The organism is Allofournierella massiliensis, from assembly GCF_004345265.1.
In the GTDB taxonomy this organism is placed as follows: Bacteria; Bacillota; Clostridia; order Oscillospirales; family Ruminococcaceae; genus Allofournierella; species Allofournierella massiliensis.
In genome coordinates this window covers 1-44,826 of sequence record NZ_SLUM01000029.1, presented here as the reverse complement: position 1 = coordinate 44,826, position 44,826 = coordinate 1, and the positions used below count along the sequence as shown (strand labels likewise).

The window sequence follows — 44,826 nt, the reverse complement described above, 5'->3', positions numbered from 1 at the left end:
AGAGGAAATCTTCTTCCTTTTTCTCTGTTCTTTTACTTTTCATGCAAAAAACCTGCTCTGGCTTGATTGTCACAGCAGGTTTTTCTACAAGCTGAGACCGCACATTGTTTTGTGCGGTCTGTTTTGTTTCTGATTGGAATGCTTCAAATCGCAGCCCGGCAGAATGGTTCACCGGCTCCCCTGCTCCAGCTGTGCCTTGCGGCGCTCATATTCCTGCTCCATGAAATACCACTGCTGCTCGTCGGCATGAATGCAGTCGTTGTATTCCCGGGAATCGTATTCCCCGAACACAGCGGCCGGAACCCGCTGGCGCAGGCATTCCACCGCGGCCTGCAGCTCTTTTGGCAGGCGGAAAGCGGTGGAGTGGCACTGCTGGCGATTGTCCAGAATCCAGAGCTCCAGAATACGGGTGGTACTGACCCGGTTTCCGCTGCGTCTGGTTCTGATTTGATCCTGCCAGAAAGCACCCCGGATGTGAGAAATCATAACCGCCTCGTCGCCCAGAACCCACTCACTGCCCACTGCCAGTTTCCCGAACCACTGCCCATTCCGGCAAAGATCCTCATCCACCATGGCAAACAGCTCCTTCACCGGCGGCGCTTCCTCCGGATAGGGCAGCTGATCCCGGATGGACTGGGCCAGCCGGCTTTTCTCCGGGCAGAAAGCATCCCGCAAACCGGTGTAGGCCAGATACCCGGCGACCAGCACTCCTCCCACCGCCAGCAGACCGGCAGCTGCCAGCTTGATGTACTCCATAGAATCCCAGCCGGTTTTGTCCGCATTCCAGGAAAGGGTCAGATAGGCCGCACCGGCCGCAGCCATCAGCAGGGCGACGGCCGCCCACACCAGCTGGATCAGCTGGCCCCGGGCGCGCTGCATGCAATACCCCTCCGCCGGGCCGCCCGGCTGCTGCTTTTTGTTCCACCACATCAGCAGCAAAATCAGCGGGATGGAAAAAACGCGAAACAGAACCACCAGCAGGATATAGACCACCAGATTCCAGGGCCATTTCAGGTAAAACTGCTTTTTCTCCTTCTTCTCCGGCTGCATACACTTTCCTCCGATTCGTTCCGGTGGTTTTCTCCGGTCTTTTTCTTCATTATAACACTGCCGCCGTTTTTCCGCAGCATGGACTCCTTTTCCGGGTCTTGCCCTGCCTTCCGGGCGCATAGGCTGTAACAGGCGAGACACGCCGATTTTTCGCATATACGCAAAAAAGGAGGCTTTTTGTATGCTCGAGGTATTTTTGCAGTTTCTGGCCAGTCAGGTGCTGTATCTGGCGCTTCATCTGGAAAGCGGCAGCTTTCCCCGCCCGCTGACACCCAGGCAAGAGGTGGAGGCCTTCGCGGCCCTTCGCCGGGGCGATGCCGACGCACGGGACACCATCATCCGCCACAACCTGCGCCTTGTGGCCCACATCGTAAAAAAATACTGCGCCCTGCCCGGCGATGCGGAGGATCTGATCAGCATCGGTACCATCGGGCTGATCAAGGCGGTGAGCAGCTTCGACAGCACCAAGCAGGTGCGCTTTTCCACCTATGCGTCCCGTTGCATTGAAAATGAGATACGGATGCACCTTCGGCGGGAACGGAAGGCTCCCCTTACCCTTTCCATGCAGGAGCCGATTCAGACCAGCAAGGACGGCAGCCATCTGACCGTGCTGGATGTGGTACCGGATGATTTTCTTCTGGACGAGGACTGCGAGTGTCGGGAGGAATCCAGCCGACTGCGCACGCTGGTGCAGCAGCTCACCGGCCGGGAACGGCAGGTGATTCTGCTCCGCTACGGCCTGAGCGGCCAACCCCCACTGACCCAACAACAGGTAGCCCAGCTTCTGGGAATCAGCAGAAGCTATGTTTCCCGAATTGAAAAGGCGGCGGTACAGGAGCTGCGGGCGCAGCTGGATCCGGCGCGATAATCCAAATACACCAACAAAAAATGCGCCCCGAGCGAACTCGGGGCGCACAAAGCAGATGCAAAATATTGCTTACAGCAGGCTGCGGTACAGGGCAGCGATCTCTTCCACGCTGGTGTCGCGGGGGTTGCCGGGACGGCAGGCATCGGCGTAAGCGGACTCAGACAGGAACTGCACGTCCTCTTCCTTCACGATCTCCTTCAGGTCGGCAGGGATGCCCACGTCGGCGCTCAGCTTCTTCACAGCGTCCACAGCGGCCTTGATGTACTCGTCGCGGGTCATGTTCTCGGTGCCTTCCACACCCATGGCCTTGGCGATATCGCGGTACTTCTCACCGGTGGCGGGAGCGTTGTACTCCATCACAGTGGGCAGCAGGATGGCGTTGGCAACACCGTGGGGGGTGTCGTAAACAGCGCCCAGGCTGTGAGCCATGCTGTGCACGATGCCCAGGCCCACGTTGGAGAAGCCCTGACCGGCGATGTACTGAGCCAGTGCCATGCCCTCACGGCCTTCCGGAGTGTTGGCCACAGCGCCACGCAGGTGCTTGGCGATCAGCTCGATGGCCTTCAGATGGAACATATCGGTCATTTCCCAGGCGCCCTTGGTGATGTAACCCTCAATGGCATGGGTCAGGGCGTCCATACCGGTGGCAGCGGTCAGGCCCTTGGGCATGCTGCTCATCATATCGGGGTCAACCACGGCAACCTCGGGAATGTCGTTGGTGTCCACACAAACGAACTTGCGCTTCTTCTCCACGTCGGTGATGACGTAGTTGATGGTAACCTCGGCAGCGGTGCCGGCGGTGGTGGGAACAGCGATGGTGAACACAGCGTGCTTCTTGGTGGGAGCAACACCCTCCAGGCTGCGCACGTCAGCAAACTCGGGGTTGTTGATGATGATGCCGATGGCCTTGGCGGTATCCATGGAGGAGCCGCCACCGATGGTCACGATGCAGTCCGCACCGGAAGCCTTGAAGGCCTCAACGCCATGCTGTACATTCTCGATGGTGGGGTTGGGCTTGATCTCGCTGTAAACTTCGTAAGCGAAGCCGGCAGCATCCAGCAGATCGGTAACCTTCTTGGTCACACCGAACTTGACCAGATCGGGGTCGGAGCAGACAAAAGCCTTTTTGTAGCCGCGGGCGGTCAGCTCGGGAACGATGTTTTCAATGGCACCCTTGCCATGATAGGAAATGGTGTTCAGAACAATGCGGTTAGCCATGGGTAAACCTCTCCTTTTTGTTATGAAAGTAAAACCGGGACGCTTCTTCCGCTGCAACCCTGCGGGAAGCGCTTCACTGTTATTATTATAACAACGTGGTTTTCCCTTTTACAAGTTACACATGAATCCCAGTGTCACATTTCATAATTTTATCAAAAAGGCCGGAAAGGCAGATTTCAGGCTTCCGGATGCAGATCCCGCAGAAGCAGCTCCAGCCGCTGGGGCATCGCCTCAATGAGCAGCTCCACCATCTGTTCCGGGCTGCGTTTCATACCGCTCACCGCCCAGCTTGCGGTCATCTGGATGGACGCACGGCAGTACATTTCCAGGAGGAACGCCACATCTTCCGTAAGGGGCGCGCCGGTTTTGCGGGTGATGATTTCGCTGTAAAAACGGTAGATATACTCGTAATCGTAGGCCATCAGCGAGTTGGCATCGTGGCTGCCGAAGGCGCAGGCAAAAAAGCTCTGCTCCGCCTTGATGAAACGGAACTTGTTCAGAAGGCCCTCCCGCAGGGTAAGGCTCACGCCCATCTCCTTGAAGGACTGCTCCACCAGCCGCTCGAAATACCAGTTTACCAGATCATATTTATCCAGAAAGCAGCGATAGAAGGTCTGGCGGCTCACACCGCAGCCCTCCACAATCTGTTTGACGGTGATTTTGTCCAGAGGTTCGCGGCCCACCAGTTCTTTCAGGGCATTGGCCAGCTTGTATTTGGTTTTGAGCGCGGATTCCATGGCGGGCGCCTCCTTTTGGCAAATCTTCTCCTCTTTACTTTATCACAAACCTGCTGCAAAGTCACGATATTTGCCGCCTGTGCAGCTTTTGCGAGTGCCGACGCACAGGATTGTTTGTGCCCTATAAAAAGAAAAAGCGCACCGGCTGCCCGATGCGCAGAAGAAGGGCCCCCGCGAAAGCCTGCCCGGCTCGAACCAACGACCATTCCGAGCCCGGAAATTGTCGCGCTGCACCACGGGCTTTTGCCCGCAGCACATCGCTCTGCTTCCGGGCCCACCTCCGCTTCGCTGCATCGCCCACTGGGCGCGCTCAGCTCCGGCGCAGTGAACAGCCGCCCCGCGCCGTTTTGTTTGTGCATCCGGTTTTGCTCTGCCTCACCCCGTCAGTTCTTGCGACTGTGAACGCACAGGGTCGTTGGGTGTTTTACAAAAGAAAAAGCGCACCGGTTACCCGATGCGCTTTTTTCTGGCTCCCCCTGTTGGGCTCGAACCAACGACCCTGCGGTTAACAGCCGCATGCTCTACCGACTGAGCTAAGGAGGAATATCCGGTCGCCTTTCCGTTCGGCGACTTTAATAATATAACACAACTCAATAAAGAATGCAAGCCCTTTTTTCCTTTTTTTGAAAAAAATTATGCGGGCCCTTTCTCAGGGCCCGCATAGAAAAACGGATCAGTGTTTCTGGTTCTTTTCCTTGATTTCCTGCTCGCGGGTAAGCAGCTGGTCGGTAACGATGTCCAGCTGTTCCAGCGCTTCGCTGCGGTTCTCCAGCGGGCTCTCCTCCAGATTCAGAGCGTCCTCGCCGCGGTATGCCAGCTTCAGCAGAATCGGGGTCAGAATGGTGCTGATAATGACCATGATGATCACGGGTCCGAACAGTGCGTCCGGCATCAGGCCCACTTCCGCGCCCTTGTTGGCAACGATCAGCGCAACCTCGCCGCGGCATACCATGCCCAGGCCGATCTGGTTGCATTCACGGGTGGAAAAGCCGCACAGCTTGGCACCCACGCCGCAGCCCAGCCACTTGGACAGAACCGCAACCACCACCAGCAGAATGCTGAAGATCACGATCTGGGTGTTCATGGCAGGCAGCACCACGGTCATGCCGATGCTGGCGAAGAACACAGGAGCCAGGAACAGGTACTGCACCGGCTCAAACTTGGAAGCAATATAGCCAGCCTTCTTGGTGGCGCCGATCATCAGGCCGGCGGCAAAGGCACCGGTAATGTCGGCCACGCCGAAGAAGTGCTCGGCGATCCAGGCCATCATCAGGCAGACCACGAAGGCCGCAATGGGGAAACGCCGCAGATCCTTGCGGCCGGTATGCTCAATGTACCAGTCCAGCGCCTTCAGGCCAACCACATACACAAAGCAGCAGACCACCAGGAACAGCACGATCTTCAGCAGCACGATGGCAATGCTCTCGCCGCCGCCGCCCAGGCTGGTCATAATGGTCAGGGCAATGATGCCCAGAATATCGTCGATGATGGCAGCGGCCAGAATGGTGTTGCCCACCCGGCTCTGCAGACGGCCCATCTCACGCAGGGCCTCCACCGTGATGCTCACGGAAGTGGCGGTCAGCACGGTGCCGATGAAGAAGTTCTGCAGCATGTTCTCGGTGGGAGCCAGCCAGGCAGCCAGACCCGCGCCGCCGAACAGCGGCACCAGAACGCCCAGTATCGCCACCAGAAAACCGGACTTACCGGCATTCTTCAGGTCGCGAATGTCGGTTTCCATACCGGCAGAGAACATGATCACGATCACGCCCAGCTCCGCCAGCTGCTTGATCATTTCACTGTCGCTGGGCAGCAGGCCAAACACAGCAGGACCCAGCAGCAAACCTGCCAGCAGAGCGCCTACCACCTGGGGCATCTGGAAGCGGCGGGTAATCAGGCCGCATACCTTGGTGCTTACCAGGATCAGAGCGATCTGCCACAAAAAATCATAAGACATTTCGTTGATTCCTCCCAATTTATACTCTCTCTTTGCTTTGGGGCACCAAGGCATTATACACAAATCAATCACAAATGGCAAGCGCCGTTTTTTTCACATTTTTACTTATACAGAGCAAAAAACTTTGTCAGTTTTTTAGCAATATTTCACAAACAAACAGAATATCCAGTTTCTTCATCGATCCATCATTAATTTTGTGAATTATGTTCATTTTCGCTTCTTTTCTTGCAGAAACATTTCAGTTCTTACAAAATTATATCAATTTTTCTTCAACCGTTTTTCTTCTGTTCGTACAAAATAAAACACAAAAAATCCCCATGCCGGGGCCGGCACAGGGATCTTTTATACATGTTTTTCCGTCTCAGCGTTCCCCGAAGGCCTTCTGAGCCGCCAGCAGCACGCCTGCACGGCTGGCCGCAAAGTTCAGGCCACCCTGCAGGTAAACAGTGTAGGGCGGGCGCATGGGGCCGTCGCAGCTGAGCTCGATGCTGCTGCCATTGGTGAAGGCGCCTGCCGCCATGATTACCTCGCTGGTATAGCCGGGCATGGCGTAGGGCTCCGGGGCGGCAAAGCTGTCCACCGGGCTGCCCGCCTGAATGCCCTGACAGAAGGCCACCATGGCCTCCGGATCACCGGTCTCGAAGCTGGTGATGATGTCGTTGCGGGGGTCGGTGTACTTGGGCAGAGGGTTCTTGCCCAGCAGATCCAGCAGGCAGCTGGCGTAGATGCTGGTCTTGATGGCCTCGGCGGTCACGCCGGGGGCATAGTACAGGCCCAGATACAGCTGGCGCAGGCTGTCCAGCGTGCAGCCCAGCTCCCGGCCGGTGCCGGGGGCAGTGAGCCGGTGGGCGCACTTTTCCACCAGATCCGCCCGGCCGGCCACATAGCCGCCGGTGGGGGCAATGCCGCCGCCGGGATTCTTGATCAGGCTGCCCACAATCAGATCCGCACCCACGCTGGTGGGTTCCGCAGTCTGGGTGAACTCGCCGTAGCAGTTATCCACCATGACCACCACGTTGGGGTTGGCCTCTTTGGCGGTGCGAATCACCTTTTCAATGGTGGCCAGATCAAAGGCGGCCCGGCTGGAATAGCCCCGGCTGCGCTGGATATGGCAGACGGTGGCGTTCTTTGCCTTCTCCGCAATCAGTGCATAGTCCGGCTGGCCGTTCTGCAAGGGGGCTTCGTCGTATTTCACGCCGTACTCCGCCAGCGTACCGCAACCCTTGCCCGCATCACCAATGCCGATCACGCCCTCCAGCGTGTCGTAAGGGCGGCCGGTGGCGGCCAGCAGGGTGTCGCCCGCACGCAGCAGGCCGAACAGCGCCACGGTGAGCGCATGGGTGCCGGACAGGAAATGGGGACGGCAGAGGGCATCCTCCGCGCCCATCACCTGTGCAAACACCTGATCCAGACGGTCACGGCCCGCATCGTCGTAGCCGTAGCCGGTGCTGCCCATCATGTGGGTGGCGGCCACCCGGTTATCGGTAAAGGCCTTGAGCATCTTCACCTGGTTGTAGTCCCGAATGGCGTCGATTTTCTCGAATTCCGGGCGGCACAGCTCCATGGCACGGGCGTCCAGCTCCTGAAAACGGGGGCTCACATCAAAAAATTGCTCGATCATGTATGATAATATCCTCTTTTCTCGTATTGATAACAGGCAGCTCTTTTTCAGGGGCCGAAGCTGCCCACTTCGCCTTCTCGTTCAAATCCCAGCGCCCGGTAAAAACCGGCACGCTCCGGTGTACACAGCAACTCCACCGTATTCCCCTGCCCGGCCAGCCGGTTCACCAGCGCACAGACAAGGAAGCGCCCCACGCCCCGGCCTCTGTGGCCTTGCAGCGTTTCCACGCCGGCCAGATAGGCGGTTTGGTTCCAGAGCGCGTAGGCGCCTGCGGTGGCAACCAGCTCCCCATCCGGGGCCTGCGCCGCCCAGATCAGGGCCCGGCCATGGTTCACCAGCGTGCAGGTCTCGCTGTAAAAGCAGTCCCGGGCATCCTCTGCCCCGCTGCCCAGGCTCTCGCCCCGGCAGAACAGGTCGGTCACCTGCCCCACACCGGGACACTCATTCAACCGGATTTTCTCCGGCGCAGGCTGCCGGGGCAGCGTGGCACCGGCAGGCAGGATCATGCGGACAAACCGCACTTTTGGCTGCCAGCCTTTCGGCACCGCAGCTGTGGTGCGCAGCTGCTGCACCCCGCAAAAGCCCAGAAAGCCCGCCAGCTCCTCCGCATCCGCCGGGCCGGCCAGCAGAGCGGACGCCCCCCGCACGCCCAGCGCAAAAGGGGCTTCCCCTTCTCCGCCGGTATAAAACCGCCAGCCGGAGCCGGGCAGCGAGCCGAATACCGCTTGCAGCGCTCCCAACTGGCAGGCCACGCCGGCCGACCGGGGATCGGCCAGCGCGGCTTCAAATCGCCGCCGGGTCTGTGCGGAATTGACCGCGCAGATCATAGGGCGTTCACCAGTTCCTTAAAGTGACGGCCGCGCACCTCAAAGTTGGGGTACAGATCAAAGCTGGCGGACGCAGGCGACAGGCTGACCACGTCGCCGGGTTTGGCGTTCTTTCGAGCCAGCTGCACCGCTTCGGCCATATCCTTTGCGTGCTCGATGATCAGGCCGCTTTCCGCAAAGCCGGGGCAGGCGCGCACCGCCGCCTCGATCTTGGGGCCGGTCTGGCCCATGAGCACCAGAACCTTCACATGAGCCAGAATTTCCGGGGCCAGCGGCTCGTAGGGAATCTTCTTGTCGTAACCGCCGGCAATGATGATGATCTTCTGGTCAAAGCTGCGCAGGCCCGCAATGGTGCGGGTGGGGCTGGAGGCAATGGAATCGTTGTACCACTGCACGCCGTCCAGCAGGCGAACCGGCTCGATGCGGTGTTCCACGCCGGTGAAGCTGGAACCCACACTGGCCATGGCCTCCACCGGCACCCGGCCCCACACGGCGGCACAGGCCGCCAGCAGGTTCTCAATGTTGTGCACACCCCGCAGCTTGATCTCGTCCTTGTGCAGGATGGGGGTCACGGTACCGTTCTCCGCCATGCAGAGCATGCCGTCCTGCCGCAGGAAGGCGCCGTTATCGGTCTCTCGCAGACGGGTAAACCAGCACTGGGTTCCCTTGCAGTCCGCCTGCATGCCGCGGGTGATCTCGTTCTCGTAGCCCAGCACCGCCCGGCAGGTCTCATCCTGCCAGAGCAGGATGTTCCGCTTGGCGTCCACATACTCCTGCATATCCTTGTGGTGATCCAGATGGTTGGGGGTCACATTGGTAACCACCGCCACCTTGGGGCTGCGGCGCATGCTGATCAGCTGGAAGCTGGACAGCTCCACCACTGCTTCGTCCGCCGGGTCGATCTGATCCAGGATGGGCAGCAGGGCACGGCCGATATTGCCGCCCAGATGCACGGTGCGGCCCGCCGCCTCAAACATGGCGGCAATCAGGCTGGTGGTGGTGGTCTTGCCGTCCGAGCCGGTGACGGCGGTGATCTCGCAGGGGCAGTATTCGAAGAACAGCTCCATTTCGCTGGTCACCAGACTGCCCGCGGCTTTGGCCGCCTGCAGGGCCGGGGTGTAGTACTCAAAGCCCGGCGTGCGCATGATGATGTCCTGCCCGGCCAGACCGTTCAGATAATCCTCGCCCAGGCTCAGGGCCACGCCCAGCTGGTTCAGCGTATCGGCGTAATCGCCAAAATCCGCCAGCTGCTTTTTGTCGCACAGGGTCACCTTTGCCCCCATGGCGCAGAACTGCCCGATCAGCGTTTTGTGGCTTACGCCCGCGCCGATAAAGGCTACCTTTTTCCCTTTGATAAACGCGGCCAGCCGCTGCTTATCCTGCTGCATAACGCAAAACCCCTCTTCTCTCTGGAACATATCTTTTATTTTGACTGGTGTGATGCAAATGGTCTCTTGCTATTATAGTCACTTTTGGCCGCCCGCGCAACCAGAACCCCGGGATGAACCCCGCATTTTGGCTGTTTTGGGCCGGAAATATTTTCTTCTTTTTAAAATTTACAGTTTATTTTCTGATTTTGCACTTCTTTGCCGCCCTCCGGGTTTGTATTTTTCCCGTTTTTTTGATAAGCTAAATATGTATGTCCATGCACTTTTTGTACCATCACCGGCCCACTGTGCCGTTTACCGAAAGGACCTTTTCCCATGAGATTCCATCGTATTCTCTGCATCCTGCTCTGCCTTGTTCTGACTGCCGGATTTCTGACCGGCTGCGGCTCCAGCGGGGCCAGCTTCACCTGGCGTGTGGATCATGTTCCCGCCAACCTGGACCCGCAGATTGCGCAGGAAAGCCCTGAACGCATTGCCGTAACCAACCTTTACCGGGGCCTGACCCGCATTGATGAAAATGGCGACGCGGTTCTGGACTGCGCCGAAAGCTACACCGTAAGCGAGGACGGCCTGACCTACACCTTTACCCTGAAAGAGGATCTGGCCTATACCAAGCTGAAAAAACACGAAAAGGAATATCCCCTCACCGCTGCAGACTTTGTGTTCGGCATGGAGCGGGTTTTCCGGGAAGAAACCAACAGCCCCTATCGGGAGCTTTTTTCCAACCTGAAAGGCGCCGAAGGCGGCACGCTGGGTGTGAGTGCCCCGGACGAGCGCACGGTAGTCTACCAACTGAACGCCCCGGATCCGGCATTTCTGGAAAAGCTGGCCCAGCCGGGTGCCATGCCCTGCAACGAGGAGTTTTTTGAGCACAGTGCCGGTGCCTACGGTCTGAGCGCTGCCACCACACTGGCCAACGGTCATTTTTATCTGTACAACTGGAACGAAAACGGTCTGTTCCTGCGCCGCAACGCCAGCGGCAGCCTGATCACCAGCCTGCGCATCGTGCTGGATACCACCGCGCAGTCCACCCCCACACCGGCCCCCGCCTCCGGCACCTCGGTCGCCCAGAGCGAACCGGCAGCCACCGGCGCGGCTGCCGTGGCCGCCGGGGATGTGACCGCCGCCATCGACGAAGCATCCTCCGCCGGCAGCCTTCCCAGCATCCCCTATACCGCCACCACCTGGGCACTGGTGTTCAACTGCGAGGACAAACAGCTGGCATCCCAAAATGTGCGGCTGGCCCTGGGCGCAAGTGCCATGGGAATCGAAACCCTTCCCGCCGGATTCAGCACTGCCGACGGCCTGATTCCGCCCGCCATGGAGGTGAACGGTTCCGGCTACCGGGATACCGTGGGCGGTCAGATGCCCACCGTGAGCGATGTGAAGGAAAGCTGCCGCGCCGGGCTGAGCGAGGCCGGCCTGCAGCAGTTCAGCGGCATTCAGGTGCTGTATCCGGAAGGCGCTGATTACCAGGCTCTGATCGAACAGATCAGCCAGCAGTGGCAGAAAGAGCTGGGCGCGTTCTCGGCCTATTTCACCCTGAAGGCCATGCCGCTGGATGAGCTGGAAAGCACGGTGGCCGAAGGGGATTATCAGATTGCTCTGCTGCCCTTCTCTCCCTCCAGCGAGGATTGCGTAACCTTCCTGCAGCAGTTTGCCGACGGCGCCTTCACCGGCTGGGAATCCGCCGGATTCGACAGCCAGCTCCGTCAACTGGCCGGCCAGCTGGCACCGGATGCCGGGCAGATCGCTCAGGCGGAGCAGACACTGCTGGCCGGCGGTGCCATTGCCCCCCTGTGGTATCAGGATCAGGCGCTGGTCATGGCTCAGGGTGTGGAGCATGTGGTGTTCGATCCCTTCGGGCCGGTGCTGGATCTCACCTGGGCAACCTACACGGGTGGCTGATTTCATCCCCCGTTCATACGCACCCGGCAGGCCCGATTTTTCGGCCGCGCCGGGTGTTCTGTTTTCAAATCTGCCGCGGAAAATGCTCTGCGGCGAAGTTTCGTCCGTCTTTTTTCATTTTCCCCAGGCAAGGAGGAACCGCCATGCACTGCACCCACTGCAAACATTCCGCCGACGTAAACCGCCGTCTTGCCCGCATCAGCGGCCAGCTGAACGGTATTCGGGAAATGGTCAATGAAGGCCGCCCCTGCGGCGATCTGCTGACCCAGCTTTCCAGCGTGAACAGTGCCATCACTCAGGTGGCCAAGCTGATTCTCACCGAGCATCTGGAGCACTGCGTGCGCAGCGGCGAGGATACCGATCAGGTGATTGCCCAGCTTCAGACCGCCATTGACCAGTTTGCCAAGCTGAAATGACCACCAATCAAAAACACCGCCCCGACCTTCCTGATGGAACGCCGGGGCGGTGTTTTGTTTTTATAACGGAGCGTTTTGCTTACTTCACGTTGTAGCGCTTCAGCAGAGCGTCGATCTTGCTGTGAGGATCGATGATGTCGCCAATGCTCATGTCGTGGTTGATCGCGTCGATAAAGTGAGCGATATACTTGGACACATCCACCTCATGGAACCACTCACGGCTGAGCAGCTCGGGGGTGCGGTAGGTCAGGTTGGTGCCGAACACACCGGAGATGATGCCATCCTGGTAGGCCTTGTCGAACTCGGCCAGGCCGTTGGTGTAGATGGCGTAGGTGGCGTAGCAGAAGATGCGCTTGGCGCCGCGCTTCTTCAGCTCGTAGCCAATGTCCAGCATGCTCTCACCGGAGGAGATGATGTCGTCGGCAATGAATACGTCCTTGCCTTCCACGCTCTCGCCCAGGTACTCGTGAGCCACAATGGGGTTGCGGCCGTTCACGATGCGGGAGTAGTCACGGCGCTTGTAGAACATGCCCAGGTTCACAGCCAGCACGCTGGAGTAGTACATGTTGCGGTTGATGGCGCCTTCGTCCGGGCTGATGACCATGAAGTTGTCACGGTTGGGCTTGAAGTCCTCGATGCACTTGAACATGGTCTTGAGCACCTGATAGGTGGGCATCACATTGTCCATACCCATCAGAGGCACCGCATTGGAAACGCGGGGATCGTGGGCGTCGAAGGTGATGATGTTTTCCACACCCATGCTGTGCAGCTCCTGCAGCGCGTAGGCGCAGTCCAGGCTTTCCCGGTAGGAGCGGCGATGCTGACGGCTGCCGTAGAGCAGGGGCATGATCACGGTGATGCGGCGGGCCTTGCCGGAAGCGGCCTGGATCAGGCGCTTCAGATCCTGATAGTGGTCATCCGGGCTCATGCAGTTCTCGTTGCCGAACATCTTGTACTTGCAGCTGTAGTTGCCCACATCCACCACAAAGTACAAATCGTCGCCGCGAACGCTCTGACGGATCACACCCTTGCCGTCGCCGGAAGAAAAGCGGGGGCACTCGCTGGGGATGATGAAGGTCTCGCGATCTACACCTTTTTCACGGGCCCACGCCACCAGATGACGGTCGATCAGGGCGGTCAGCTCCTGAGCGCCGGGGGTCGCGATCAGACCGAGTTCGGCAACGCCGCTGTTTGCCATGAGGCTCTCTGTACCGTTGGCTTGATACATCGTTAAACGCTCCTTACGTTGTTAAATGGTTGTTATCGCCCGATTACAGGGCACATACAGTTCAACTTAATATTAACATAAAATTTACTTTTATGCTCAGCAATTCTCTTCTTTTCGTCATTTTCTGCGGCTTGCCCGGGTGTATGTTCTCCCGCGGGAGAAAAGTTGGGCGTTTTGCCCAATGTTTTTCGTTTTTTCCCGCAGCCTGCCCTCCTGTAAACCTGATTTGCAACGCCCGATCAGCCGTTATTTCTCTATCAAAATAGCCAAACTTTTCGTCATATCCTTGCTATTATGCCCAATTTTTATCGGCCTGTACGCAAAAGCCCGGGGCTCTGCGGCAGAGCTCCGGGCTTTTGATTTTATGTTTATTATACAAAGGGGTTGTAGTAACGGCTGCCATCCCAGAAGGTGATGACCAGCGAGCCCAGTGCAATCACCGTGCCCAGAATCAGCACCACCCAGTCCCGGGTGGCAAAGGGCCGCTTGGCGTACCAGGTGCGGCTTTTGTTCTTACCGAAGCCACGCAGCTCCATGGCGTTGGAAATCACCTCAATGCGGTTCAGACTGCCCAGAATCAGCGGCAGCAGGATATTCGCACTGCCCTTCAGCCGATCCATCAGCTTGTCCTTGCCGGAAATGTCCACACCGCGGGCCTGCTGGGCCTGATTGATGTTGTGGTAATCACGCTGCACATCCGGAATGTAGCGCAGTGCCAGCGCCACCGCATAGCCAATGCGATAGCTCACACCGATGCTGGCCAGACTGGCGGCAAACTCGCTGGGATCGGTGCACAGGATGAACACCAGCGCCAGCGGAATGACCACCACCACCTTCAGCGTCATGTTCAAATGGTAGAACAGCTGCTGTGCGGTGAGGGTATAGGGCCCCACCAGCTGCACCAGCAGGGTGCGGCTCTGGTAGATCTCCACGCCGTATTCCGGCTTGAACAGATAGACGAACAGGTTGTTCAGCAACAGGAACACAAAGGCCATCCAGAGGATGAGCTTCACGTCCCGGTAACGTACCCGGCTGATCTTGAAGATGGCCAGGCTCATCACCAGAAACACCACCAGTACCCGGGTATCGTAGGTGACCATGGTGGCAACGCTGAACAGCAGAAACACAATCAGCTTTGTGGTTCCGGTGAGCTTGTGCACCACACTGCCCCGGGGCAGATAGGAAAGGATCAGACTGTTTGCCACTTGTCGCGTACCTCCCGGTCGTAGTCAATAAAATGCTGCACAAAGGCCTCCGGCGGCTGAATGCCGCACTGCTGAGCCAGCGTGAACAGGCTTGTTTCCTTCAGAGCCGCCTGCTCCACCAGCTCCTCGCTGCACAGCAGCCGGGCGGGGGGCAGATCACCGATCATGCGGCTCTGGCTGAATACCAGCGCCCGGCTGGTGTATTCCAGCATCAGGTGCATGTCGTGGGTGACCATGATCACCGTGTAGCCCTTCTGGTTCAGGCTGCGCAGAAATTCCATGATCTCGGTGTAATGGCGGAAATCCTGTCCGGCGGTAGGCTCGTCCAGAATCAGCACGCGAGGCTGCATCACCAGCACGCTGGCGATGGTCACCCGTTTTTTCTGCCCGAAGGACAAAGCGGAAACCGGCCATTTCCGGAAGGGATACAGCCCGCATACGGTGAGCGCCTCATTCACCCGGCGCTCCACTTCGTCCTCCGGGAGCTTTGCGGTGCGCAGGCCCAGCGCCACCTCGTCAAAAATCAGACTCTGGCTGATCATCTGGTTGGGATTCTGCATCACATAGCCGATGTGTGCGGCCCGTTCCTTGATGGTATCCCCCGCCAGATCCCGGCCATTCAGCCGGATACTGCCGCTGCGGGGCGTTTCAAAGCCGCAGATCAGCTTGGCCAGCGTGCTTTTGCCCGCGCCGTTTCGGCCCACGATGCTTACCATCTCGCCCTCGTTCAGGGTAAAGCTCACATCCCGCAGGTTGGTAACGCCTTCGCTGTAACCAAAGCACAGATCCTTTACCTCCAGCAGCGGAGCAGCTGCGGGCGGCTGGGGCCGAACCACCGTTTGCCGGTACCAGTCCCGCACTGCCGTCTTGTCCTGTTCGGTAAGGAGCAGCGTGTTCACATGGGCAGGCTTTTTCTCCGCCTCCAGGGAAACGCCGGCGTATTTCAACGCAGTGATATACAGCGGCTCCCGGATGCCGTTTTCGGTCAGCTGATCTCCTGCCAGCAATGCCTCGGGGGTGGTGTCCGCCAGAATGCGGCCCTCACCCATGAGCACGATCCGATCCACACTGCGCCAGAGCACATCCTCAAGCCGATGCTCGATGATGATCACCGTTGCGCCGGTCTTTTTCTGTACCTGATCAATCAGCTCGATGGTCTGCTTGCCGGCAGCCGGGTCCAGATTGGCCAGCGGTTCATCGAACAGCAGCACCTTCACATCGTCCACCATTACGCCGGCCAGACTCACACGCTGCTTCTGGCCGCCGCTCAGGGCATGGGGCTCCTGATCCAGCAGGTTCTCCACGTCCACCAGGCGGGCCACCCGTTCCACCGTCTGCTTCATTTCCGGCTGGGCCACACACTGGTTCTCCAGTGCAAAGGCAATGTCCTCGCCCACCGTCAGGCCGATGAACTGGCCGTCCGGATCCTGCAGAACAGTGCCCACATGCTTGGACAGTTCAAAAATGCTGGCATGGGGTGCGTCCACACCGTCCACCATCAGGCTACCGGTGCATTTGCCGGGATAGCTGAAGGGAATCAGTCCGTTGATGCAGCTGGCGATGGTGCTTTTGCCGCTGCCGGACGGGCCTGCAATCAGCACCCGCTCCCCCGGCTGAATGGCCAGGTCGATGTTGTACAGAGTGGGTTCTGCCTGGGCGTCGTACTGGAAACCAAAGTTCTTGAATTCGATAATGGGCTGTGCCACGGCGGTTCCTCCGTTTTTTGTTGCTCAATCCCGCACGCCGGAAGAGGGGCGGCGGGGGTCTGTTTGGGGAATCATTCCCCGGGAAAGGCGGCGAGGCTGTATTCCGGCCCGCCTGTCAATGAAAAAGCGGGGCTTTCGGCCCATAGTGCCGGAAGGCCCCGCTCTGTGCTCGGGATCAATGCCAACCCGGCCGGAGAATTACTCCCGGTTCAGAGAGCCCTTCTTGGTGCGGGTCTTGGCGTAGGCAACCAGCAGCACAGTGCCCACCACACCGGTAGTGATGGCGTTCACGATGCCGGCGGTCAGGCCCTGGGCGAACAGCTTCTCAATGGGCTCGTTGTAGATAACGATGTCCAGAACGGGAGCCACTACACCCCAGCAGATCACATGAGCGATCAGCTGAGAAACGTTGAACAGGATGATCTGCTTTTTGCCGAACACGCCGCTCTCCAGATCCAGCTTGCCCAGGAACAGGCCGGTCAGCAGACCGAACACGCCGGAAGCGATGATCCAGCTCCACCAGGGGCCGTAGGCGGTGAAGTCCACCAGAGCATGACCGATCAGACCGATCACCAGGCCGGCAATGGGGCCAAACAGGCCGGCGAATACGGCCTGGATGGCGTACTGCAGGCTCATATAGGTGTTGGGTACCGGGGTGGGAATGGAGATCTTACCCAGCACAAAGAACAGAGCTGCGCCAATACCGATGGCGACCACGGTTTTTACAGACATTTTTTTCATGACGATTCCCTCACTTTTTCTTGTATGGATCACGGGCCGGGGGCACGCAAGAATTTCCCTGATTCCGGCCCGGGCGGACCTTATTCGTAGATCATGCGGGGCGCCTTGCGCACACTGATGCGCCAGGAGGTGCCGGTGCCGATGTTGTAGGCCCGGGCAAAGCTGCCCTGGTTGATGGCCACCGCCAGATTATCCAGACTGTTCACATACAGCAGCGGCTCGCCCACATACACATCGGCAAAGCTCTTGGCATACACCATGATGTTTTTATACAGCACCCGGGTATCGTTGCTGATGGTGATCTCCACCCGCTGGCCATGCTCGATGTTCAACGACGCAAACAGGGTGCGGGGAATGTTGGTCCACAGGCTGCCGAACCGCACATCCAGCACGTCAATGGTACCGCTCACCACGTCTCCGCTGAGCACTGCGTCCACCACCGGAAGCTCCACAATGCTGGCCGGGTCGATGGCCGGGCCAACCTGCTCCCAGCTGATCACGCCGGAGGCCAGCCGTGCGCCGGTGAAGGCGTAGATATCGCGGCCATGGAAGGTGTAGCTCTCGCCGGAATTGGGCAGGCGGTTGAGGGTCTCGTCAATCACACGGGCCTCCACAATGCCGCTCATCCGCTTGATGTGGGTCAGGGTGCCGTTGTCCGGCGTGACGATGTAATGCCCGCCGCTGGTCTTGGCCACGATGCTGCGCCGGTCGCTGCCCACGCCCGGGTCCACCACGCTCACGAACACGCTGCCCTCGGGCCAGTACTGCACCGTCTGGATCAGGCGGTAGCTGGCTTCCCAGATGTCATACTGGGGGATGTCATGGGTCAGATCGTATACGCGCAGGCTGTCACACACGCCTTCCGCCACACCGTACATGGCGCTCACCGCACCGTCCGCCAGGCCGAAGTCGGATTGCAGGATCAAGGGTTTCATGGGTTGATTCGCTCCTTTGCCAATGGGATCGCCCCGGGCAGCGGGCGGCAGCGCCGCCTGCGCACCGTAAGGCAGCAGTAAAAACAACAACTTTTATTATAGGCATCACGGCTCATTCCGTCAATATTTTCAACGCCTTCTTTGCTGTGAAATTCCAGTGCGGGGCCCTGTTTTTTCCTTCCTGGGCCTGAAACGGAACGCAACAAAAAAATCCCTGCCCGTTGCGGGGCAGGGATCGCAGGCTTTGATTAAACCAGCTCGATGATCGCCATCTCGGCAGCATCGCCGCGGCGGGCGCCGATCTTGATGATGCGGGTGTAGCCGCCGTTGCGGTCGGCATACTTGGGGCCGTACTCATCGATGACTTTCTTGGCAACAGTCTCCTTGGTAATGTAAGAGAAGACCTGGCGCTTGGAATGCAGATCTTCCTTCTTACCCAAGGTTACCATCTTCTCCGCCATGGAACGAACTTCCTTGGCGCGGGTAACGGTGGTCTCGATTTTGCCGTTTTCAAACAGGTAGGTGACCATAGCGCGCAGCATAGCGTTGCGGTGATCGCTGGTCCGGCCGAGTTTTCTGGTACCGGGCATCCCGTTTCACTCCTTTGCAGTAATTACTCGTCGTCTTTGGTAAGTGTGAAGCCCAGGGAGTCCAGCTTTGCCATGACTTCTTCCAGGCTTTTGCGGCCGAGGTTCCGAACTTTCATCATTTCGTCCTCGGACTTGTTAATCAAGTCTTCCACGGTGTTGATGCCGGCACGCTTCAGGCAGTTGAAGGAACGCACGCTCAGATCCAGCTCTTCGATGGTCATCTCCAGAGCCTTCTCCTTGCCCTTGTCGTCCTTCTCCACCATGATCTCAGCGCCCATGGCCTCTTCCGACAGGTTGACAAACAGGTTCAGGTGCTCGGTCAGCACGCGGGCCGCCAGGCTGACAGCCTCTTTGGCGTTGATGGTGCCGTCGGTCCAAACTTCCAGAGTCAGTTTGTCGTAGTCGGTGATCTGGCCAACGCGGGTGTTTTCCACCGTGTAGTTGACTTTCAGAACGGGGGTGTAGATGCTGTCGATGGGCAGAACATTCAGGTCGTTCTTTTCCAGTACAGCCTGCTTGTTACGCTCTGCCGGCACATAGCCGCGACCCTTGTCAAAGGTCAGCTCCATCACGAGCTTGCCGTTGTCTTCCAGGGTGGCGATGTGCCATTCGGGGTTGAGCACCTCGATCTCATCGCTGGGTTTGATGCTGCCAGCAGTAACCTCCCCCTCACCGGACGCTTCGATGCGCACGGTGACAGGTCCGTCGGCGTAGAGCTTGGCTGCGATGCCCTTCAGATTCAGCACGATCTCGGTCACGTCTTCTTTCACGCCGGGAATGGTGCTGAACTCGTGGACCACGCCATCGATCTTTACGCTGGTGACGGCAACGCCGGGAAGCGACGAAAGCAGGACACGCCGTAAGCTATTGCCCAAGGTGGTACCAAAACCGCGCTCCAGAGGCTCAACGACGAACTTGCCGTAGCGGCCGTCCGGAGACAGGCTGGTGGTATCGATTCTGGGGCGTTCAATCTCCATCATAGTAAAACCCTCCTTGGTGGGCCGGCCAAAGCGCGTTTGGCCGGCCTTTGTTGTTCGCTTTCCCTATGCGCTGAGCTTATTACTTGGAGTACAACTCAACGATCAGGTGTTCCTCAACCGGCAGGTCGATGTCCTCGCGAACGGGCAGCTTGGTAACGGTGCCCTTCAGAGAGTTCTTCTCACGATCCAGCCACTGGGGCAGGGCAACCACGGGGGCGTCCTCGCCGGTCAGCTTGCTGAACTTCACGGAAGAGCGGCTGGCGGAGGCAACCTCCACCACGTCGCCAGCCTTCACCAGGTAAGAAGGAATGTTAACCTTCTTGCCGTTCACGGTGAAGTGAGCGTGGCTCACCAGCTGACGAGCCTCACGACGGGTAGCGGCAAAGCCCAGGCGGTAAACCACGTTGTCCAGGCGGCGCTCCACCAGAATCAGCAGGTTCTCACCGGTCTTGCCGGGCATGCGGCTGGCCTTCTCGTAGTAGGAACGGAACTGACGCTCCATGATGCCGTAAACGAACTTGACCTTCTGCTTTTCGGCCAACTGAAGAGCGTACTCACTCTTCTTCTTTCTCATCTGGCCGCCAGGATTGCGATTGGTGTTCTTCTTCGCATAACCCATAACAGCAGGAGAAATGCCCAGAGCGCGGCAGCGCTTTGCGATAGGCTGCATATTCTTAGCCATAACTAGTGTTTCTCCTTTCGATCAAATGCGGCGGCGCTTCGGGGGACGGCAGCCGTTGTGGGGGATGGGGGTAACGTCTTTGATCATGTTGACTTCCAGACCGGTGGCCTGCAGGGCACGGATGGCAGCCTCACGGCCAGCGCCGGGGCCCTTCACGTACACTTCAACAGTCTTCATGCCATGCTCCATAGCGGCCTTCGCTGCGGTCTCGGCAGCGGACTGGGCAGCAAACGGAGTGCTCTTACGGGAACCACGGAAGTTCAGACCGCCAGAGCTGGCCCAAGAAACGGTGTTGCCCTGAGTATCCGTAATGGTAACAATGGTATTGTTAAAGGTACTCTGGATGTGAGCAGCGCCGCGCTCAATGTTCTTGCGCTCGCGCCGCTTGGTGCGGACGGCGCCCTTTTTAGCAGCAGCTTTGATTGCCATTTCTCTTGCTCCTCCTTACTTCTTCTTGTTTGCCACAGTGCGCTTGGGACCTTTGCGGGTACGGGCATTGGTCTTGGTGCGCTGACCATGAACGGGCAGGCCCTTGCGATGGCGGACACCGCGGTAGCACTGAACCTCCACCAGACGCTTGATGTCCAGCGCAACGTTACGGCGCAGGTCACCTTCCACGATGATGTTGTTCTTGTCCAGGTACTCACGGATCAGACCCTCTTCCTCAGCGGTCAGGTCCTTAACGCGGGTGTCGGGATTGATACCGGTACCAGCCAGGATCTGCTTAGCAGTGCTGGGACCAATGCCATAGATATAAGTCAGGCCTACTTCAACGCGCTTCTCGCGGGGCAGGTCAACGCCGGCAATACGTGCCATAGTTTAAAAACCTCCTAAATTAACATCCCATGTCCATGTCGGGGGCTGCGCCGGGAATCTACGCACTTGCCCCCCTAGCGTTTTGGGCTTTAAATCAGCCCTGGCGCTGCTTGTGCTTGGGGTTTTCGCAGATGACCATCACGCGACCTTTGCGCTTGATGACCTTGCATTTTTCGCAGATGGGTTTCACGGAAGGTTTAACCTTCATGATGATGAACCTCCTTTTGACTCAAGGACGCTCTTACTTGGAGCGCCAGGTGATGCGGCCCTTGGTAAGATCATAGGGCGACATTTCCAGTGTTACTTTATCGCCGGGCAGGATGCGGATGAAGTTGGTCCGCAGTTTGCCGGAGATGTGTGCCAGCAACCGATGGCCGTTTGCCAGCTCCACCCGGAAGGTGGCATTGGGCAGGGCCTCTACGACCGTACCCTCTACTTCGATTACGTCTTCTTTAGACAAGCTCTTCCCTCCTCGTGAGTTTACATGGGGTGATCAGCGTCATAGGCGCGGATCGCCTCACTGAGCTGTGTGTCGTCTGCGAGAATCTCTTCCCGCAGGACGGTGGCGGTGGGGGCCACATGCCTTATCTTTTTGGCCTTCGGCCGGCTTACTTTGCGCAGACTGCCGTCTGCGAGAGAAAGCATCTGGCCTTCCACGGCCATTACCGCAAAGGTGCGGGTCTTGTCGCGACCGGCAAGGGATCGAACGAGCTGACCTTTTACAAAGTCCATCCCGGTCCCTCCCAGTCCTTTGTCAAGACGACCGGCCCTGCGGAGGTAATGGCGATCGAGTGCTCAAAATGGGCAGAGAGACCGCCGTCCGCCGTTTTTACCGTCCATCCATCGGATTGTGTTGCCACTGAATAGTGTTTCTGGTTGACCATGGGCTCAATGGCCAGCGTCATGCCGCTGACCAGCCGGGGGCCGCGCCCGGGTTTACCGTAGTTCGGCACCTCCGGATCCTCGTGGAGCTCTTTGCCCACGCCGTGGCCCACAAAGCTGCGCACCACCGAGAACCCATGTTCCTCAACATAGGTCTGCACGGCGTTGCTGATGTCGCCGATGCGGGCGCCGCACACCGCGGCACGAATGCCTCTGTGCAGCGACTCGCGGGTCACATCCAGCAACCGCTGGGCTTCCAGATCCAGCTTGCCGCACCCGAAGGTGCAGGCATTGTCGCCGTTGAAGCCGCCCCAGGCAGCGCCTGTGTCGATGCTGACAATATCGCCGGGCCGGATCACCTTCTTTTTGGAAGGGATACCGTGGATCACCTCGTCGTTCACACTGATGCACGCGGTGCCCGGGAAGCCGTAAAGCCCCTTGAAGTTGGGCTTGGCGCCCTGCTTCACGATATAGTCATAAATAATTTTGTCAATGTCGGCGGTGGTAATACCAGCCTCGATCGACTCGCCCCCGAGCCGGAGGGCGGCGGCGCTGATTTCACAGGCTCGCCGCATGACCTCCAACTCTTTGGCATTCTTGATCTGGATCACGATGCTCACGCCTCCAGTGCTTTCAGCAGCAGTTCGCTGGTGTCGGCAATGCTTTCATGACCTTCTACCACCACCAGCTTGCCGCGTTCACGGTAGAAAGCGATCAGCGGCTCGGTGAGCTCGTGGTAGGCCTTCAGACGGCCCTTCACGGTTTCGGGAGCGTCGTCCTTGCGGATGATCAGCGCGCCGCCGCAGCGATCGCACCGGTCAGGCTCCCGGCTGGGCTTGTTCTCCACGTGGTAGGACGCACCGCAGGCCGAGCAAACGCGGCGGCCGGCGAGGCGATGAATGATGATCTCGTCCGCCACTTCCAGGTCGATCACCTTGTCGATGGTCACGCCCATCTGCTCCAGAGCCTCGGCCTGGGCAACCGTGCGGGGCACGCCGTCCAGAATGAAGCCATTGGCGCAGTCCGGCTCAGCCAGACGTTCCTTGATGATGCCAATGATGACGGAATCAGGGACAAGCGCGCCTTTGTCGATAAACTCCTGAGCTTTCAGCCCCATCTCGGTGCCGTTCTTGACTGCGGCCCGCAGGATGTTGCCGGTGCTCACAGCGGGGATCTTCAGCGTATCGCAGATTACCTCCGCCTGAGTGCCTTTACCTGCTCCGGGAGCGCCTAACAGGATGATATTCATACCAGGTTGTCCCCTTTCTCATGGGTCATTGAAATTTTCATTACTCTAAGAAGCCCTTGTGATGGCGCATCAGCATATAGCTTTCCATGCTGCGGCCGGTGTCCAGAGCCACGCCCACAACGATCAGCAGGCTGGTACCGCCCAGCTGGATGTTCATGCCGGCCACGTTGCCCAGGATGATGGGCATGACGGCGATGACGCCCAGGAAGATCGCACCTACGAAGGTGATCTTGGACAGGCACTTGGTGATGAAGTCGCTGGTGGGTTTGCCCGGGCGGATGCCGGGGATGGCGCCGTTGTTCTTGCGCAGGTTGTTGGCAATCTCAACGGGGTTGTACTGAATGGCTACATAGAAGTAGTTAAAGGCCAGGATCAGCAGCAGGTACAGCACAGCGTACAGCAGGCTGTTGTAGTTGAACACGCTGAAGAAGCCTTGCCAGATGGGGCTGTCCGTCTGGATAAAGCTGGCAATGGTGCCGGGGATGCTCAGCAGGGCGCTGGCAAAGATGATGGGCATAACGCCGCTCATGTTCACCTTCAGGGGGATGTGGCTGGACTGACCGCCATACATCTTGCGGCCCACAACGCGCTTTGCATACTGCACGGGAATGCGGCGCTCGGCGTTGGTCAGGATGACCACGAACACGATGGCCGCCAGAGCCAGGATCAGGATCACCGGGATCAGGATGAAGTACTTGATCTCGCCGTTCATGGCGTTGGTGATCATGGTGCGGGCAGTGGTGATCACGTTGCCCCAGCGGGATACGATGCCCGCGAAAATCAGCAGCGAGATGCCGTTACCGATGCCCTTGAAGTCGATCTGCTCGCCCATCCAGGTGAGCAGCTGCGCGCCGCCGGTGAAGCTGAACACGATAACCACAGCGGAGAAGATGGCCTCCCAGCCGGTGGTGTAGGCCAGCACGCCGGTGTAGCTGCGCAGAACCAGATAGTAGCCCACGCTCATCACCAGCGCAATGCCGGCGCCGGTGTAGCGGGTGATGCGGGTCAGCTTGCGCCGGCCCTCTTCGCCTTCCTTGCTCAGCCGCTCCAGGGCCGGGATGGCCACGGTGAGCAGCTGAATAATGATCGAGGCATTGATATAAGGAGTAACGCCCAACGCGAAAATCGCGCACTGCGACAAGGCACCGCCGCTCATCATGTTCAGGTAGTCCAGCATGTTGCCGGTACCGCCTGCGAACAGCTGCAGCGCTTCCGGATTGATGTACGGCACAGTGATGACGCAGCCAATCCGGAAGATCACGATCACCAGAAGGGTGAACAGAAGTTTTTTGCGCAGCTCAGGGATCTTCCACGCATTCCGGAACGTATCAAACACCTTAGATCACCTCGGCCTTTCCGCCTGCCTTTTCGATCTTCTCTTTAGCAGAAGCAGTGAAGGCGGCGGCCTGAACGGTCAGAGCCTTGGTCAGCTCGCCGTTGCCCAGGACCTTGATGCCGTCCAGAGACTTTTTGATGATACCAGCCTCTACCAGAGCCTTGGTATCCACTACGCTGCCGGCCTCGAACTTCGCTTCCAGGTCGCTGATCTTGACGTTGGCGTACTTGGTGGCAAAGATGTTGTTGAAACCGCGCTTGGGCAGACGACGCTGCAGGGGCATCTGGCCGCCTTCGAAACCGGCCTTCTTGACGCCGGAGCGAGCTTTCTGACCCTTGTGGCCGTAGCCAGCGGTCTTGCCGTTGCCGCTGCCGTGGCCGCGGCCCTTCCGCTTTGCAGCGGTGTTGGAGCCCTGAGCGGGCTGTAATTCATGAAGCTTCAATTGCTTGCACCTCCTTGCTGTTACGCTTTGGTCACCGCTACCATGTGGCTGATCTTGGCGATCTTGCCGTTGGTCTGGGCGTTGTCGGGCTGAACGGTCACGTCGCCGATCTTCTTCAGACCCAGGCTCAGAGCGGTAGCGATCTGCTTCTCGCTGCGGCCGGACAGGCTGCGAACCAGCTTGACGGTAACAGTAGCAGCAGCGGCAGCCTTCTTGGAGGCAGCCTTCTTAGCGGGAGCCTTTTCGCCCTCGGCCTTCTTGGCAGCGGGCTTCTTGGCGGTGGTGGTCTTCTTAGCCGCAGTCTTCTTGGCTGCAGGCTTCTTCTCAGCAGCCTCGGTGGCTACTACCTTCTTCTCGGTCTCTGCCATGGTTGACTGCCTCCTTAACCTAAGATTTCCTTCACGGTCTTACCGCGCTTGGCAGCAACTTCCTCAGCGCTTACCAGACGGCACAGACCTTCGAAAGTGGCGGTAACCACGTTGCAGGGGTTGTTGGAACGCAGGCACTTGGTACGGATGTCCTTAATGCCGGCAACTTCCAGAACCGCACGCACGGGGCCGCCGGCGATAACACCGGTACCGGGAGCGGCGGGACGCATCAGGATGCGGCCGGCGCCGAACTCGCCCACGATCTCGTGAGGAATGGTGGTGCCCTTCAGGGCGATGGTGTGCATGTTCTTCTTAGCGTCCTCGATGCCCTTGCGGATCGCCTCGGGAACCTCGCCAGCCTTACCCAGGCCAAAACCGATGGTGCCCTTGCCGTCGCCAACGACTACCAGAGCGCTGAACTTGAAGATACGGCCGCCCTTAACGGTTTTGGATACGCGGTTGATCGCAACAACCTTTTCCAGCATTTCACTGCCGGTCTCGTTATTTCTCTGCATGTGTATCCTCCTTACAGCTCCAGGCCGCCCTCGCGAGCGCCCTCAGCCAAAGCTTTTACGCGGCCGTGATATACAAAGCCACCGCGGTCGAATACTACGACCTTGATGCCCTTCTCCAGAGCCTTCTCGGCGATCATCTTGCCAACCTTGTTGGCAGCCTCGATGTTGCCGCCGAAGCCCTCAAAACCCTTCTCCATAGTGGAAGCGCTGCACAGGGTCACGCCGGCAACGTCATCAATGATCTGGGCATAGATGTGCTTGGAGGAGCGGAATACATCCAGACGGGGGCGCTCAGCGGTGCCGCTGATCTTACCGCGCACGCGGCGGTGACGACGAAGACGAGCTTCGTTCTTGTCAGGCTTATTAACCATTGTCTTTCACTCCTTACCTTATTTGCCTTTGCCGGCCTTGCCCTCTTTGCGGATGATGTGCTCACCAGCATAGCGGATGCCCTTGCCCTTGTAGGGTTCGGGAGGACGTTTCTCGCGGACTTCCGCCGCGAACTGGCCGACCTTCTGTTTGTCGATGCCCTTGATGATGATGGTGTTAGCATCGGGAGCTTCGATCTTGATGTCGTCGGTCTCATCGACGATCACCTGGTGGGAGAAGCCCAGGTTCATGACCAGGCTCTTGCCCTGCTTGGCCACACGGTAGCCAACGCCCTGAACCTCCAGCTTCTTCTCAAAGCCGTTCACAACACCTTCCACCATGTTGCTGATGTTGGTGCGGGTCAGGCCGTGCAGGCTGCGGGCCTGCTTCTCGTCATTGGGGCGGGTCACCAGCACTTCACCATTCTCGACGGTTACGTTCATCAGAGGATGGATGTTGGAATTCAGGGTGCCCTTGGGGCCCTTCACGGTAACGTTGTGGCCATTCACGGTCACTTCAACGCCCGCAGGAATGACGATGGGTTTTCTTCCAATTCTCGACATTGTCTTTTTGCCCCTTTCTTACCACACAAAGGCGAGTACTTCGCCGCCAACATGGGCAGCGCGAGCAGCCTTATCGGTCATAACGCCCTTAGAGGTGGAGATGATCGCGGTGCCCAGGCCCTTCATGACCTTGGGCATATCTTCGCAGTTGGTGTAGATGCGCAGGCCGGGCTTGGAAACACGGCGCAGGCCGGCGATAACGGGAGTGCCGTTCTCCTGATACTTCAGGGTCAGGCGCAGGGTACCCTGCTTGTTGTCTTCGATCAGCTGCACACTCTTGATGTAGCCCTCGTCAACCAGAATCTGGCAGATCGCTTTTTTCAGGTTGGAAGCGGGAACGTCTACAGAAGGGTGTTTGGCAGTGCTGGCGTTGCGGATGCGGGTGAGCAGGTCCGCGATAGGATCAGTAATGTGCATGCCACTAACCTCCTTTAAGGTTCTTCGTTTCGTTTTTGTTCGGACAGTTGTGAAGCATTCGCCTCACATATATTTAAGTGTGAGACCCCTTGCCGCCTCCCCCGCCGCGCCGAACCGGCACGGGGAGGAGCGCAAAGGAACTCACAGCTTAAAACAGTGTTTACCAGCTGGCTTTCTTCACGCCGGGGATCTCGCCCTTGTAAGCGAGCTCACGGAAGCAGATACGGCAGATACCGTACTTGCGCAGGTAGGCGTGGGGACGGCCACAGATCTTGCAGCGGTTGTAACCGCGGGTGGAGAACTTAGGCTCACGCTGCTGCTTGATCTTCATAGAAGTTTTTGCCACAGTCGTACCCTCCCTTAGTTAGCGAACGGAGCGCCCAGAGCCTTCAGCAGCTCCTTGGACTCTTCGTCGGTCTTGGCGGTGGTCACGAAGCAGATGTCCATGCCACGCACAGCGTCGATCTTGTCGTAGTCGATCTCGGGGAAGATCAGCTGCTCCTTGATGCCCACGGCGTAGTTGCCGCGGCCGTCGAAGGAGTTGCCGTTGATACCGCGGAAGTCACGCACGCGGGGCAGAGCCACGCTGAACAGACGATCCACGAACTCGTACATGCGCTCGCCGCGCAGGGTAACCTTCACGCCGATGGGCATGCCTTCGCGCAGCTTGAAGTTCGCAACGCTCTTCTTGGCGCGGCACACAACGGGCTTCTGGCCGGTGATCTGAGCGATGTCGCCCAGGATGGCGTCCAGCATCTTCTGGTTGTCCTTGGCGTCGCCGCAGCCAACGTTGATGACTACCTTGTCCAGCTTGGGAATCTGCATAACGCTCTTGTACCCAAACTTGCTCATCAGGGCGGGAGCAACTTCATTGACATACTTTTCTTTCAAACGTGCCATTGTGTTGTATTCCCTCCTTACAGCTCGGCGCCGCACTTACGGCAGACGCGCACATTCTTGCCATCCTTGGCAGCGTGAGCCACGCGGGTGGCCTTGCCGCACTTGGGGCAAACCGGCATAACCTTGCAGGCGTAGATAGCACCCTCGGCCTTCACGATACCGCCCTGCTCGCCCTGGCGGCGGGGTTTCACGTGCTTGGTGACCATGTTCAGACCCTCAACGATCACCTTGCCCTCCTTGGGGCTAACGGCGATCACTTTGCCGGTCTTGCCTTTGTCTTTACCGCTGATGATCATTACGTTGTCGCCGGTTTTAACATGAAGATTGTTCATTCTTAAAACCTCCTTACAGCGATTCCGGAGCCAGGCTCAAGATCTTCAGGTAGCCGCTCTCGCGCAGCTCGCGAGCAACGGGTCCAAAGATACGGGTGCCTCTCGGGTTCTTGTCTTCACGGATGATGACCGCAGCGTTCTCGTCGAAACGGATGTAGCTGCCGTCCTCACGACGCAGGCCCTGCTTGCTGCGAACGATCACAGCCTTGACCACGTCGCCCTTTTTCACAGTGCCGCCGGGAGCTGCCTTCTTAACAGAAGCAACCACAACGTCACCGATGTTAGCGTATCTCTTGCGGGAGCCGCCCAGCACACGAATGCACATTAACTCTTTGGCACCGGTGTTGTCGGCCACTTTGAGATAAGTTTGCATCTGAACCATTGCCAGATCCTCCTTTCAAAGTACCAGGCTTACTTCGCCTTCTCTACGATTTTGACCATGCGCCAGCGCTTGTCCTTGGACAGGGGGCGGGTCTCCATGATCATTACACGGTCGCCAATGCCGCACTCGTTGTTTTCGTCGTGGGCTTTGAACTTAACAGTGCGCTTCAGGATCTTCTTGTAAAGGGGGTGCTGCACGCTGTCTTTCACGGCAACCACGATGGTCTTATCCATCTTGTCGGACACAACGGTGCCCACACGGGTCTTTCTCAAATTGCGTTCCATCGTTTAACCTCCTTTACGCTTTCTCAGCCAGGACAGTCAGCACACGAGCGATGTCGCGCTTAACGGTCTCAATGCGGCCGGGGTTCTCCAGCTGGTTGATGGCGTGCTGAAAACGCAGGTTGAACAGCTCTTCCTTCAGCTCGGCCAGCTTCTTATTCAGGTCAGCAGCGGACATACCGCGCAGTTCTGCAGCTTTCATGCGTTGCCACCCTCCTCTACTACATTCTCTTCGCGCTTGGCGAACTTGCACTTAACAGGCAGTTTGTGCATGGCCAGACGCAGGGCCTCACGAGCGACTTCCTCGTTCACGTCGGCCAGCTCGAACAGCACGCGGCCGGGCTTCACAACAGCCACCCAGTACTCGGGAGAACCTTTACCGGAACCCATTCGGGTCTCAGCGGGCTTCTCGGTAACGGGCTTATCGGGGAAGATCTTGATCCAAACCTTACCGCCACGCTTGATGTAACGGGTCATGGCGATACGGGCGGCCTCGATCTGACGGGAGTCGATCCAGCCGGGCTCCAGAGCAACAAGACCATACTGGCCCTGGTTAACAGTGTTGCCGCGCATGGCTTTACCGGTCATACGACCACGATGCACACGGCGGTATTTGACGCGCTTAGGCAGTAACATTACTTGTTGCCTCCTTCTTTACGGGATGCGGGCTTGGAACCCTTCAGAACCTCACCCTTGTAGATCCACACCTTAACGCCGATGCGGCCGTAGGTGGTAGCAGCCTCAGCGAAGCCGTAGTCGATGTCGGCGCGCAGGGTCTGCAGGGGAATGGTGCCCTCGTGGTAGCTCTCGGTGCGGGCGATGTCCGCGCCGCCCAGACGGCCGGAAACCTGGGTCTTGATGCCCTTGGCGCCACGCTGCATCGCACGGCCCATGCACTGCTTCATCGCACGGCGGAAGCCGATGCGGCGCTCCAGCTGGGAAGCGATGTTCTCAGCTACCAGCTGAGCGTTGGTGTCCATGTTCTTGACCTCAACGATGTTCACGTTGACGGCCTTGCCGGTCATCTTAGCCAGCTGCTCCTGCAGCTTGGTGATCTCGCTGCCGCCCTTGCCGATAACCATACCGGGCTTGGCGCAGAAGATGTTGACCTTCAGCTTGGGAGCGCCGGACTGATTGTCCACGGTGCGCTCGATTTCGATCTTGGGGATACCCGCGCCGAAGAGCTGCTTCTTCAGGGTCTTACGGATCTTGTAGTCCTCGACCAGGGTGTCGCCGAATTCCTTCTTGGAAGTAAACCAGCGGCTGTCCCAATCTTTGATTACACCCACGCGAATGCCGTGGGGATTGACTTTCTGGCCCATTGTGTTTACCTCCTTACTCTTTCTCTTTCAGAACCACGGTCACATGGCTGGTGCGCTTCAGCACACGGTAAGCGCGGCCCTGGGCGCGGGGACGGATGCGCTTCAGGGTGGGGCCGGGGGTAACAAAGCACTCGGCCACATACAGGCTGTTCTTGTCCATGTTGTGGTTGTTCTCCGCGTTCGCGGCAGCAGACTTCACCAGTTTCAGAAGGGGCTCGCAAGCGGCCTTCGGGGTGTACTGCAGAATCGCCAGCGCCTTATCCAGAGGCTGGTTGCGGATCAGATCCAGAACAACCGAAACCTTCCGGGGGCTGATGCGGGCGTATCTAAGATGTGCCCTAGCTTCCATTGCTTTACTCCTCCTTTTAATTACTTACCGGTCTTGGAGCCGGCATGGCCCTTGAAGGTACGGGTGGGGGCGAACTCGCCCAGCTTGTGACCAACCATATCCTCAGTTACATACACAGGCACATGCTTGCGGCCGTCGTGCACCGCGAAGGTGTGACCGACAAAATCAGGGAAAATGGTGGAGGAGCGGCTCCAGGTCTTCAGAACCCGCTTCTCACCGGCGGCATTCATCTCCTGAACGCGCTTCAGCAGAACAGGCAGGACATAAGGTCCCTTCTTAACACTTCTACCCATGTTCGTTCTCCTCTCTTAACCGTTCGCGCGCTTGACAATGAACTTGTCAGAGCGGTTGTGATGCTTGCGGGTCTTGTAACCCATAGCAGGCTTGCCCCAGGGGGTAACAGGGCCGGGACGGCCAACGGGGCTCTTGCCCTCACCACCACCGTGGGGGTGATCGCAGGGGTTCATAACAGAACCGCGAACGGTGGGACGCCAACCCATGTGGCGCTTGCGGCCGGCCTTACCGATGTTCACGTTCTCGTGATCCACGTTGCCAACCTGGCCGATGGTAGCGATGCAGTTCAGAGGGATGTTGCGCATCTCGCCGGAGGGCAGACGAACCAGAGCGTAGCCGTTCTCTTTCGCCATCAGCTGAGCCATGTTGCCGGCGCTGCGCACCAGCTGGCCGCCCTTACCGGGGTACAGCTCGATGTTGTGGATGATGGTACCAACAGGGATGTTGGCGAAGGGCAGAGCGTTGCCGGGCTTGATGTCGGCATTGGGGCCAGCCATGATCACATCGCCAACCTTCAGGCCTTCGGGAGCCAGGATGTAACGCTTCTCGCCGTCCTCGTACTGAACCAGAGCGATGTGAGCAGAACGGTTGGGATCGTACTCCAGGGTCTTTACAGTAGCGGGAACATCAAACTTGTTGCGCTTGAAATCGATCACACGGTACTTGGTGCGATTGCCGCCGCCGTGATGGCGAACGGTGATGCGGCCGGTGTTGTTGCGGCCGGAAGCCTTCTTCATGGGCTCCAGCAGGCTACGCTCGGGGGCCACTTTGCTCAGCACGCTGTAGTCAGTAACAGTCATACCGCGGCGGCCCGGGGTAGTCGGCTTATACTTCTTGATAGCCATTGCTATTCTCCTTTGTTACTTATGAATTGTTATCGGGGTCATATCCCCATACATGAGCCCTGCTCGGGCTCTTGAAAGAAACTGCTTTAAGCGGTTTCTTATACCATGCTCTCGAAGAACTCGATGCCCTTGCTGCCCTCTTTCAGGGTAACAACAGCCTTCTTCTTGGCGGCGGTGTAACCGCCGTGCATGCCCTGGCGGCGGTAACGGCCGCGCACGTTGATGGTGTTAACCTTCTCGACCTGGACGCCGAACAGCTTCTCAACGGCCTTAGCGATCTCTACCTTGTTGGCATCGGTGGCAACCTTGAAGGTGTACTTCTTGGAAGCAATGCCCGCCATAGAGTTCTCGGTAATGACAGGAGCCAGGATGATGTCTTGTGCAGTTTTCATTAGCCCAGAACCTCCTCAAGTTTCTTGGCCGCGTCTACGCTCAGGATGAACTTGTCGGCGTTCACAACGTCGTAGGTGTTCACGCTGGTAGCCACGGTGGTAACCACGCCGGGGATGTTGGCGGCGCTCTTCACGAGCTTGGCCTCAACCTCGGGGGTAACGATCAGGGCCTTCTTGCTAACGCCCAGGGCGTTCAGCATGTTGACCACGGTCTTGGTCTTGTACTCGGCAACGCTCAGGTTGTCGACCAGGATCATGTCGCCGGCAGCAGCCTTGGCGCTCAGGGCGCTCAGGATGGCCAGACGCTTCACCTTGCGGTTGATGCGGTAGCTGTAATCGCGGGGCTTGGGGCCCAGAGCAACGCCACCGTGAGTCCACTGGGGAGCGCGGATGGAACCCTGACGGGCATGACCGGTGCCCTTCTGACGCCAGGGCTTACGGCCGCCGCCGCGAACCTCGCTGCGGGTCTTGGTGCTCTGAGTGCCCTGACGCTGGTTGGCCAGGAAGTTGACCACAGCGGCGTGCACAGCCTTCTCGTTGGGGGTGATACCGAACACGGCGTCGGAAAGCTCTACGGTGGAAACTTTCTTGCCGTTCATATCCAAAACGTCAAATTGTGCCATTGTGCTTTCCCTCCTTACGCCTTCACGCTATCGCTGATGCAAACCACAGCGCCCTTGGGGCCGGGAACAGCGCCTTTGATAGCGATCAGATTATTTTCGGCGTCTACCTTGACGACGGTCAGGTTCTGGATGGTAACCCGCTCGGCGCCCAGGTGGCCGGGCAGCTTCTTGCCCTTGAATACGCGGCTGGGAGTGGAGCAGGCGCCCATGGAACCCGCATGACGGGCAACGGGGCCGGTGCCGTGGCTCTCGCGCAGGCGATGGCCGTTCCAGCGCTTGATGGTGCCGGCGTAGCCCTTACCTTTGCTTACGCCAACTACGTCGATGTGGTCGCCAGCAGCGAACACGTCGGCCTTCAGGATATCGCCCACGTTCATGGCGCTGATATCCGCCAGGCGGAACTCACGCAGGGTCTTCTTGGGAGCAACGTCCGCCTTGGCGAAGTGGCCCTTGGCGGGCTTGTTTACGCGCTTGGCGGAAACTTCGCCGAAGCCCAGCTGAACTGCCTGATAGCCGTCGCTCTCAACGGTCTTCTTCTGCACTACGGTGCAGGGACCAGCCTCGATGACGGTTACGGGAACGACCTTGCCGTTCTCATCGAACAGTTGAGTCATGCCCAGCTTTTTGCCGATGATACCTTTTTGCATTTTTCTTTTCCTCCTATAAGGTTATTGGTTGACATCGTGAGTAACTTGGATGCCAACATGACCTCTCCGTTTGGATAGCATTTCGATCGATGTTGCCTTCATTGAATCCGGCAGTTGGCGGCACCAGAGCGGCCGCCCTTACCTGTTTAAATGTAAGCTTACAGCTTGATCTCGATGTCTACGCCAGCGGGGAGCTGCAGGCTCATGAGAGCCTCAACCGTCTTGTTGGACGGCTTCAGAATGTCGATCAGACGCTTGTGGGTGCGGGTCTCGAACTGCTCACGGCTGTCCTTGTACTTGTGAACAGCACGCAGAATGGTGACCACTTCCTTGTCGGTGGGCAGAGGGATGGGGCCGGACACGCGAGCGCCGGTGCGCTTAGCGGTCTCCACAATCTTCTCAGCAGCACCGTCGATCAGCTGATGATCGTAGCTCTGCAAACGAATTCTGATTTTCTCTTTGACTGCCATTTTCGTCGCCTCCTGTAATTATTTGGTGCCTAGGCGGCCGATCAACTACTGAACACAGCGCCGGGTGTTTCACAATTTGGCACGATAAAAGCCGGTGAACCGCTTGGCAGTTCCCCCGGACACACTTCGGCAAATTGTGTTGGACATTGGTACGCCGCGCAGAATGCGACAGTGTACGTATCCCTTTGCTCTCAGTAATTCTTTCGCCCGGTTCTAGATCGGACATACTCCGCGGAAAAACCCGTCGTGTGACGGCAACCTCCCGCATCAACGCATATCATGGCTTGCGCAGCTTGGTACACAAGCCATTTGCAGCCGAGACTTATTGTAGCACATGGATTCGCCGGTTGCAAGGGCTTTTTGTAAAAAAAATAAAATTTTTCAAAAGTTTTTCGGCTATATGCCAAACGCGTTTTACCATAGCCGTTCCCCTGCCGCTTTTCAGAAGGCGAATGCCCCCGGAGCAGGCGTTTTCTCCCCGCTCCGGGGCATCGATACATCAATAGTAATAGTAAGGCCCGTAGCTGTAGCCAAATGCGTGGCTGTGACCAGTGGCGTAAAACATCACTCCCAGCAGAACAATGATCGCAATCACACTGAGCACCGTGCTCACAGCCACCAGAATCAGTTTGGCCCTGGCCCAGTTGCGTTTACTGGTGCTGGTACCGGTGCCGAAGCTCCAGATCAACAGCACCACCAGATTCACAATGGGAATCGCGGTAAGAATCAGGCTCCACAGCCACTCCAGCGTTTTCACCGGCGCTTCCGGTTCGTCGACGTCGGGATCCGGCGCAGGCGGGGCCGGGCGCTGGTAGCAGGGCTCGCCGTACGTCGGCGGAGGCGGAGGCGTTGCCGGGCCGCCGGTTACCCCGGCACCAAATTCCCAGGAGGCACTGTGCTGTTCCGGTGCGCCGGAAGGATGTTCCGTCCTCTCGATCGGCTGGCCGACCGGTTCTTCTGGCTGTGCCGGTTCCGGCGCGGGCGCACCGCACACCGGGCAGGTCAGTGCATCCGGCTCCAGATAACTGCCGCACTGTTTGCAATACATACTTGATTCCTCCTTCGCATCACTTTTTCGCCGGCTGTTCCCGCAGGCGCTCCTCGATGCCTGCCTCCGGGGTAATATAGCCGGTCTCGTATTTTTCATAGAGTACCATGCCGGGCTTCAGATCGCCGGTCTTGCGGATGTTGCGCACCTCGGTGTAGTCCACCGCAACCTTTGCGCCACCGTTCAGGCTGGAATGCACCACCGCCAGCATGGCCGCTTCGTTCTGGGTGGTGAGAGGGATGTCCTTTCCTTCGCTCATCACCACGGTATGGCTGCCGGGGGCATCCTTCACATGGAACCAGAGATCCTTGCCCCGGGCGGTGTGCAGGGTGAGCTTGTCGTTCTGCAGGTTGTTGCGGCCCACCAGAATCAGGAAGCCGTCCGAAGAGCGGTAACGATAGAAGTCCGCCGGCTTCTGCTTTTTGTCCCGGATCTTGTAATACTTCAGATAGCCCTGGCTTTTCAGCTCGGCGCGAATCTCGCCCAGCGCCTGCTCGCCGGTGGCGGTCTCCACCTCATAGAGCACGGTGCCCAGATATTCGATCTCCCGCTCGCCTTCCTCCAGCAGTTTTTTCAGCATCTTGGCGGCGGTCTGCTTTTTCTTGTATTCCTTGAAATACTTCTGGGCGTTGCCCACGCCGTTCAGCCGGGCGTCCAGCGGAATCTCGATGGTCTGGCCATCGTAGTAGTTCAGCACCTGAACGCTGCGCATGCCCTTGTCCACCGCCCAGAGGTTTGCCTGCAGCAGCTCGCCGTACAGCCGCAGCTGGTCGGCCTTGCCGCTCTGGGCCAGTTCTTCTTTTCGGGCGGCCTGCTTGCGGATGGCCCGCTCATGCAGGTTCTTCACGGTTTTGGCCAGATCCTTGCTCTTCTGGCGCAGCCGCTCGGCCCGGTCCTTGGTGGAGTAGTAGCCCTCCAGCATGGTGCTGAAGCTGTCGTAATGGGTCAGCCGCTGCTCGCCGTACTGAGTCAGCGGGGTAAAGCTGAACTCCACCGGCTTGCCGGTCTCATCACAGGCAAGGCAGGGCTTGCCGCCCGCCTCGTAATCCGCCTTGATGCCGTCGATGGCAGCAATCAGCGCGGTCTTTTCGCTCTCGGTGAGCATGTCCGCCTGGGCCGCGCTTTCGCCCAACGCCCGGAAGGCCGCCTCCCGGCAGACCACCGGCCCCACGCCGGCGCAGCTGCGCATGAGCGCATCCGCCACCGGCAGATCCTTCTGGCAGGCGGCAGCCACCAGCCCGGCGCTGCTCACCGCGAACATATCCAGCTTGTTGGGCTTCTGGGGCAGAGTGTATGCAAGGCCCGGCAGCAGCTGGCGGATCTGGGAATCCTCAAAATCCACCCGCTTGAGAGCGTCGATGATACGGCCGTCCTGCACCAGCACCAGGTTGGAATACCGGCCCATCAGCTCCACCGCCAGAATGTTGCGAACCAGATCGCCCATCTCGTTGGTGCACTGGAATTCAAAGAAGGCCAGCCGGTCCCCCGGCTCCACCCGCAGATCCACCAGCCGGCCACCGGTCAGATGCTTGCGCAGCAGCATGCAGAAGCTGGGCGGAACCGCCGGATTTTCAAAGGTGTCCTGGGTCAGGCAGGCCCGGGCGGAACCACTGCGGGCGGAAAGCAGCAGCTTGAAGGTATCGGTCCGGGTACGCAGCGTAATGACCACCTCGTCCCGGGTGGGTTCGAAGATCTTGTCGATCTTGGCGTCCAGCAGGGTTTGTTTCAGTTCGCGGGCCGCGAGGGCCAGCAATGCGGCATCTAATGCCATGGGTCTCACCTCTTTGTAAAAAAAGCGGCCGTGCCGGGCGGCACGGCCTGCTTGCAGTCAACTTGATTCACCGGCTGCGCAGCGCCGCTTCTGCGGCGTCCACATCAGCCAGACCGGAAAATTCCATCGTGATATTCCTGTGGTGGGTGTGACCATTGCGGTAATAGGTCTCCACCTGTCCATTGGAAAGGATCAGATCACCGGTCCCGTCCGGATAATAGCGCTTTTCCACGCCCTGAACCGAATCCAGCTCCCAGGAGCTTACCCGGCCTCGGGTCACCACCAGAACACGCTGATCGGTAACCGCATAGACGATCTCTTCCGGTTTGGGGCCGCCCACCTGCGGGAACAGCAGCTTGATGCCCACCAGAATGAACGGAATGCCGAACAGCGGAAACACAATTCCGAAAACACCCGCGCCCGCTGTCAGCGTTTGAAGCGCCATCAGCTCCCAGAAGCAGGCAAAACCCAGGAAAAACACCGCGAACAGCTTGCCCGCGCCCCGGGGCCCATGCAGCTTTTTGGGGCTTCCGGACCAGAGCAGCCGCTCGCCGGGAGCCAGCTGGCGGGCCAGCAACGCCTGCGCATCGCCTGCCGCCGCACGGGGGCGGGGTGGTTCCTGTTCCGGCTCCTGCTGCACAGGGGATGAGGGTTCGCCAAACATTTCCTCGTTATAACCCACGCTGCTGTTTTCCCGTTCCTGCCACATGGCGTTGCCTCCTTACTATTATAAATAGGAAAAGGGGTCCTTGTTGCGCCGGCTGCAGATGACCCGAAGGCCGCTGAAACGGCGGCTCAGGTGATCCGCCAGCACCGGCACGATGGGAAATTCCGTGCTGTAATGGCCGGCCACGATCAGGCTCAGGCCCATGGCCCGGGCATCAATGGCATCATGATGGCTGGCCTCGCCGGTGAGCAGAGCATCCGCTCCGGCTGCCGCCGCATCGGCCAACATGCTGCCGCCGCTGCCTCCGATCATCGCCAGCCGGCGGATGGGCTTGCCCGCGTCCACCAGCTTCACATGAGCATTCAACCGGCTCTGGCACAGCGCCGCCAGCGCCTTTGCGTCGGTGGGCTCCACGCTGCCTACCCGGCCGATCCCCTCTTCCCCGAAGGATTCCGGGTCTTCCGCCTCAAACAGCCGGGCCAACACATCGTTCACACCGCCCTCTGCCGCATCCAGATTGGTGTGCATGCAGATGGCGGAGATGTTTTTCTTCACCAGCCGGAAGGCCACGTCCCGCCGGGCCAGGGTACGCAGCGGTTTGAAGATCACCGGATGATGGGCCACAATCAGCTGGCAGCCCTGCAGTTCTGCCTCGGCCACCACCTCGTCGGTGATGTCCAGCGCCACCAGAACGCTGGTCACCTCGGCCCCGCAGTCCACCAGCAGGCCCACATTGTCCCAGCTTTCCGCCAGCTCCTTCGGGGCCAGCTGCTCCAGACATTCGCAGATCTCGCGCACTCTTGCCATTGGGGATCTTCCTCCTTTACGCCTCGCCTTCCAGCTGCCGCAGCAGCCGGTCCGCCCGCTGCGCGCCGGCCGGATCGTTTTCCAGCCCGCGGCGGAATTTTTTCAGCCGTTCCAGCTGCTGGGCCCGGTACTCCGCCGCGCCCGGCTGATCCTGCGTCAATCCCAGAAGGCATTCCGCGTCGGTGGGCCGCTTCGCCTGGCCGGTGTACACCGCGTCCATCACCGCATACCAGCGGTGTGCCGCGCACACCAGCCGCTCGGCGTTCAGCGAAAAGCCGTTTTCCCACAGCCAGCGCCGGAGCATCGGAGCCTTGGTGGCCGGGATCAGCACCAGCTGAGTTTTCTCCGCCTTCACCCAGGGTGCGGCGGTGAGCATCTCGATGGCGGTCTGGGCGCTTACACCCGCAATCACTATCGCCTGCGCCTCGCCGGGAGCCAGCACGCTCAGGCCATCGCCCAGGCGAAGCTCCACATGTGCAAGACAGCCCGCTTCCTCGCAGGTTTTCTGCGCAGTGGAAAGCGGCCCGGGGCGAAGATCCGCGGCGATCACCCGCCGGGCCCGGCCGGTGCAGGCCAGATAGGCCGACAGCTTGCCGTGGTCGCAGCCAATGTCCGCCGCGGTGTCGCAGGGGCGGATCAGATCTGCCGCCGCCTGCAGTCGTTCGTCCAGTTTTGGGGCGATCATTCGTTGCCGAAGTGCTTGTTCAGCTTGGCCACCAGCTCGTCGGCGTTGGTGCCGTGAACCATGCAGGCCTCCTCAATGGTCTCGCCGCGGGCAGAGGGGCAGCCCAGGCAGTGCATGCCGATCTCCAGGAAGAAGGGAGCCACGGAGCCGTCGGTGTCCAGAATATCGCCGATGATGGTATTTTTGGTAATGATCATGATGTTCGATCTCGCTTTCCTTTTCAAACTCGGGCGGCTGTGCGTGCCGCCGGTACTTATACTATACCCAATTTCTCCATATTTTGCAACCGTCAGGCCCCGCAAAACAGCGCAAAGCTCTGCAGTGCAGCCGCGGCGCTCACGAACACTGCCGCGCAGCGCACGCCCCGGCTCACATCCCGCCGGGCACAGAAGGCATTCTGTTCCCCCAGCAAAAGCAGCAGGATGGGCAGAACCGGCAGCAGATAACGGCCCTGAATGCCGAACACGGTGGTGGCGTTGATGGGCGTCCAGATCAGCGCGGCCACAACCATGAGCCCCGCCACCGACAAAGCCACCAGGCCCATCACCCAGCGGGTGGGCCGGTTCAGCCGGGCAGGCTGTTCCGCCCGGCGCACCGAAGCGCACACCGGAACCAGCAGCAGCAGGATGGTCAGGCTCCAGCTCAATGTCAGCTTGTGCACAATGGGCTCGCCGGGCAGCGCCCCCACCAGCCCCTGCAGGTAAACGGGAAGCTGTTCGGTGACCGTGTTGGCCAGCAGCTTGATCGTCTGGCTCAAATGGCTCAGAATATAGCCCACGCTGAAGGTGTAGATGGATTCGCCATTGGGCTGAATTCCGGCAGCCAGCTCCTCCGGAGTAAAGGTCTGTCCGCTGTTTGCCAGCACCCAGACAGCCGTACCCCCGCCTGCCAGCAGGATCAGACCGCAGGCGCCCAGCGCCGCCCACTTGAACCAGCGTTTTTTATGCAGCTTGTACCAGGCAATACCGCACAGTGCCACCAGCACCAGTGCAGGCAGCACTGCCAGCCGGATGCGCTCGGTATCCACGCTGCGGAAGGTGTAAGCCACCGTCTCGCCGTTGGCCATCAGCCAGCCGGCCAGAGCCGCCACACACACCAGAGCCTTGAAGATGCGGCTGCGCAGCTTTCCGCCCAGCTGTTCCGCTCCAATGGGGAACACCAGCGTCACCATGCCCAGATAGATGGCTTTGGCCGGAGCCAGCAGCGCCGCCAGCACCAGAAGCGCCGCACAGCGACCGATGCTCACCTGCTTTTTCTCTGTCATGGCACTCACGCAGAGAGCCGTGAACAGGAAGGCCATGCCCAGAACCGTGGTGTCCGCCGAAAAGCTGCCCGCCAGCGAAAGGCCCATGGGCAGCAGAGCCGCCGCACCAAAGATCTCCTTGCTGCCCTGGGGTGCGATTTTCACCGCCAGAGCCGTCAGTGCGGTATAGCAGGCCACGCTGAACAGCCGGCTCATCCACAGCATGGGATAGAAGCCCAGGCCCAGCAGCCGGGCCAGCAGAATTCCCAGCGCCTGGGGCAGATACTGGGCCGGAAGCGGATTGGAGGGCGCCACCACATCCACCCGCTCGGTGAGCTGGCCGCTGTTTCCAAAACCACCCGGATGATCCAGAATCTGCTTGTAACCGAACACGCCGACCTCGCCGGATTTGTTCCGCATATAGGGCGCATCACAGATGCGCATGGGCAGGGTGTAGGTTCCCTTGCCCCAGTTATCGTAGCCCGTTTCCACACCGGGCTGCCCCATCATCCGGCTGGCCATGGAATAGGCTCCCGCCAGATGGGTGTACTCGTCCGGCCCCGCCATGGGGGGCGTGATCAGTGACCAGGCCAGACCCAGCGCCGCCACCGCATAGGCCACACAGGCCGCCGCGCCGGCTTTTTTGCAGAAGATCAGCCACCAGGCCCCCATGACTGCCGCAAACAGCACCACAGCCACCGGGATACACAGCCACAGACCGATGCTGCCGCTGTAATTGGTGATGTATTGCAAAGCCGCAGTGGCTCCGCCCTCCGGCTGCACCGTACCGCCCGTCAGCGGGAAGGCCGGATTCGCCGCATTGGCGCTCACCGCCGCGTCCGGGTCCGGCACAAAGGGAATCTGGTTTTCGTCCAGCTCCACCTCCTGCGGCATGGGGCCGGTGCCGTACACAAGGCCCAGCACATCCTCCGCGGTGGCAGGCTCGTAGTAAATGTGAAGGGTATAGCGGGTGGCGTCCTTTTCCGGGAACACCGGCTGTTCAAACACAATGCCCTGAAAATCCAGACCCAGAATTTCGGTCATATCCAGTGCCGCACCGGTCAGCCGCTGGCCGCTTTCGTCCAGAAGATCCACATACAGGGTACCGTGCACCACCCGATCCAGGCTGGAAAAATACAGACGCACACCGTAAAGCGGCGTGTCCGGCCCCGCAAGGATGCCCTGCGTCCAGCCTTCGGCCGGGTCAGCCGCAAGCATCACCTGGTTTTCCGCGTAATAATCATGCACCTGGTAGTATTCCGACTGGCCGTTCACGGTATGGATCACATTGTAGGCGGTCCAGGCCAGGGCCAGCGCGGTGATCGCCGCCACCAGAAGGCCTGCGGCTGCCAGCCGCCAGCGCTTTTTTGCTGCTTGGTTCGATGCCATAACAGGGCTCCTTCGTTTTTTCGGCAGGGTGCCGTTTTTTTCAGAAGCTGCGGCCTTTGCCCGCATGCTCCTACCTTATTATATATTATATACAGACAGATCGATCCGCACCGCTCTGCTGCCTGTTCATTGTACCGTAAATGCCGCGAAAACACAAGGCCGCGCCCCGGGCACAGAAAAAGCCCCCGGTTTGATACCGGGGGCTTTGGATCGCAAAGAAACGAAAAACGGATCAGCCGTTCTCCTTCATCTTGGCGAAGCACTCGCTGCAGTAAACGGGGCGATCCTCGCGGGGCTGGAAGGGCACGCGAGCAACCTTGCCGCAAGCGGCGCAGGTAGCCTCGAACATCTCACGGGTGCCACGGCTGGCGTAGAACTCCTGCTCGCCGGCGGTGAACACAAACTCCTTACCGCAGTCTTTGCATACCAGGGTCTTATCTTCGTACATGCTAGATTCTCCTCTGCATTCTGTTTTTTTGCCCGCGGAAGGATTTCAACCGACACCTTTGGAATTGACCAATGCTCTAAATGTTAAGCTACAGGGGCATATATTCTTACAGGCCGTTCGCCCATAATTCAAAAATAGATTGTTAACCACGCGCTTCTTTCAGCTTGCGACGCAGGCGGGAAAGTGCATTTTCCACCGACTTGGGGCTTCTGCCCAGCGCCTGAGCGATCTGCTCGTAACTGCAGCCGCTCAAAAACAGCTCCAGCACCTCCTGCTCGAAGGGAGAAAGCCGGGTCTGAATGGTCTGCAGGGTGTCCTGCAGCTGCTCATTCTGGATGGCAAGCTCCTCCGGGCCCGGGGTGGTGTCCTCCTCGCTGAGGGGGACGCTCTGGTTCAGCGGCCCGTGCTTTTTGCGGCCCGCCGCCCGCCGGGCGGTGCGAATCGCATTCTGGATACACCGGCCCGCGTATGTGCCAAACGAGGCCCCCTCGCCGGGGCGATAGCTGCGGATGGCGGCAAACAGGCCGATAATTCCTTCCTGCACCGCGTCATCCAGATCCAGCCCGGGGCATACCCCCGCGGCCGCGTGACTGCGGATCACCGGCATCATGTGGGCCAGCACGGCGGCAAGCGCGGCTTCCTGCCCTGCCTTGGCCTGCTGAAGCAATTCTGGAGTGATCTGAGTCATATTCGGCGACCTGAACCGGCCTGCCCAAAACGACGCGCCGGACCTCTGTGTGACATAATAAAAGCATACCGTTTTGCCCAACGTTTGTCAAATGGGATACTCGACAATTTTTGGAGCAATTTCACAGGCAAATTCACCAATTCCCTACCTTCTTTGTGCGGTATGGAAAAAGTTTTGTCTGTTTGTTACCACTCTATCACAGAAAAGTCCACAGGTCAATGAAAAAATAGTGACAGTTTCTGCCTTTTTGTGTATAAAAATCCCAAGGTTTTTAATGGGATATTCCATTTTTTCCGCGCAGATTCCAGAATTGCCACACAAAAATCAGCACAAAAGTTGTTTTTCCAACATATCTTCCGTTTCAAATACGGTATCATCATAGCTGTCCGCAGGCGTCGGCGGGCACCATTTGAGTAAATTTCCGGCGCACTTTTATCCCCATGAACAAGGAGACGTTCAACCATGGAACAGAAAATGTTTTGCTATCAGTGCCAGGAAACCGCCGGCTGCCGGGGCTGCACCCAATCCGGTGTGTGCGGCAAGACCCCCGATGTGGCCGCCATGCAGGATCTGCTGGTGTACGTGAGCCGGGGCATCTGCGCGGTGACCACCGCACTGCGCGGCGAAGGCCGCGCAGTGCCCGCCGCAATCAACCAGCTGATCACCCTGAACCTGTTTGCCACCATCACCAACGCCAACTTCGATAAGGAAGCCATTGTGGCCCGCATCCGCGCCACGCTGGACGCAAAGCAGGAGCTGCTCAGCCAGCTGGATCACACGGCCGATCTGCCCGAAGCCGCCCTGTGGGACGGCAGCGGCGACTGGGAGCAGAAAGCCCAAACCGTGGGCGTGCTGTCCACCGAAAACGAGGATATCCGTTCCCTGCGGGAACTGATCACCTACGGCCTGAAGGGTCTTTCCGCCTATTCCAAGCATGCCAACGCCCTGCTGGAGCAGGACGAAGAGCTGGATGCCTTTTTGCAGCGCGCACTGGCCGCCACGCTGGACGACAGCCTCACGGTGGACGATCTGGTTGCCCTGACGCTGGAAACCGGCAAATACGGTGTGACCGGCATGGCCCTGCTGGACAAAGCCAACACCTCCGCCTATGGCAACCCGCAGGTGACCCGGGTAAACATCGGCGTGGGCAAAAACCCGGGTATTCTGGTTTCCGGCCATGACCTGCGGGATCTGGAAATGCTGCTGGAGCAGACCCAGGGCACCGGCGTGGACGTTTACACCCATTCCGAAATGCTGCCCGCCCATTACTATCCGGCGTTCCAGAAGTATCCCAACTTTGTGGGCAACTATGGTAACGCCTGGTGGAAGCAGAAGGAGGAGTTCGAGAGCTTCAACGGCCCCATTCTGATGACCACCAACTGCATCGTTCCCCCCAAAGCCAGCTACAGGGATCGGCTGTACACCACCGGCGCCGCCGGGTATCCGGGCTGCAGGCACATCCCCGGTGAGATCGGGCAGACCAAGGACTTCTCCGCCATCATCGAACAGGCAAAAACCTGCCCCGCCCCCACCCAGATCGAGACCGGCGAAATTGTGGGCGGCTTCGCCCATGCGCAGGTGCTGGCGCTGGCCGATCAGGTGGTGGATGCGGTGAAGAGCGGCGCCATCAAAAAGTTCGTGGTCATGGCCGGCTGTGACGGCCGCGCCAGAAGCCGGGATTATTACACCGAGTTTGCCAAAGCACTGCCCCGGGATACCGTGATCCTCACCGCAGGCTGCGCCAAGTACAAATACAACAAGCTGCCCCTGGGTGACATCGGCGGCATCCCCCGGGTGCTGGATGCGGGCCAGTGCAACGACTCCTACTCGCTGGCGGTGATCGCTCTGAAGCTGAAGGAAGTCTTTGGCCTTGCCGACATCAATGACCTGCCCATTGTGTACAACATTGCCTGGTACGAACAGAAAGCAGTGATTGTGCTGCTGGCCCTGCTGCATCTGGGCGTGAAGAACATCCATCTGGGGCCCACCCTTCCTGCCTTCCTGAGCCCCAACGTGGCCAAGGTGCTTGTGGAGAATTTCGGCATCGCAGGCATCGGCACCGTGGAGGATGACCTGAAGCTGTTCTTCGGGGAAAACGCCTGAGCCAAACCGGCAGTGCGATCCCGGAAAACCGCATAAAAAGGGGCTGTTGCAAAATAGCCTAAAATGAAAAAAATGAGATAGACTTCCCCGAAAGGGTTGCCTATCTCATTTTTTGTTGTAGTCTGAAAC

At 58.9% G+C, this 44,826-nt stretch carries 57 protein-coding genes and 1 tRNA gene; 4 read left to right on the top strand and 54 right to left on the bottom strand.

Annotated features, from left to right (window positions below):
- Positions 1 to 168: 168 nt before the first annotated feature.
- Positions 169 to 1,050, bottom strand: coding sequence for a hypothetical protein (locus EDD77_RS14915; RefSeq protein WP_058965261.1), 882 nt, complete (start codon positions 1,048 to 1,050; stop codon positions 169 to 171).
- Between the two features lie 181 nt (positions 1,051 to 1,231).
- Between EDD77_RS14915 and EDD77_RS14910 the strand changes: the two genes are divergently transcribed.
- Positions 1,232 to 1,918: a sigma-70 family RNA polymerase sigma factor gene (locus tag EDD77_RS14910; RefSeq protein ID WP_058965262.1), complete on the top strand. Its 687-nt coding sequence runs from the start codon at positions 1,232 to 1,234 to the stop codon at positions 1,916 to 1,918.
- 69 nt (positions 1,919 to 1,987) lie between these two features.
- On the opposite strand, the gene fucO is transcribed toward EDD77_RS14910, so the two are convergent.
- From fucO to murD, 7 genes are all read right to left on the bottom strand, one after another.
- Positions 1,988 to 3,136, bottom strand: a complete 1,149-nt coding sequence (gene fucO, locus EDD77_RS14905; protein WP_058965263.1) for a lactaldehyde reductase — start codon at positions 3,134 to 3,136, stop codon at positions 1,988 to 1,990.
- Between the two features lie 176 nt (positions 3,137 to 3,312).
- Positions 3,313 to 3,873 (bottom strand): TetR/AcrR family transcriptional regulator C-terminal domain-containing protein, encoded by a 561-nt coding sequence (locus tag EDD77_RS14900; protein ID WP_058965264.1) that lies wholly within the window; start codon positions 3,871 to 3,873, stop codon positions 3,313 to 3,315.
- A 467-nt stretch (positions 3,874 to 4,340) separates the two neighbouring features.
- Positions 4,341 to 4,416 (bottom strand) — tRNA-Asn (locus EDD77_RS14895).
- Between the two features lie 130 nt (positions 4,417 to 4,546).
- On the bottom strand, positions 4,547 to 5,827 hold the full coding sequence (locus EDD77_RS14890; protein WP_058965265.1) for a cation:proton antiporter: 1,281 nt from the start codon (positions 5,825 to 5,827) through the stop codon (positions 4,547 to 4,549).
- A 361-nt stretch (positions 5,828 to 6,188) separates the two neighbouring features.
- A complete protein-coding gene (locus tag EDD77_RS14885) occupies positions 6,189 to 7,448 on the bottom strand; it encodes a methionine gamma-lyase family protein (RefSeq protein ID WP_058965266.1) in 1,260 nt (419 codons plus the stop codon).
- Positions 7,449 to 7,495: 47 nt separating this feature from the next.
- Positions 7,496 to 8,275, bottom strand: coding sequence for a GNAT family N-acetyltransferase (locus EDD77_RS14880; RefSeq protein WP_058965267.1), 780 nt, complete (start codon positions 8,273 to 8,275; stop codon positions 7,496 to 7,498).
- On the bottom strand, positions 8,272 to 9,663 hold the full coding sequence (gene murD, locus EDD77_RS14875; protein WP_058965268.1) for a UDP-N-acetylmuramoyl-L-alanine--D-glutamate ligase: 1,392 nt from the start codon (positions 9,661 to 9,663) through the stop codon (positions 8,272 to 8,274). The genes EDD77_RS14880 and murD overlap by 4 nt, the downstream gene beginning before the upstream one ends.
- Before the next feature lie 315 nt (positions 9,664 to 9,978).
- Here murD and EDD77_RS14870 point away from each other — a divergent pair, with 315 nt between their 5' ends.
- Positions 9,979 to 11,571, top strand: coding sequence for an ABC transporter substrate-binding protein (locus EDD77_RS14870; RefSeq protein ID WP_058965269.1), 1,593 nt, complete (start codon positions 9,979 to 9,981; stop codon positions 11,569 to 11,571).
- Between the two features lie 143 nt (positions 11,572 to 11,714).
- Complete coding sequence (locus EDD77_RS14865; protein ID WP_058965270.1) at positions 11,715 to 11,987, top strand: metal-sensing transcriptional repressor; 273 nt, start codon at positions 11,715 to 11,717, stop codon at positions 11,985 to 11,987.
- A gap of 79 nt (positions 11,988 to 12,066) precedes the next feature.
- Here the strand turns inward: EDD77_RS14865 and EDD77_RS14860 are convergent, their stop codons facing one another.
- The 46 genes from EDD77_RS14860 to EDD77_RS14635 all read right to left on the bottom strand — a co-directional run bounded on the left by EDD77_RS14860 (position 12,067) and on the right by EDD77_RS14635 (position 42,594).
- Positions 12,067 to 13,215 (bottom strand): ribose-phosphate pyrophosphokinase, encoded by a 1,149-nt coding sequence (locus EDD77_RS14860; RefSeq protein WP_058965271.1) that lies wholly within the window; start codon positions 13,213 to 13,215, stop codon positions 12,067 to 12,069.
- 371 nt (positions 13,216 to 13,586) lie between these two features.
- Complete coding sequence (locus EDD77_RS14855; RefSeq protein WP_058965272.1) at positions 13,587 to 14,420, bottom strand: energy-coupling factor transporter transmembrane component T family protein; 834 nt, start codon at positions 14,418 to 14,420, stop codon at positions 13,587 to 13,589.
- Positions 14,405 to 16,126, bottom strand: a complete 1,722-nt coding sequence (locus EDD77_RS14850; protein ID WP_058965273.1) for an ABC transporter ATP-binding protein — start codon at positions 16,124 to 16,126, stop codon at positions 14,405 to 14,407. The genes EDD77_RS14855 and EDD77_RS14850 overlap by 16 nt, the downstream gene beginning before the upstream one ends.
- A gap of 198 nt (positions 16,127 to 16,324) precedes the next feature.
- The gene (locus EDD77_RS14845; RefSeq protein ID WP_058965274.1) at positions 16,325 to 16,867 is read right to left on the bottom strand and encodes an ECF-type riboflavin transporter substrate-binding protein; all 543 of its coding nucleotides are present in this window, start codon (positions 16,865 to 16,867) and stop codon (positions 16,325 to 16,327) included.
- Positions 16,868 to 16,947: 80 nt separating this feature from the next.
- Positions 16,948 to 17,802, bottom strand: a complete 855-nt coding sequence (locus tag EDD77_RS14840) for an SAM hydrolase/SAM-dependent halogenase family protein (protein WP_058965275.1) — start codon at positions 17,800 to 17,802, stop codon at positions 16,948 to 16,950.
- Between the two features lie 248 nt (positions 17,803 to 18,050).
- Positions 18,051 to 18,392, bottom strand: a complete 342-nt coding sequence (gene rplQ / locus EDD77_RS14835; RefSeq protein WP_058965276.1) for a 50S ribosomal protein L17 — start codon at positions 18,390 to 18,392, stop codon at positions 18,051 to 18,053.
- Between the two features lie 23 nt (positions 18,393 to 18,415).
- Positions 18,416 to 19,372, bottom strand: a complete 957-nt coding sequence (locus tag EDD77_RS14830; protein WP_058965277.1) for a DNA-directed RNA polymerase subunit alpha — start codon at positions 19,370 to 19,372, stop codon at positions 18,416 to 18,418.
- A 79-nt stretch (positions 19,373 to 19,451) separates the two neighbouring features.
- Positions 19,452 to 20,054 (bottom strand): 30S ribosomal protein S4, encoded by a 603-nt coding sequence (gene rpsD, locus EDD77_RS14825; protein WP_058965278.1) that lies wholly within the window; start codon positions 20,052 to 20,054, stop codon positions 19,452 to 19,454.
- A 21-nt stretch (positions 20,055 to 20,075) separates the two neighbouring features.
- Positions 20,076 to 20,483 carry a 30S ribosomal protein S11 gene (rpsK, locus tag EDD77_RS14820; protein ID WP_058965279.1) on the bottom strand — a complete coding sequence of 136 codons (408 nt, stop codon included), beginning with the start codon at positions 20,481 to 20,483 and terminating at the stop codon, positions 20,076 to 20,078.
- Positions 20,484 to 20,498: 15 nt separating this feature from the next.
- Complete coding sequence (rpsM, locus tag EDD77_RS14815) at positions 20,499 to 20,870, bottom strand: 30S ribosomal protein S13 (protein ID WP_058965280.1); 372 nt, start codon at positions 20,868 to 20,870, stop codon at positions 20,499 to 20,501.
- A 94-nt stretch (positions 20,871 to 20,964) separates the two neighbouring features.
- Entirely contained in the window at positions 20,965 to 21,078 is a 114-nt protein-coding gene (gene rpmJ, locus EDD77_RS14810) for a 50S ribosomal protein L36 (RefSeq protein ID WP_058965281.1), read from the bottom strand.
- Between the two features lie 33 nt (positions 21,079 to 21,111).
- Entirely contained in the window at positions 21,112 to 21,330 is a 219-nt protein-coding gene (gene infA / locus EDD77_RS14805; RefSeq protein WP_058965282.1) for a translation initiation factor IF-1, read from the bottom strand.
- Between the two features lie 20 nt (positions 21,331 to 21,350).
- On the bottom strand, positions 21,351 to 21,602 hold the full coding sequence (locus EDD77_RS14800) for a KOW domain-containing RNA-binding protein (RefSeq protein ID WP_058965283.1): 252 nt from the start codon (positions 21,600 to 21,602) through the stop codon (positions 21,351 to 21,353).
- Positions 21,590 to 22,363 (bottom strand): type I methionyl aminopeptidase, encoded by a 774-nt coding sequence (map, locus tag EDD77_RS14795; RefSeq protein ID WP_058965331.1) that lies wholly within the window; start codon positions 22,361 to 22,363, stop codon positions 21,590 to 21,592. Before map ends, EDD77_RS14800 begins: the two co-directional genes overlap by 13 nt.
- A gap of 5 nt (positions 22,364 to 22,368) precedes the next feature.
- Positions 22,369 to 23,001 carry an adenylate kinase gene (locus EDD77_RS14790; protein WP_058965284.1) on the bottom strand — a complete coding sequence of 211 codons (633 nt, stop codon included), beginning with the start codon at positions 22,999 to 23,001 and terminating at the stop codon, positions 22,369 to 22,371.
- A gap of 40 nt (positions 23,002 to 23,041) precedes the next feature.
- Positions 23,042 to 24,337: a preprotein translocase subunit SecY gene (secY, locus tag EDD77_RS14785; protein ID WP_058965285.1), complete on the bottom strand. Its 1,296-nt coding sequence runs from the start codon at positions 24,335 to 24,337 to the stop codon at positions 23,042 to 23,044.
- A gap of 1 nt (position 24,338) precedes the next feature.
- Positions 24,339 to 24,779, bottom strand: a complete 441-nt coding sequence (gene rplO / locus EDD77_RS14780; RefSeq protein ID WP_058965286.1) for a 50S ribosomal protein L15 — start codon at positions 24,777 to 24,779, stop codon at positions 24,339 to 24,341.
- 20 nt (positions 24,780 to 24,799) lie between these two features.
- On the bottom strand, positions 24,800 to 24,958 hold the full coding sequence (gene rpmD, locus EDD77_RS18565) for a 50S ribosomal protein L30 (protein WP_058965332.1): 159 nt from the start codon (positions 24,956 to 24,958) through the stop codon (positions 24,800 to 24,802).
- Between the two features lie 203 nt (positions 24,959 to 25,161).
- Positions 25,162 to 25,662 (bottom strand): 30S ribosomal protein S5, encoded by a 501-nt coding sequence (gene rpsE, locus EDD77_RS14770; protein WP_058965287.1) that lies wholly within the window; start codon positions 25,660 to 25,662, stop codon positions 25,162 to 25,164.
- 11 nt (positions 25,663 to 25,673) lie between these two features.
- Positions 25,674 to 26,033 carry a 50S ribosomal protein L18 gene (gene rplR / locus EDD77_RS14765; RefSeq protein ID WP_058965288.1) on the bottom strand — a complete coding sequence of 120 codons (360 nt, stop codon included), beginning with the start codon at positions 26,031 to 26,033 and terminating at the stop codon, positions 25,674 to 25,676.
- 18 nt (positions 26,034 to 26,051) lie between these two features.
- On the bottom strand, positions 26,052 to 26,594 hold the full coding sequence (rplF, locus tag EDD77_RS14760) for a 50S ribosomal protein L6 (RefSeq protein ID WP_058965289.1): 543 nt from the start codon (positions 26,592 to 26,594) through the stop codon (positions 26,052 to 26,054).
- 18 nt (positions 26,595 to 26,612) lie between these two features.
- Positions 26,613 to 27,011: a 30S ribosomal protein S8 gene (gene rpsH, locus EDD77_RS14755; protein ID WP_058965290.1), complete on the bottom strand. Its 399-nt coding sequence runs from the start codon at positions 27,009 to 27,011 to the stop codon at positions 26,613 to 26,615.
- A gap of 160 nt (positions 27,012 to 27,171) precedes the next feature.
- Positions 27,172 to 27,357 carry a type Z 30S ribosomal protein S14 gene (locus EDD77_RS14750; protein ID WP_058965291.1) on the bottom strand — a complete coding sequence of 62 codons (186 nt, stop codon included), beginning with the start codon at positions 27,355 to 27,357 and terminating at the stop codon, positions 27,172 to 27,174.
- Positions 27,358 to 27,371: 14 nt separating this feature from the next.
- The gene (rplE, locus tag EDD77_RS14745; RefSeq protein WP_058965292.1) at positions 27,372 to 27,911 is read right to left on the bottom strand and encodes a 50S ribosomal protein L5; all 540 of its coding nucleotides are present in this window, start codon (positions 27,909 to 27,911) and stop codon (positions 27,372 to 27,374) included.
- 17 nt (positions 27,912 to 27,928) lie between these two features.
- The gene (rplX, locus tag EDD77_RS14740) at positions 27,929 to 28,243 is read right to left on the bottom strand and encodes a 50S ribosomal protein L24 (RefSeq protein WP_058965293.1); all 315 of its coding nucleotides are present in this window, start codon (positions 28,241 to 28,243) and stop codon (positions 27,929 to 27,931) included.
- A 13-nt stretch (positions 28,244 to 28,256) separates the two neighbouring features.
- A complete protein-coding gene (rplN, locus tag EDD77_RS14735) occupies positions 28,257 to 28,625 on the bottom strand; it encodes a 50S ribosomal protein L14 (protein ID WP_058965294.1) in 369 nt (122 codons plus the stop codon).
- 29 nt (positions 28,626 to 28,654) lie between these two features.
- Positions 28,655 to 28,909, bottom strand: coding sequence for a 30S ribosomal protein S17 (rpsQ, locus tag EDD77_RS14730; protein ID WP_058965295.1), 255 nt, complete (start codon positions 28,907 to 28,909; stop codon positions 28,655 to 28,657).
- A gap of 13 nt (positions 28,910 to 28,922) precedes the next feature.
- Positions 28,923 to 29,108, bottom strand: coding sequence for a 50S ribosomal protein L29 (gene rpmC / locus EDD77_RS14725; protein WP_058965296.1), 186 nt, complete (start codon positions 29,106 to 29,108; stop codon positions 28,923 to 28,925).
- The gene (gene rplP, locus EDD77_RS14720) at positions 29,105 to 29,542 is read right to left on the bottom strand and encodes a 50S ribosomal protein L16 (RefSeq protein ID WP_058965297.1); all 438 of its coding nucleotides are present in this window, start codon (positions 29,540 to 29,542) and stop codon (positions 29,105 to 29,107) included. Before rplP ends, rpmC begins: the two co-directional genes overlap by 4 nt.
- Positions 29,542 to 30,228 (bottom strand): 30S ribosomal protein S3, encoded by a 687-nt coding sequence (rpsC, locus tag EDD77_RS14715; protein WP_058965298.1) that lies wholly within the window; start codon positions 30,226 to 30,228, stop codon positions 29,542 to 29,544. Before rpsC ends, rplP begins: the two co-directional genes overlap by 1 nt.
- Positions 30,229 to 30,241: 13 nt before the next feature.
- A complete protein-coding gene (gene rplV, locus EDD77_RS14710) occupies positions 30,242 to 30,577 on the bottom strand; it encodes a 50S ribosomal protein L22 (protein ID WP_058965299.1) in 336 nt (111 codons plus the stop codon).
- A 20-nt stretch (positions 30,578 to 30,597) separates the two neighbouring features.
- Positions 30,598 to 30,870: a 30S ribosomal protein S19 gene (rpsS, locus tag EDD77_RS14705; RefSeq protein ID WP_058965300.1), complete on the bottom strand. Its 273-nt coding sequence runs from the start codon at positions 30,868 to 30,870 to the stop codon at positions 30,598 to 30,600.
- A 15-nt stretch (positions 30,871 to 30,885) separates the two neighbouring features.
- Positions 30,886 to 31,716 carry a 50S ribosomal protein L2 gene (gene rplB / locus EDD77_RS14700; RefSeq protein WP_058965301.1) on the bottom strand — a complete coding sequence of 277 codons (831 nt, stop codon included), beginning with the start codon at positions 31,714 to 31,716 and terminating at the stop codon, positions 30,886 to 30,888.
- A gap of 98 nt (positions 31,717 to 31,814) precedes the next feature.
- A complete protein-coding gene (rplW, locus tag EDD77_RS14695; RefSeq protein WP_058965302.1) occupies positions 31,815 to 32,108 on the bottom strand; it encodes a 50S ribosomal protein L23 in 294 nt (97 codons plus the stop codon).
- Entirely contained in the window at positions 32,108 to 32,731 is a 624-nt protein-coding gene (gene rplD, locus EDD77_RS14690; protein ID WP_058965303.1) for a 50S ribosomal protein L4, read from the bottom strand. Before rplD ends, rplW begins: the two co-directional genes overlap by 1 nt.
- Positions 32,732 to 32,745: 14 nt before the next feature.
- On the bottom strand, positions 32,746 to 33,378 hold the full coding sequence (gene rplC / locus EDD77_RS14685) for a 50S ribosomal protein L3 (RefSeq protein ID WP_058965304.1): 633 nt from the start codon (positions 33,376 to 33,378) through the stop codon (positions 32,746 to 32,748).
- Positions 33,379 to 33,536: 158 nt separating this feature from the next.
- A complete protein-coding gene (gene rpsJ / locus EDD77_RS14680) occupies positions 33,537 to 33,848 on the bottom strand; it encodes a 30S ribosomal protein S10 (RefSeq protein ID WP_058965305.1) in 312 nt (103 codons plus the stop codon).
- 499 nt (positions 33,849 to 34,347) lie between these two features.
- Positions 34,348 to 34,896, bottom strand: a complete 549-nt coding sequence (locus tag EDD77_RS14675) for a zinc ribbon domain-containing protein (protein ID WP_058965306.1) — start codon at positions 34,894 to 34,896, stop codon at positions 34,348 to 34,350.
- Positions 34,897 to 34,915: 19 nt separating this feature from the next.
- Entirely contained in the window at positions 34,916 to 36,667 is a 1,752-nt protein-coding gene (locus tag EDD77_RS14670) for an Rqc2 family fibronectin-binding protein (protein ID WP_058965307.1), read from the bottom strand.
- A gap of 67 nt (positions 36,668 to 36,734) precedes the next feature.
- On the bottom strand, positions 36,735 to 37,376 hold the full coding sequence (locus EDD77_RS14665) for a hypothetical protein (protein ID WP_058965308.1): 642 nt from the start codon (positions 37,374 to 37,376) through the stop codon (positions 36,735 to 36,737).
- 18 nt (positions 37,377 to 37,394) lie between these two features.
- Positions 37,395 to 38,141 carry a Nif3-like dinuclear metal center hexameric protein gene (locus EDD77_RS14660; protein WP_058965309.1) on the bottom strand — a complete coding sequence of 249 codons (747 nt, stop codon included), beginning with the start codon at positions 38,139 to 38,141 and terminating at the stop codon, positions 37,395 to 37,397.
- 16 nt (positions 38,142 to 38,157) lie between these two features.
- Positions 38,158 to 38,826: a class I SAM-dependent methyltransferase gene (locus tag EDD77_RS14655; protein ID WP_242868401.1), complete on the bottom strand. Its 669-nt coding sequence runs from the start codon at positions 38,824 to 38,826 to the stop codon at positions 38,158 to 38,160.
- On the bottom strand, positions 38,823 to 39,023 hold the full coding sequence (locus EDD77_RS14650; protein ID WP_058965310.1) for a DUF1858 domain-containing protein: 201 nt from the start codon (positions 39,021 to 39,023) through the stop codon (positions 38,823 to 38,825). The genes EDD77_RS14655 and EDD77_RS14650 overlap by 4 nt, the downstream gene beginning before the upstream one ends.
- A 92-nt stretch (positions 39,024 to 39,115) precedes the next feature.
- Positions 39,116 to 41,458 carry a DUF2142 domain-containing protein gene (locus EDD77_RS14645; protein WP_058965311.1) on the bottom strand — a complete coding sequence of 781 codons (2,343 nt, stop codon included), beginning with the start codon at positions 41,456 to 41,458 and terminating at the stop codon, positions 39,116 to 39,118.
- Positions 41,459 to 41,690: 232 nt separating this feature from the next.
- Positions 41,691 to 41,906 carry a CxxC-x17-CxxC domain-containing protein gene (locus EDD77_RS14640; RefSeq protein ID WP_058965312.1) on the bottom strand — a complete coding sequence of 72 codons (216 nt, stop codon included), beginning with the start codon at positions 41,904 to 41,906 and terminating at the stop codon, positions 41,691 to 41,693.
- A gap of 142 nt (positions 41,907 to 42,048) precedes the next feature.
- Complete coding sequence (locus tag EDD77_RS14635) at positions 42,049 to 42,594, bottom strand: sigma-70 family RNA polymerase sigma factor (RefSeq protein ID WP_058965313.1); 546 nt, start codon at positions 42,592 to 42,594, stop codon at positions 42,049 to 42,051.
- 462 nt (positions 42,595 to 43,056) lie between these two features.
- Here EDD77_RS14635 and hcp point away from each other — a divergent pair, with 462 nt between their 5' ends.
- On the top strand, positions 43,057 to 44,697 hold the full coding sequence (gene hcp, locus EDD77_RS14630; protein WP_058965314.1) for a hydroxylamine reductase: 1,641 nt from the start codon (positions 43,057 to 43,059) through the stop codon (positions 44,695 to 44,697).
- Positions 44,698 to 44,826: the final 129 nt, after the last annotated feature.

Excerpts from the sequence above, each read along its gene's own strand:
- EDD77_RS14915 (WP_058965261.1), bottom strand. The coding sequence starts at position 1,050 with ATGCAGCCGGAGAAGAAGGAGAAAAAGCAGTTTTACCTGAAATGGCCC.
- EDD77_RS14910 (WP_058965262.1), top strand. The coding sequence starts at position 1,232 with ATGCTCGAGGTATTTTTGCAGTTTCTGGCCAGTCAGGTGCTGTATCTG.
- fucO (WP_058965263.1), bottom strand. The coding sequence starts at position 3,136 with ATGGCTAACCGCATTGTTCTGAACACCATTTCCTATCATGGCAAGGGT.
- EDD77_RS14900 (WP_058965264.1), bottom strand. The coding sequence starts at position 3,873 with ATGGAATCCGCGCTCAAAACCAAATACAAGCTGGCCAATGCCCTGAAA.
- EDD77_RS14890 (WP_058965265.1), bottom strand. The coding sequence starts at position 5,827 with ATGTCTTATGATTTTTTGTGGCAGATCGCTCTGATCCTGGTAAGCACC.
- EDD77_RS14885 (WP_058965266.1), bottom strand. The coding sequence starts at position 7,448 with ATGATCGAGCAATTTTTTGATGTGAGCCCCCGTTTTCAGGAGCTGGAC.
- EDD77_RS14880 (WP_058965267.1), bottom strand. The coding sequence starts at position 8,275 with ATGATCTGCGCGGTCAATTCCGCACAGACCCGGCGGCGATTTGAAGCC.
- murD (WP_058965268.1), bottom strand. The coding sequence starts at position 9,663 with ATGCAGCAGGATAAGCAGCGGCTGGCCGCGTTTATCAAAGGGAAAAAG.
- EDD77_RS14870 (WP_058965269.1), top strand. The coding sequence starts at position 9,979 with ATGAGATTCCATCGTATTCTCTGCATCCTGCTCTGCCTTGTTCTGACT.
- EDD77_RS14865 (WP_058965270.1), top strand. The coding sequence starts at position 11,715 with ATGCACTGCACCCACTGCAAACATTCCGCCGACGTAAACCGCCGTCTT.
- EDD77_RS14860 (WP_058965271.1), bottom strand. The coding sequence starts at position 13,215 with ATGTATCAAGCCAACGGTACAGAGAGCCTCATGGCAAACAGCGGCGTT.
- EDD77_RS14845 (WP_058965274.1), bottom strand. The coding sequence starts at position 16,867 with ATGAAAAAAATGTCTGTAAAAACCGTGGTCGCCATCGGTATTGGCGCA.
- EDD77_RS14840 (WP_058965275.1), bottom strand. The coding sequence starts at position 17,802 with ATGAAACCCTTGATCCTGCAATCCGACTTCGGCCTGGCGGACGGTGCG.
- rplQ (WP_058965276.1), bottom strand. The coding sequence starts at position 18,392 with ATGCCCGGTACCAGAAAACTCGGCCGGACCAGCGATCACCGCAACGCT.
- EDD77_RS14830 (WP_058965277.1), bottom strand. The coding sequence starts at position 19,372 with ATGATGGAGATTGAACGCCCCAGAATCGATACCACCAGCCTGTCTCCG.
- rpsD (WP_058965278.1), bottom strand. The coding sequence starts at position 20,054 with ATGGCTAAGAATATGCAGCCTATCGCAAAGCGCTGCCGCGCTCTGGGC.
- rpsK (WP_058965279.1), bottom strand. The coding sequence starts at position 20,483 with ATGGCAATCAAAGCTGCTGCTAAAAAGGGCGCCGTCCGCACCAAGCGG.
- rpsM (WP_058965280.1), bottom strand. The coding sequence starts at position 20,870 with ATGGCACGTATTGCCGGCGTTGACCTGCCCCGCGAGAAGCGCGTTGAA.
- rpmJ (WP_058965281.1), bottom strand. The coding sequence starts at position 21,078 with ATGAAGGTTAAACCTTCCGTGAAACCCATCTGCGAAAAATGCAAGGTC.
- EDD77_RS14800 (WP_058965283.1), bottom strand. The coding sequence starts at position 21,602 with ATGGACTTTGTAAAAGGTCAGCTCGTTCGATCCCTTGCCGGTCGCGAC.
- EDD77_RS14790 (WP_058965284.1), bottom strand. The coding sequence starts at position 23,001 with ATGAATATCATCCTGTTAGGCGCTCCCGGAGCAGGTAAAGGCACTCAG.
- rpsE (WP_058965287.1), bottom strand. The coding sequence starts at position 25,662 with ATGCAGAGAAATAACGAGACCGGCAGTGAAATGCTGGAAAAGGTTGTT.
- rplR (WP_058965288.1), bottom strand. The coding sequence starts at position 26,033 with ATGGTTAATAAGCCTGACAAGAACGAAGCTCGTCTTCGTCGTCACCGC.
- rplF (WP_058965289.1), bottom strand. The coding sequence starts at position 26,594 with ATGTCGAGAATTGGAAGAAAACCCATCGTCATTCCTGCGGGCGTTGAA.
- rpsH (WP_058965290.1), bottom strand. The coding sequence starts at position 27,011 with ATGCACATTACTGATCCTATCGCGGACCTGCTCACCCGCATCCGCAAC.
- rplE (WP_058965292.1), bottom strand. The coding sequence starts at position 27,911 with ATGGCACGTTTGAAAGAAAAGTATGTCAATGAAGTTGCTCCCGCCCTG.
- rplX (WP_058965293.1), bottom strand. The coding sequence starts at position 28,243 with ATGAACAATCTTCATGTTAAAACCGGCGACAACGTAATGATCATCAGC.
- rplN (WP_058965294.1), bottom strand. The coding sequence starts at position 28,625 with ATGGTTCAGATGCAAACTTATCTCAAAGTGGCCGACAACACCGGTGCC.
- rpsQ (WP_058965295.1), bottom strand. The coding sequence starts at position 28,909 with ATGGAACGCAATTTGAGAAAGACCCGTGTGGGCACCGTTGTGTCCGAC.
- rpmC (WP_058965296.1), bottom strand. The coding sequence starts at position 29,108 with ATGAAAGCTGCAGAACTGCGCGGTATGTCCGCTGCTGACCTGAATAAG.
- rplP (WP_058965297.1), bottom strand. The coding sequence starts at position 29,542 with ATGTTACTGCCTAAGCGCGTCAAATACCGCCGTGTGCATCGTGGTCGT.
- rpsC (WP_058965298.1), bottom strand. The coding sequence starts at position 30,228 with ATGGGCCAGAAAGTCAATCCCCACGGCATTCGCGTGGGTGTAATCAAA.
- rplV (WP_058965299.1), bottom strand. The coding sequence starts at position 30,577 with ATGGAAGCTAGGGCACATCTTAGATACGCCCGCATCAGCCCCCGGAAG.
- rpsS (WP_058965300.1), bottom strand. The coding sequence starts at position 30,870 with ATGGGTAGAAGTGTTAAGAAGGGACCTTATGTCCTGCCTGTTCTGCTG.
- rplB (WP_058965301.1), bottom strand. The coding sequence starts at position 31,716 with ATGGCTATCAAGAAGTATAAGCCGACTACCCCGGGCCGCCGCGGTATG.
- rplW (WP_058965302.1), bottom strand. The coding sequence starts at position 32,108 with ATGAAAACTGCACAAGACATCATCCTGGCTCCTGTCATTACCGAGAAC.
- rplD (WP_058965303.1), bottom strand. The coding sequence starts at position 32,731 with ATGGCACAATTTGACGTTTTGGATATGAACGGCAAGAAAGTTTCCACC.
- rplC (WP_058965304.1), bottom strand. The coding sequence starts at position 33,378 with ATGCAAAAAGGTATCATCGGCAAAAAGCTGGGCATGACTCAACTGTTC.
- rpsJ (WP_058965305.1), bottom strand. The coding sequence starts at position 33,848 with ATGGCAGTCAAAGAGAAAATCAGAATTCGTTTGCAGAGCTACGATCAT.
- EDD77_RS14675 (WP_058965306.1), bottom strand. The coding sequence starts at position 34,896 with ATGTATTGCAAACAGTGCGGCAGTTATCTGGAGCCGGATGCACTGACC.
- EDD77_RS14670 (WP_058965307.1), bottom strand. The coding sequence starts at position 36,667 with ATGGCATTAGATGCCGCATTGCTGGCCCTCGCGGCCCGCGAACTGAAA.
- EDD77_RS14665 (WP_058965308.1), bottom strand. The coding sequence starts at position 37,376 with ATGTGGCAGGAACGGGAAAACAGCAGCGTGGGTTATAACGAGGAAATG.
- EDD77_RS14660 (WP_058965309.1), bottom strand. The coding sequence starts at position 38,141 with ATGGCAAGAGTGCGCGAGATCTGCGAATGTCTGGAGCAGCTGGCCCCG.
- EDD77_RS14655 (WP_242868401.1), bottom strand. The coding sequence starts at position 38,826 with ATGATCGCCCCAAAACTGGACGAACGACTGCAGGCGGCGGCAGATCTG.
- EDD77_RS14650 (WP_058965310.1), bottom strand. The coding sequence starts at position 39,023 with ATGATCATTACCAAAAATACCATCATCGGCGATATTCTGGACACCGAC.
- EDD77_RS14645 (WP_058965311.1), bottom strand. The coding sequence starts at position 41,458 with ATGGCATCGAACCAAGCAGCAAAAAAGCGCTGGCGGCTGGCAGCCGCA.
- EDD77_RS14640 (WP_058965312.1), bottom strand. The coding sequence starts at position 41,906 with ATGTACGAAGATAAGACCCTGGTATGCAAAGACTGCGGTAAGGAGTTT.
- EDD77_RS14635 (WP_058965313.1), bottom strand. The coding sequence starts at position 42,594 with ATGACTCAGATCACTCCAGAATTGCTTCAGCAGGCCAAGGCAGGGCAG.
- hcp (WP_058965314.1), top strand. The coding sequence starts at position 43,057 with ATGGAACAGAAAATGTTTTGCTATCAGTGCCAGGAAACCGCCGGCTGC.